Origin of the sequence: Reyranella sp. CPCC 100927, from assembly GCF_007859315.1 — a bacterium.
In the GTDB taxonomy this organism is placed as follows: domain Bacteria; phylum Pseudomonadota; class Alphaproteobacteria; order Reyranellales; family Reyranellaceae; genus Vineibacter.
This window is the reverse complement of record NZ_VOHA01000012.1, coordinates 113,832-167,570: the sequence shown is the minus strand read 5'-3', so window position 1 is coordinate 167,570 and position 53,739 is coordinate 113,832. Positions and strand designations below refer to the sequence as shown.

General features: G+C 66.8%; 58 protein-coding genes (2 of these 58 running past the window's edge). 40 read left to right on the top strand and 18 right to left on the bottom strand.

The window, feature by feature from the left end:
• From FQU96_RS27215 to FQU96_RS27205, 3 genes are all read left to right on the top strand, one after another.
• Window positions 1–665 carry the 3' portion of a tRNA1(Val) (adenine(37)-N6)-methyltransferase gene (locus FQU96_RS27215; protein ID WP_146544511.1) on the top strand. 115 nt of this gene lie to the left of the window's left edge, so 665 of the gene's 780 nt are visible here — the last part of the coding sequence; the start codon falls outside the window, past its left edge; the stop codon is at window positions 663–665.
• Between the two features lie 100 nt (window positions 666–765).
• Window positions 766–1,632: a S49 family peptidase gene (locus tag FQU96_RS27210; RefSeq protein ID WP_146544510.1), complete on the top strand. Its 867-nt coding sequence runs from the start codon at window positions 766–768 to the stop codon at window positions 1,630–1,632.
• Window positions 1,633–1,663: 31 nt separating this feature from the next.
• Entirely contained in the window at window positions 1,664–2,395 is a 732-nt protein-coding gene (locus FQU96_RS27205; protein ID WP_146544509.1) for a hypothetical protein, read from the top strand.
• 156 nt (window positions 2,396–2,551) lie between these two features.
• On the opposite strand, the gene FQU96_RS27200 is transcribed toward FQU96_RS27205, so the two are convergent.
• On the bottom strand, window positions 2,552–3,277 hold the full coding sequence (locus FQU96_RS27200) for a glutathione S-transferase N-terminal domain-containing protein (RefSeq protein WP_146544508.1): 726 nt from the start codon (window positions 3,275–3,277) through the stop codon (window positions 2,552–2,554).
• A gap of 227 nt (window positions 3,278–3,504) precedes the next feature.
• Between FQU96_RS27200 and FQU96_RS27195 the strand changes: the two genes are divergently transcribed.
• From FQU96_RS27195 to FQU96_RS27155, 9 genes are all read left to right on the top strand, one after another.
• A complete protein-coding gene (locus FQU96_RS27195; protein ID WP_146544507.1) occupies window positions 3,505–4,713 on the top strand; it encodes a PLP-dependent aminotransferase family protein in 1,209 nt (402 codons plus the stop codon).
• A 107-nt stretch (window positions 4,714–4,820) separates the two neighbouring features.
• Complete coding sequence (locus FQU96_RS27190; protein WP_146544506.1) at window positions 4,821–5,789, top strand: quinone oxidoreductase; 969 nt, start codon at window positions 4,821–4,823, stop codon at window positions 5,787–5,789.
• 38 nt (window positions 5,790–5,827) lie between these two features.
• Window positions 5,828–6,121, top strand: coding sequence for a DUF1330 domain-containing protein (locus FQU96_RS27185; protein WP_146544505.1), 294 nt, complete (start codon window positions 5,828–5,830; stop codon window positions 6,119–6,121).
• 1 nt (window position 6,122) lies between these two features.
• Window positions 6,123–6,986, top strand: coding sequence for a fumarylacetoacetate hydrolase family protein (locus FQU96_RS27180; protein ID WP_146544504.1), 864 nt, complete (start codon window positions 6,123–6,125; stop codon window positions 6,984–6,986).
• 38 nt (window positions 6,987–7,024) lie between these two features.
• The gene (locus tag FQU96_RS27175; protein WP_146544503.1) at window positions 7,025–7,936 is read left to right on the top strand and encodes a branched-chain amino acid ABC transporter permease LivH; all 912 of its coding nucleotides are present in this window, start codon (window positions 7,025–7,027) and stop codon (window positions 7,934–7,936) included.
• Window positions 7,936–9,270 carry a high-affinity branched-chain amino acid ABC transporter permease LivM gene (livM, locus tag FQU96_RS27170; RefSeq protein ID WP_218574881.1) on the top strand — a complete coding sequence of 445 codons (1,335 nt, stop codon included), beginning with the start codon at window positions 7,936–7,938 and terminating at the stop codon, window positions 9,268–9,270. Before FQU96_RS27175 ends, livM begins: the two co-directional genes overlap by 1 nt.
• On the top strand, window positions 9,267–10,097 hold the full coding sequence (locus FQU96_RS27165) for an ABC transporter ATP-binding protein (protein ID WP_146544502.1): 831 nt from the start codon (window positions 9,267–9,269) through the stop codon (window positions 10,095–10,097). The genes livM and FQU96_RS27165 overlap by 4 nt, the downstream gene beginning before the upstream one ends.
• Window positions 10,094–10,825 carry an ABC transporter ATP-binding protein gene (locus FQU96_RS27160; protein WP_146544501.1) on the top strand — a complete coding sequence of 244 codons (732 nt, stop codon included), beginning with the start codon at window positions 10,094–10,096 and terminating at the stop codon, window positions 10,823–10,825. The genes FQU96_RS27165 and FQU96_RS27160 overlap by 4 nt, the downstream gene beginning before the upstream one ends.
• A gap of 74 nt (window positions 10,826–10,899) precedes the next feature.
• On the top strand, window positions 10,900–11,982 hold the full coding sequence (locus FQU96_RS27155; RefSeq protein WP_178130732.1) for a branched-chain amino acid ABC transporter substrate-binding protein: 1,083 nt from the start codon (window positions 10,900–10,902) through the stop codon (window positions 11,980–11,982).
• Here the strand turns inward: FQU96_RS27155 and FQU96_RS27150 are convergent.
• Complete coding sequence (locus tag FQU96_RS27150) at window positions 11,972–12,916, bottom strand: LysR substrate-binding domain-containing protein (RefSeq protein WP_255468587.1); 945 nt, start codon at window positions 12,914–12,916, stop codon at window positions 11,972–11,974. The two genes, FQU96_RS27155 and FQU96_RS27150, sit on opposite strands and share 11 nt — an antisense overlap.
• A gap of 129 nt (window positions 12,917–13,045) precedes the next feature.
• On the opposite strand from FQU96_RS27150, the gene FQU96_RS27145 reads away from it, so the two are divergent.
• Complete coding sequence (locus tag FQU96_RS27145; protein ID WP_146544498.1) at window positions 13,046–13,480, top strand: Lrp/AsnC family transcriptional regulator; 435 nt, start codon at window positions 13,046–13,048, stop codon at window positions 13,478–13,480.
• A gap of 62 nt (window positions 13,481–13,542) precedes the next feature.
• On the opposite strand, the gene FQU96_RS27140 is transcribed toward FQU96_RS27145, so the two are convergent.
• Window positions 13,543–14,061 (bottom strand): papain-like cysteine protease family protein, encoded by a 519-nt coding sequence (locus tag FQU96_RS27140; protein WP_146544497.1) that lies wholly within the window; start codon window positions 14,059–14,061, stop codon window positions 13,543–13,545.
• 230 nt (window positions 14,062–14,291) lie between these two features.
• On the opposite strand from FQU96_RS27140, the gene FQU96_RS27135 reads away from it, so the two are divergent.
• From FQU96_RS27135 to FQU96_RS27090, 10 genes are all read left to right on the top strand, one after another.
• Window positions 14,292–14,738, top strand: a complete 447-nt coding sequence (locus FQU96_RS27135; protein ID WP_146544496.1) for a hypothetical protein — start codon at window positions 14,292–14,294, stop codon at window positions 14,736–14,738.
• Between the two features lie 95 nt (window positions 14,739–14,833).
• Entirely contained in the window at window positions 14,834–15,436 is a 603-nt protein-coding gene (locus FQU96_RS27130) for a hypothetical protein (protein WP_146544495.1), read from the top strand.
• A 97-nt stretch (window positions 15,437–15,533) separates the two neighbouring features.
• Window positions 15,534–15,953 carry a thiol-disulfide oxidoreductase DCC family protein gene (locus FQU96_RS27125; protein ID WP_146544547.1) on the top strand — a complete coding sequence of 140 codons (420 nt, stop codon included), beginning with the start codon at window positions 15,534–15,536 and terminating at the stop codon, window positions 15,951–15,953.
• Between the two features lie 95 nt (window positions 15,954–16,048).
• Window positions 16,049–16,330 (top strand): hypothetical protein, encoded by a 282-nt coding sequence (locus tag FQU96_RS27120; RefSeq protein WP_146544494.1) that lies wholly within the window; start codon window positions 16,049–16,051, stop codon window positions 16,328–16,330.
• Window positions 16,331–16,684: 354 nt separating this feature from the next.
• Window positions 16,685–17,569, top strand: coding sequence for a glycine--tRNA ligase subunit alpha (locus FQU96_RS27115; RefSeq protein ID WP_146544493.1), 885 nt, complete (start codon window positions 16,685–16,687; stop codon window positions 17,567–17,569).
• A gap of 170 nt (window positions 17,570–17,739) precedes the next feature.
• Window positions 17,740–19,818 carry a glycine--tRNA ligase subunit beta gene (gene glyS / locus FQU96_RS27110; protein WP_146544492.1) on the top strand — a complete coding sequence of 693 codons (2,079 nt, stop codon included), beginning with the start codon at window positions 17,740–17,742 and terminating at the stop codon, window positions 19,816–19,818.
• A 28-nt stretch (window positions 19,819–19,846) separates the two neighbouring features.
• Window positions 19,847–22,522 carry a pyruvate, phosphate dikinase gene (gene ppdK / locus FQU96_RS27105; protein ID WP_146544491.1) on the top strand — a complete coding sequence of 892 codons (2,676 nt, stop codon included), beginning with the start codon at window positions 19,847–19,849 and terminating at the stop codon, window positions 22,520–22,522.
• A gap of 190 nt (window positions 22,523–22,712) precedes the next feature.
• A complete protein-coding gene (locus tag FQU96_RS27100; RefSeq protein ID WP_146544490.1) occupies window positions 22,713–23,861 on the top strand; it encodes an amidohydrolase family protein in 1,149 nt (382 codons plus the stop codon).
• 141 nt (window positions 23,862–24,002) lie between these two features.
• Complete coding sequence (locus FQU96_RS27095; protein ID WP_255468586.1) at window positions 24,003–24,917, top strand: ArgK/MeaB family GTPase; 915 nt, start codon at window positions 24,003–24,005, stop codon at window positions 24,915–24,917.
• Between the two features lie 169 nt (window positions 24,918–25,086).
• Entirely contained in the window at window positions 25,087–25,512 is a 426-nt protein-coding gene (locus FQU96_RS27090) for an HIT family protein (protein ID WP_146544489.1), read from the top strand.
• Between the two features lie 7 nt (window positions 25,513–25,519).
• On the opposite strand, the gene FQU96_RS27085 is transcribed toward FQU96_RS27090, so the two are convergent.
• Both FQU96_RS27085 and FQU96_RS27080 read right to left on the bottom strand, forming a co-directional pair.
• A complete protein-coding gene (locus tag FQU96_RS27085) occupies window positions 25,520–26,236 on the bottom strand; it encodes a hypothetical protein (protein ID WP_146544488.1) in 717 nt (238 codons plus the stop codon).
• 250 nt (window positions 26,237–26,486) lie between these two features.
• Entirely contained in the window at window positions 26,487–27,203 is a 717-nt protein-coding gene (locus FQU96_RS27080) for a DUF1028 domain-containing protein (protein ID WP_146544487.1), read from the bottom strand.
• 69 nt (window positions 27,204–27,272) lie between these two features.
• Between FQU96_RS27080 and FQU96_RS27075 the strand changes: the two genes are divergently transcribed.
• Window positions 27,273–28,037 carry an adenylate/guanylate cyclase domain-containing protein gene (locus FQU96_RS27075; RefSeq protein WP_146544486.1) on the top strand — a complete coding sequence of 255 codons (765 nt, stop codon included), beginning with the start codon at window positions 27,273–27,275 and terminating at the stop codon, window positions 28,035–28,037.
• Between the two features lie 2 nt (window positions 28,038–28,039).
• On the opposite strand, the gene FQU96_RS27070 is transcribed toward FQU96_RS27075, so the two are convergent.
• Window positions 28,040–28,954 carry a folate-binding protein YgfZ gene (locus FQU96_RS27070; protein WP_146544485.1) on the bottom strand — a complete coding sequence of 305 codons (915 nt, stop codon included), beginning with the start codon at window positions 28,952–28,954 and terminating at the stop codon, window positions 28,040–28,042.
• Between the two features lie 118 nt (window positions 28,955–29,072).
• Between FQU96_RS27070 and FQU96_RS27065 the strand changes: the two genes are divergently transcribed.
• From FQU96_RS27065 to FQU96_RS27045, 5 genes are all read left to right on the top strand, one after another.
• Window positions 29,073–30,419 carry a dihydroorotase gene (locus FQU96_RS27065; protein WP_146544484.1) on the top strand — a complete coding sequence of 449 codons (1,347 nt, stop codon included), beginning with the start codon at window positions 29,073–29,075 and terminating at the stop codon, window positions 30,417–30,419.
• A 5-nt stretch (window positions 30,420–30,424) separates the two neighbouring features.
• Window positions 30,425–31,420 (top strand): MDR family oxidoreductase, encoded by a 996-nt coding sequence (locus FQU96_RS27060; RefSeq protein ID WP_146544483.1) that lies wholly within the window; start codon window positions 30,425–30,427, stop codon window positions 31,418–31,420.
• A gap of 183 nt (window positions 31,421–31,603) precedes the next feature.
• On the top strand, window positions 31,604–32,491 hold the full coding sequence (locus FQU96_RS27055) for a LysR substrate-binding domain-containing protein (RefSeq protein ID WP_146544482.1): 888 nt from the start codon (window positions 31,604–31,606) through the stop codon (window positions 32,489–32,491).
• A 174-nt stretch (window positions 32,492–32,665) separates the two neighbouring features.
• Window positions 32,666–33,121, top strand: a complete 456-nt coding sequence (locus tag FQU96_RS27050; protein ID WP_146544481.1) for a PaaI family thioesterase — start codon at window positions 32,666–32,668, stop codon at window positions 33,119–33,121.
• Window positions 33,118–33,585 carry a PaaI family thioesterase gene (locus FQU96_RS27045; protein ID WP_146544480.1) on the top strand — a complete coding sequence of 156 codons (468 nt, stop codon included), beginning with the start codon at window positions 33,118–33,120 and terminating at the stop codon, window positions 33,583–33,585. The genes FQU96_RS27050 and FQU96_RS27045 overlap by 4 nt, the downstream gene beginning before the upstream one ends.
• Here the strand turns inward: FQU96_RS27045 and FQU96_RS27040 are convergent.
• Complete coding sequence (locus tag FQU96_RS27040; protein WP_146544479.1) at window positions 33,530–34,018, bottom strand: Lrp/AsnC family transcriptional regulator; 489 nt, start codon at window positions 34,016–34,018, stop codon at window positions 33,530–33,532. The two genes, FQU96_RS27045 and FQU96_RS27040, sit on opposite strands and share 56 nt — an antisense overlap.
• Window positions 34,019–34,150: 132 nt before the next feature.
• Here FQU96_RS27040 and ald point away from each other — a divergent pair, with 132 nt between their 5' ends.
• The 3 genes from ald to FQU96_RS27025 are packed head-to-tail and all read left to right on the top strand — an operon-like array spanning window position 34,151 to window position 36,964.
• The gene (gene ald / locus FQU96_RS27035) at window positions 34,151–35,260 is read left to right on the top strand and encodes an alanine dehydrogenase (RefSeq protein ID WP_146544478.1); all 1,110 of its coding nucleotides are present in this window, start codon (window positions 34,151–34,153) and stop codon (window positions 35,258–35,260) included.
• 58 nt (window positions 35,261–35,318) lie between these two features.
• Window positions 35,319–36,647 carry an aspartate aminotransferase family protein gene (locus tag FQU96_RS27030; RefSeq protein ID WP_146544477.1) on the top strand — a complete coding sequence of 443 codons (1,329 nt, stop codon included), beginning with the start codon at window positions 35,319–35,321 and terminating at the stop codon, window positions 36,645–36,647.
• Window positions 36,648–36,691: 44 nt separating this feature from the next.
• A complete protein-coding gene (locus FQU96_RS27025; RefSeq protein WP_146544476.1) occupies window positions 36,692–36,964 on the top strand; it encodes a hypothetical protein in 273 nt (90 codons plus the stop codon).
• Between the two features lie 259 nt (window positions 36,965–37,223).
• Here FQU96_RS27025 and FQU96_RS27020 read toward each other — a convergent pair whose 3' ends face one another.
• On the bottom strand, window positions 37,224–38,198 hold the full coding sequence (locus FQU96_RS27020) for a tripartite tricarboxylate transporter substrate binding protein (protein ID WP_146544475.1): 975 nt from the start codon (window positions 38,196–38,198) through the stop codon (window positions 37,224–37,226).
• A gap of 23 nt (window positions 38,199–38,221) precedes the next feature.
• A complete protein-coding gene (locus tag FQU96_RS27015) occupies window positions 38,222–39,112 on the bottom strand; it encodes a crotonase/enoyl-CoA hydratase family protein (protein WP_146544474.1) in 891 nt (296 codons plus the stop codon).
• 456 nt (window positions 39,113–39,568) lie between these two features.
• Between FQU96_RS27015 and FQU96_RS27010 the strand changes: the two genes are divergently transcribed.
• The 3 genes from FQU96_RS27010 (at window position 39,569) to FQU96_RS27000 (ending at window position 42,780) form a co-directional block, all read left to right on the top strand.
• Window positions 39,569–40,363, top strand: a complete 795-nt coding sequence (locus tag FQU96_RS27010) for an IclR family transcriptional regulator (RefSeq protein ID WP_146544473.1) — start codon at window positions 39,569–39,571, stop codon at window positions 40,361–40,363.
• A gap of 145 nt (window positions 40,364–40,508) precedes the next feature.
• Window positions 40,509–41,513: a D-erythronate dehydrogenase gene (gene denD, locus FQU96_RS27005; protein ID WP_146544472.1), complete on the top strand. Its 1,005-nt coding sequence runs from the start codon at window positions 40,509–40,511 to the stop codon at window positions 41,511–41,513.
• A 22-nt stretch (window positions 41,514–41,535) separates the two neighbouring features.
• Window positions 41,536–42,780, top strand: a complete 1,245-nt coding sequence (locus FQU96_RS27000; protein WP_146544471.1) for an MFS transporter — start codon at window positions 41,536–41,538, stop codon at window positions 42,778–42,780.
• A gap of 66 nt (window positions 42,781–42,846) precedes the next feature.
• Here the strand turns inward: FQU96_RS27000 and FQU96_RS26995 are convergent, their stop codons facing one another.
• The 4 genes from FQU96_RS26995 to FQU96_RS26980 all read right to left on the bottom strand — a co-directional run bounded on the left by FQU96_RS26995 (window position 42,847) and on the right by FQU96_RS26980 (window position 47,104).
• Window positions 42,847–43,299: a hypothetical protein gene (locus FQU96_RS26995; protein WP_146544470.1), complete on the bottom strand. Its 453-nt coding sequence runs from the start codon at window positions 43,297–43,299 to the stop codon at window positions 42,847–42,849.
• Window positions 43,300–43,392: 93 nt separating this feature from the next.
• Window positions 43,393–44,937, bottom strand: coding sequence for an acyl-CoA carboxylase subunit beta (locus FQU96_RS26990; protein ID WP_146544469.1), 1,545 nt, complete (start codon window positions 44,935–44,937; stop codon window positions 43,393–43,395).
• A 107-nt stretch (window positions 44,938–45,044) separates the two neighbouring features.
• Window positions 45,045–46,364, bottom strand: a complete 1,320-nt coding sequence (locus FQU96_RS26985) for an ATP-binding protein (RefSeq protein ID WP_255468585.1) — start codon at window positions 46,362–46,364, stop codon at window positions 45,045–45,047.
• Window positions 46,361–47,104, bottom strand: coding sequence for a response regulator (locus tag FQU96_RS26980; RefSeq protein WP_146544467.1), 744 nt, complete (start codon window positions 47,102–47,104; stop codon window positions 46,361–46,363). The genes FQU96_RS26985 and FQU96_RS26980 overlap by 4 nt, the downstream gene beginning before the upstream one ends.
• A gap of 168 nt (window positions 47,105–47,272) precedes the next feature.
• On the opposite strand from FQU96_RS26980, the gene FQU96_RS26975 reads away from it, so the two are divergent.
• The 3 genes from FQU96_RS26975 to FQU96_RS26965 are packed head-to-tail and all read left to right on the top strand — an operon-like array spanning window position 47,273 to window position 48,992.
• Entirely contained in the window at window positions 47,273–47,719 is a 447-nt protein-coding gene (locus tag FQU96_RS26975; RefSeq protein ID WP_178130726.1) for a DUF2147 domain-containing protein, read from the top strand.
• 17 nt (window positions 47,720–47,736) lie between these two features.
• Window positions 47,737–48,438, top strand: coding sequence for a cytochrome c biogenesis CcdA family protein (locus FQU96_RS26970; protein ID WP_146544465.1), 702 nt, complete (start codon window positions 47,737–47,739; stop codon window positions 48,436–48,438).
• Between the two features lie 2 nt (window positions 48,439–48,440).
• Entirely contained in the window at window positions 48,441–48,992 is a 552-nt protein-coding gene (locus FQU96_RS26965) for a thioredoxin family protein (RefSeq protein ID WP_146544464.1), read from the top strand.
• A 34-nt stretch (window positions 48,993–49,026) separates the two neighbouring features.
• Here the strand turns inward: FQU96_RS26965 and FQU96_RS26960 are convergent, their stop codons facing one another.
• Window positions 49,027–49,593 (bottom strand): DinB family protein, encoded by a 567-nt coding sequence (locus FQU96_RS26960; protein WP_146544463.1) that lies wholly within the window; start codon window positions 49,591–49,593, stop codon window positions 49,027–49,029.
• 67 nt (window positions 49,594–49,660) lie between these two features.
• Window positions 49,661–50,782, bottom strand: a complete 1,122-nt coding sequence (locus FQU96_RS26955) for a PepSY domain-containing protein (protein WP_146544462.1) — start codon at window positions 50,780–50,782, stop codon at window positions 49,661–49,663.
• 425 nt (window positions 50,783–51,207) lie between these two features.
• Between FQU96_RS26955 and FQU96_RS26950 the strand changes: the two genes are divergently transcribed.
• The gene (locus FQU96_RS26950; protein ID WP_146544461.1) at window positions 51,208–51,423 is read left to right on the top strand and encodes an addiction module protein; all 216 of its coding nucleotides are present in this window, start codon (window positions 51,208–51,210) and stop codon (window positions 51,421–51,423) included.
• A 13-nt stretch (window positions 51,424–51,436) separates the two neighbouring features.
• Here the strand turns inward: FQU96_RS26950 and FQU96_RS42800 are convergent, their stop codons facing one another.
• The 3 genes from FQU96_RS42800 to FQU96_RS26935 are packed head-to-tail and all read right to left on the bottom strand — an operon-like array spanning window position 51,437 to window position 52,933.
• Window positions 51,437–51,676: a hypothetical protein gene (locus FQU96_RS42800; protein WP_255468584.1), complete on the bottom strand. Its 240-nt coding sequence runs from the start codon at window positions 51,674–51,676 to the stop codon at window positions 51,437–51,439.
• Window positions 51,677–51,735: 59 nt separating this feature from the next.
• Complete coding sequence (locus FQU96_RS26940) at window positions 51,736–52,515, bottom strand: LamB/YcsF family protein (RefSeq protein WP_146544460.1); 780 nt, start codon at window positions 52,513–52,515, stop codon at window positions 51,736–51,738.
• 28 nt (window positions 52,516–52,543) lie between these two features.
• Entirely contained in the window at window positions 52,544–52,933 is a 390-nt protein-coding gene (locus tag FQU96_RS26935) for a cupin domain-containing protein (RefSeq protein WP_146544459.1), read from the bottom strand.
• A gap of 171 nt (window positions 52,934–53,104) precedes the next feature.
• On the opposite strand from FQU96_RS26935, the gene pxpB reads away from it, so the two are divergent.
• Window positions 53,105–53,739, top strand: partial view of a 5-oxoprolinase subunit PxpB gene (gene pxpB / locus FQU96_RS26930; RefSeq protein WP_218574878.1) — the 5' portion only. Its footprint extends 103 nt past the window's final position; 635 of the gene's 738 nt are visible here — the first part of the coding sequence; its start codon is at window positions 53,105–53,107; its stop codon lies off the right edge, out of view.

Below are 53,739 nucleotides of genomic sequence, written 5' to 3'. Positions count from 1 at the left end.
ACGCCGTGTTGCTGGCCGCTGCGGTGCCGCTGGCACCGAACGCCAGGATCCTGGATGTCGGTTGCGGCGTGGGCGCGGCGAGCCTGTGCCTGCTGGCGCGCGCCGCCGCTGCGGGGTTGGCCGGTGTCCGGACGATCGGCCTGGAAGTCCAGCCGCGCTATGCGGCGTTGGCACGATGCAATGCGGCGCGCAATGGTGCGGCCGCGACCTTCGAGGTCATCGACGGCGACGTGGCGATGCCGCCGGCGCTCGATGCCGTCGATCATGTGATGACCAATCCGCCCTATCTGCCGGCGTCGCGCGCCGATCCGTCGCCGGATCCGGGCAAGGCGCTGGCCACGGTCGAATCGACCGCCGACCTCCCGGCCTGGCTCACCTTCTGCCTGAGCGTGCTGCGGCCGGGCGGTACGTTGAGCGTCGTTCACCGCGCCGACCGCCTGGCCGAACTCATCGATCGGCTGCGTCCGCACGCCGCCGATCTTGTCGTCCAGCCGCTGCTGCCGCGCGCCGGCGCTGCCGCCAAGCGCGTGATCGCGCGCGCGCGCACGGGCACCGGTGGCGGCGTCCGTACCCTGCCGGGACTGGTGCTGCACCAGGCTGGCGGTGGCTACACACCCGAGGTCGATACGATCCTGCGCGCCGCCGCGTCGCTGAACATCGACTGATGCCGGCCGTGAGGGCGCCGCTTCGGCACCGTCGGCCGCGGTGGCTTGCGCTCGGTCGGTCCGCACCCGACATACAGTGATGACCTAACGGATGAGGGCCATGGCACTATCCTCGCTGTTCTCCCGTGTCCGGTATCTCGGGGCCGAGCCGCCGCCGCTGGTGCCGGTAGTGCGGCTGTCGGGCGTGATCGCCGCCCGCGAGGCCTTTGGCCGCAGCCTGTCGCTGGCCACGGTTGCGGCCCGCCTGGAACGGGCGTTCCGGCTGCCCGGCGCGACGGCGGTGGCTTTGCTGGTGAACTCGCCGGGCGGGTCGCCGGTGCAGTCGGCGCTGATCGGCCGGCGCATCCGGCTGCTGGCGGAGGAGACCAGCCTGCCGGTGCATGTGTTCGTCGAGGATGTCGCCGCTTCGGGTGGCTATTGGCTGGCCTGTGCCGGTGACGACATCCATGCCGACGCGGCGTCGATCGTCGGCTCGATCGGCGTGATCAGCGCCAGCTTCGGCTTCCAGCGGCTGCTGGAACGGTGGGGCATCGAGCGGCGCGTGCACACCGCCGGCAACACCAAGGCGCAGCTCGATCCGTTCCAGCCCGAGAACCCCGACGACATCGTGCGCCTGCGCCGGCTGCAGGATGACATCCACGCCGACTTCAAGGCCTGGGTGAAGCTGCGCCGCGGCGTGCGCCTGAAGGGCGATGAGACAACCCTGTTCGAGGGCGAGTTCTGGACCGGCCGGCGGGCGCTCGAGCTGGGCCTGATCGACGGCATCGGTCATTTGCGCGACGTGCTGCGGGCGCGCTACGGCCGCAAGGTGCGTACGCCGCTGGTCGGCGAGCGCCGCGGCTTCAACCCGCTGCGGCGCCTGCTGGGCATGAGGCTGAGCAGCGACCCCGAGCTGGGCGGTGCGTTCACCGAGGGCGCGCTGATGGCGGTCGAGGATCGTGCGCTGTGGAGCCGCTTCGGGCTGTAGTGTTACGCGATGGGTCTCGCTATGAAGAGCGATGACCGGCGATATCGTGTGCAGCGCGGCCCGCAACAACGCACTCTGGTGCGATGCGGTCTGTCGCGCCCACGGAGGAGCCGGGGAATTCGCCGGCGGCTTATGGTTCAGCCGCCAGGAGACACCGCGATTTTATCCGGATGCGGTGACGATCGAGGGCGTGCCGGCGCGAGCCGCGCAGTTCGACGTGCTCGACGCTGTGATGGCCGCGCACCCGCGGCACGACTGGGCGGTCAAGGACAGCTTCTCGACGCTGGATCTCTCGTCGCGGGGATTCAATGTCCTGTTCGACGCGCAATGGATCTGCCGGGAACCGTCCGCGGTGCCGCGCGGGCACGGTGATCTCCGATGGGTGCGCGTGACGAGCGCAGCGTCGCTGCGCTCCTGGGAACAGGCTCTTACCGGCGATCCTGAGGCCGATGACCGAACGGGTTCGCTGATCTTCGCACCGCCCTTGTTGACCAGCGCGGGGATCGCGTTGTTCACGGCCGAACGCGGCGGCGCCGTTGTCGGTGGCGGTGCTCTCAACGCAGCGGCCAATGCGGTCGGCGTTTCCAATGTCTTTGGCGCGCCGTCTGATCGCCAGGACATCTGGCACGGCTTGCTGGCGCAAGCGGCGCAGTTGTACCCGGGCACCCGCATCGTTGGCTACGAACGGGGCGAGGGACTCGATGTCGCGCGCAGCGTCGGGTGCGATGCCATCGGACCGCTGCGGGTCTGGATTCGATCCTAGTACCGGGAATCACTCGTCACTGATACAGCCGTCATCCCGAGCAGAGCGAGGGATCTTCTGCAAGTGACGCACGGGGTGCGTCTGCATCGAAAGGTCCCTCGCTGCGCTCGGGATGACAGTCCCGAGTCACACTCGAGCGATAGCGGGTACTGGCGTCTATCGCGCCTTGGCGGCGGCCAGCAGCTTGTCGCCGAACATGTTGGACCATTGTTCGGGCGTCAGGACCGGACGAGGCTGGGTGTAGAGGCTGCGGCTCTCGTCCAGGATCGCGTCGGCCGCGCGCTGTACGGCCGGTCGCGCCTTGATGCGCGCAAGCCATGCCGCGACGGCGGGGAACGCCGCGATATCGATACCGATCAGGCCGGTACCGGAGGCCCAGGGATAGCAGGCGATGTCGGCGATGCTGTAGTCGCCGGCCAGGTAGTCGCCGCTCTGCTTGAGGCGGTATTCCAGCACTTCCAGCAGCCGGCGCGACTCGCGCGTGTAACGCTCGATGCCGTAGGCCTGGCCTTCGGGTGCGTAGCGCACGAAATGATGCGCCTGTCCGAGCATGGGCCCCAGGCCGGCAACCTGCCAGATCAGCCATTGCTGGGCCTGCAGCCGGCGGCGGGCATCCTGGGGCAGCAGCATGCCGCTCTTTTCCGCCAGGTAGAGCAGGATGGCGCCCGATTCGAAAACGGAGACCGCCTCGCCGCCGTCGGCCGGCTGATGGTCGACGATGGCCGGCAGCTTGTTGTTGGGATTGATCCGGCGAAACTGCGGCGTGAGATGGGTGCCGGCATACATCTCGTACTTCACCAGATTGTAGGGCAGCGCCGCCTCTTCCAGCATGATGGCAACCTTCAGGTTGTTGCCTGTGGCGACGTAGTGCAGATCGATCATGCCGGCCTCCGGACTGCAGCGATCATGTGTGCGGCGCGCAGGATGCGGCATCGGTTTGCCGGGCTGAAATTTCGATTCGTGATGCGGCGGATGACAACGCGGAATTTCCCTTCCGCGCCGACGCCGCTCAGATTTTCGCCCGTCGCAAACGGCTCCGATCGTCACGGAGCCCGCAGGATGCCATGCCGATCGCAGGAGCCTGGTGTCGCTCGCTGGTGGGGTAACCGATGAAAACGTGGCAGTCGCGCTTCTCTCCCTATGCAACGCGCATCGCGCCCTCGGCGATATTCGGGTTGGCGGCGATGCCGCGCGCGGCCGATACGATCAATCTGGGTCCGGGCGAGCCCAACGCCACGCTCTTTCCGGCCGCCAAGCTGAGCGAGATCGTGTCGCAGACACTCGACGATCCCGACGCGGCGGCGCGCGCGCTGCAGTACACCGTCAACGCCGGGGACCCGCAGCTTCGGGAACGGATCAGCGACTACATGTGCGCCAAAGGCATGCCGTGTTCGCCTCGCAACATCCTGGTGACCAGCGGCGCGCAGCAGGCGCTGGACCTGCTGACCGAGCTTCTTGTGGTGCCGTCGGCGCGCGTGGCGGTTCAGACCCCGACCTATCCCGGCGCGCTGGGTATCTTCAAGGCCCATGGCGCCGACATCATGTCCATCGAGCAGCTGCAGGAGGATCCGGCGGTCGATGTCGCCATGATCTATGCCGCCGCCGAATTCCATAATCCGACAGGCACGTCCTTGAGCCTGGACGAGCGGCAGGCGCTGATCGATCTCGCCCGGACCACCGACGCCGTCCTGGTAGAGGACGATTGCTACGAGACGATGCGGTATGACGGTGCGCCCGTGCCGACAATGCTGGCGCTCGAGTTGCGCGAACACACCATCGAGTCGGCGCGCACGATCTATGTCAGCACGTTCTCGAAATCCATCTGTCCGGGCCTGCGCGTCGGCTGGATCGTGGCGCCCGCGACGGTGATCGATCAGCTGACGCTGCTGAAGCAGTCGGAAGACTTCCAGGCCGGCACCCTGGTGCAGGTGTGCGTCGCCAGCATGATGGGTTTCATCATGCAGCAGCACGTCCCCATGCTGCGCGACGTATACCGCCAAAGGCGCGACACCATGCTCGCGGCCCTGTCGACCCACTTCGGCGCCGATGTGCAGTGGTCCAAACCGTCGGGCGGCTTTTTTGTCTGGCTGACCGTGCCGCCACATGTCGACACGACGGCGCTGCTGCCGCGCGCCGCGCAGGCGGGCGTGACCTATGTGCCGGGCGCAGCGTTCTCGCACGAGGGCGCCTATTCGAATGCCCTGCGGCTCAGCTACTCGTCGGTCAGCCTCGAGCGGATCACGGAGGGCGTGCGTCGGCTGGCGGCCGTCGTCGACGATGCCCGGTCCGGAACGAAGGGCGCTGCCACGCACGCGTGATGACCCGTCGGCGCGATGTCGAACCGTGATGCGCCGGATGACACAACGGAATTTCTCTTTCCAGCCGTGCGCCATCACGGTGCCGACGAACAGCGGGCGGTGAGCACATGCGGGCAAGGATATGGACCTGTCCGTCGAGCGGCGGCCCCGAGCACCTCAGTCTGGTCGAAGAGACGCTACCGGACCTGGGGCCGACCGATGTCCTGGTGCGGCATGAGGCGATCGGCATCAATTTCATGGATGTCTATTTCCGCTCCGGCGTGTACGCGAATCCCGCGGGTCGCCTGGGCGGCGAGGCGGCTGGAGTGGTCGCGCGAATCGGAAACGCCGTCGCCGACGTCAGGGTGGGCGATCGCGTCGCCTACGCCAGCGGTCCCAACGGGGCCTATGCCGACATGCGGGTCATCGACGCCGCGCATCTCGTGAAACTGCCGGATGGCATCACGTTTCCGGTCGCTGCTGCGGCGCTCCTCAAGGGCATGACGGCCGCCATGCTGGTGACTCGCGTTCTGCGCGTTGCGCCAGGCGAGCACGTCCTTGTTCACGCGGCGGCCGGCGGCGTCGGACTGTTCGTCGGCCAATGGCTGCGCGCCATCGGCGCCATGGCGATCGGCGTGGTCGGCGACGCACACAAGAAGCAGCAGGCCCTTCACAACGGCTACGCGCACGTCATCGACCGGCAGGTCGACGATGTCGTGGCGCGGGTGATGGAACTCACCGACGGCAGGGGTGCCAGCGCTGTCCTTGACGGCGTCGGACAGGACACCTTCGAGACGTCGCTGGCAGCGCTGGCGATCCGGGGCACGCTGGTGAGTTTCGGCGCGGCGTCCGGCCCAGTGTCCACCTTTTCGATCGCGCGGCTGGCGCCCAAGGCGCTGCACGTCACGCGTCCGACGCTCACGGCCTACACGGCAACCCGGGCCGAGCGCGGCGTTCTGGCGGAAGACGTTCTGCAGCGCCTCCAGCGGGGCGACGTGCAGGTCGCGCTCAAGACCTATGGCTTTCACGAGCTGCCGGCCGCCCATCGCGAGCTGGAGCAGCGCCGGACCACCGGTTCCCTGGTCGTCGCGCTCTAGAGCCGACGTTCGTCAACGCTCACACGAAAGGATCATCCATGCCCGCAGCCTATGTCCTCGTGCAGGTCGACGTCGTCAACCCCGACGCCTTCGAGGCCTATCGGTTGAAGGCACCGGACACGATACGTCAGTACGGCGGCGAGTACATCGTGCGCGGCGGTGCCCATGAAAAGCTGGAGGGCGATGATCCGCTGTCGCGCCTCGTCGTGATCCGCTTCCCCGACAAGCAGGCGGCCAACGCCTGGTACACGTCGCCCGAATACAGGGACCTGCTCGCGCTGCGCAAGACGTGTGCGCGCGCGAACCTGGTCGTCGTGGAAGGCGTCGCCTGAGATGCAGTTTCTCTCCGTGCTCGTCGAGGGCGAACAGCATATCGTGACGCCGCGCGGCGCCGACCTTGTCAGCGTGACGGCGTTGCTCGGTGACGTGCCGACCGACATGGCAGCATTCATCGCCACGCCGGACGTGGTTGCGCGTACGACGGCGGCTTTGGCCCACGTCACCGCGGCGGCCGTCCTGCCGGCAGCGAAGGTTGCGTATCTGCCGGTCGTGCCGCGGCCCGGCAAGGTGCTGTGCCTGGGCCTCAACTACAAGGATCATGCCGCCGAGGTCGGCCTCGCGATTCCGGACTATCCGGTGGTGTTCATGCGGGGGCCGACCTCCCTGACGGGGCATCGCCAGCCGTTGCTGGTGCCGCGCCTGAGCCCTCAGCTCGACTATGAGGCCGAGCTTGCTGTCGTGATCGGCAAGCACGCCCATCATGTCAAGGCGGCCGATGCCCACGCCCACGTGTTCGGCGTGACGTGTTTCAACGACGCCTCGCTGCGCGACCTGCAGTTCCGGACATCGCAGTGGACGGCGGGCAAGAACTTCGATCGCACCGGCGGCCTGGGTCCCGCGATCGTGACGCTCGATGAACTGCCGCGCGATCCCGATGCGCTCGCGATTGCCACGCGATTGAACGGCGAGACCGTTCAACAATCGAATACCGCGCAGCACGTTTTTGGCGTCAAGGAAGCGGTCGAGGTGCTGTCGTTGCTGATGACCCTCGAGCCGGGCGACATCATTGCACTGGGTACGCCGTCCGGCGTCGGGATGGCGCGCACGCCGCCGCTGTGGATGAAGGCTGGCGATACCTGCGATGTCGAAATCGAAGGTATCGGCGTCCTCAGCAACCCTGTCGCGGCGGAGGGTTGATCAGCCGCCAACGACCAACCAAGGAACGGGAGGAGCGGGTGTCCGCTTTCGTGCAGCAGGTTGTCAACGGTGTCGCGATCGGCGGCATCTATGGCCTGATCGCGGTCGGCTACACGATGGTCTACGGCATCGTGGGCATGATCAACTTCGCCCACGGCGAAGTCTACATGGTCGGCGCGTTCATCGCGCTGGTCGGCTTCGTCGCGCTGGCGATGGCCGGAGTCACGTCGGTGCCGCTCGCCATCGTGGTGGTGCTCCTGGCCGCCGTGATCGTGACAGCGGTCTACGGCTGGGCGGTCGAACGGATTGCCTATCGGCCGTTGCGCGGTTCCTTCAAGCTTGCCCCGCTGATCAGCGCGATCGGTGTCTCGATCTTCCTCCAGAACGGTGTCGCGCTGCTGCAGGGCGCGCGCGTCAAGTCGATGCCGCCGCTGGTCCATGGTGGACTCGACATCGGATCGGCGGCGTTTCCGATCACCGTCAGCTACCTGCAGCTTGTCGTCGTCGGGGTGACGGTGCTCCTCGTTGTCGGCCTGACGTGGATGCTCGCGTCAACCCCGCTGGGGCGGGCGCAGCGCGCCTGCGAGCAGGACATGACCATGGCAGCGCTGGTCGGCATCGACGTCGATCGCACGATCGCCGTGACCTTCGTGATGGGCGCCGGACTGGCGGCGGTCGCCGGCACCATGGTGCTGCTCTACTACGGCACCATCGATTTCATGATCGGCTTCGTCGCCGGCGTGAAAGCCTTCAGCGCCGCGGTGCTGGGTGGCATCGGTTCACTGCCGGGCGCCATCCTGGGCGGGTTGCTGATCGGCCTCATCGAAGCCTTCTGGTCCGGCTATGTCGGCGTCGAATACAAGGACGTCGCGGTTTTCGCGATCCTCATCCTCGTTCTGATCGTACGTCCGGCGGGGCTGCTGGGCCGACCCGAGATGGAGAAGGTCTGATGGTGGCCGACTCCCTGCGGATCGACACCGTCGGTTCAACCCCGAGCCCGATCATGCGGCGCCGGCTGCGCGATGCGGCAATCGCGGCTGTCGTGACGGCGGTGATGGGCCTGCCGCTGGTGGGCGTGGAGATCGTCGCGACGGCATCGGGCACGACGCTCTACACCCGGTTCGGCGTGTGGGCGGCTGCCGTCATCGTGGTCGCCCTCGGCCGGCTCGCCCTGAGCCTGATCGCCGATGCCCTCGCCCAGAGGGTCAAGCCGGCGAGTGCCGCGCCGACGGCCGCCATCACCATCAGCGGCGCGCCGTTGACGTCCATTGCCGGTATCGTAGGGCTGGTGTTCGCCGCGGCACTACCGCTGCTGCCGTTCTCGGACCGCTACGTCCTGGACCTGGCAACGACGGTGCTGATCTACGTCATGCTGGGCTGGGGCCTGAACATCGTCGTCGGCTTGGCCGGCCTGCTCGACCTCGGATACGTCGCGTTCTATGCCGCCGGCGCCTACACCTTCGCGCTGCTGGCGACGCATGCCGGTCTCGGTTTTTGGCTGTGCCTGCCGCTGGCCGGTCTGGTTGCCGCGACGCTGGGCGTCGCGCTGGGTTTTCCGGTGTTGCGTTTGCGCGGCGACTATCTCGCGATCGTCACGCTGGGATTCGGCGAGATCATTCGCCTGGTGCTGCTCAATTGGCAGAGCGTCACCGGCGGCCCCAACGGCATCGGCGATCTGCCGCGCCCGACGTTGTTCGGGCTGTCGTTTGCGCCGACGGCGCCCGTCGGTGAAGCGACATTCGCGCAGTTCTTCGGCGTCGCCTACGCACCCGAGCAGCGTGGCGCGTTCCTGTATCTCATCATCCTGGCCCTGGCGCTGCTGATTTGCGCCTTCACATGGCGGGTCCGCAAGCTGCCGCTGGGGCAGGCGTGGGAGGCGCTGCGCGAGGACGAGATCGCGTGCGCCGCCCTGGGCATCAACCCGACTCGCGCCAAGCTTTCGGCCTTCGCGGCAGGCGCCTTGTTCGGCGGACTTGCCGGCTGCTTCTTCGCCGCCAAGCAGGGCTTCATCAGTCCCGAGAGTTTCACCTTCCAGGAAAGCGCCATGGTGCTGGCCATCGTGGTGCTGGGCGGCATGGGGAGCCAGATTGGTGTCGTCCTCGCCGCCCTCGTTCTGGTCGGCCTGCCGGAGATCGGCCGTGAATTCGCCGACTACCGCATGGTGCTGTTCGGCGCCGCCATGGTGGCGATCATGTTGTGGCGTCCGCGCGGCCTGGTCTCAATCCGCGCGCCGTCGGTTCGCTTTGACAACGGCGCGGTGATCGCGGGGACGGCGCGGCAATGAGCGGCGCGGCCCTTCTCGAGGTTCGCAACCTCGCCATGCGCTTCGGCGGCCTGATCGCCGTCGATGACCTGTCCTTCGAGGCGTGCCGGGGCGAGATCACGGCCATCATCGGGCCCAATGGCGCCGGCAAGACCACCGTCTTCAACTGCCTGACCGGTTTCTGCCGCCCCAGCGGCGGCTCGATCTGCCTGAACGGCGCCGGCGGCCGCGTTCAATTGAACGGATTGAGCCGCCATCGGATCGCGGGTGAGGCCAAGGTCGCGCGCACGTTTCAGAACATCCGGCTTTTCCCGGCGATGACGGTGCTGGAGAACCTGTTCGTCGCCCAGCATGCGGAGATCACGCGGGCGGCCTCCCTGCTGGCCGGCCTGCTCAACCTCTCACGCTACCGCGCTGCCCGCGCGCGGGCGCTGGATACGGCGCGGGACTGGCTCGATCGGGTCGGTTTGCTCGATCAGGCCGATACCCCTGCCGGCAGTCTGCCCTATGGCGCACAACGCCGGCTGGAGATTGCGCGGGCCATGTGCACCCGCCCGCGTCTGCTGTGCCTGGACGAGCCGGCCGCCGGGCTCAACCCGCGCGAGTCGGCGGAGCTCAACGACCTGCTGAACACCATCCGTGAAAACCACGATCTCGGCGTTCTGCTGATCGAGCATGACATGAGCGTGGTGATGCACGTCTCCCATCACATCGTCGTCCTCGATCACGGCGTGAAGATCGCGGAAGGAACGCCACAGGCCATCAGGAACGACGCCCGCGTCATCAAGGCTTACCTGGGCGAGGACGACCAAGCCGAGGACCCCTGCGGGCGGGGGCGCGCGGCATGAGCGTGCCCCTTCTATCCCTGCGGCAGGTCTGCGCCGCCTACGGCCGGGTCGAGGCGCTGCGAAGCGTCAGCCTGGATGTTCATGCCGGCGAGATCGTGACGTTGATCGGCGCCAACGGCGCCGGCAAGTCGACCTTGCTGATGGCGGTCTGCGGCCGGCCGGCGCCGCGCTCGGGCAGCATGACGTTTGCCGGTGAGGACATCACGGCGTTGCCGACGCACGCGATCGTGCGCCGGGGCATCGCCGTGGCGCCCGAGGGCCGCCGGATCTTTCCCCGCATGACGGTGCTGGAGAACCTCAGGCTGGGCGCGGTCGTCGCCGACCCGGCGGGATTCAACCGCGATGCCGAGCGCATGTTCGCGCTCTTTCCGCGCCTGGCGGAGCGGCGGGCGCAGAGCGCCGGGACGATGTCGGGCGGCGAGCAGCAGATGCTGGCCATCGCGCGGGCGCTGATGAGCCGGCCGAAATTGCTGCTTCTGGACGAGCCGTCGCTGGGGCTCGCGCCGCTCGTCATCAGGCAGATCTTCGCCGCCATCGGCGACATCAACCGGCAGGAGGGACTGGCCGTCCTGCTGGTCGAACAGAACGCGCACCAAGCGCTGCGCCTGGCGCATCGCGGCTACGTGCTTCGCACCGGCCGTATCGTTGTGAGCGGCACCGGCACGGAACTGCTGGCCAACCCCGAGGTGCGCGCAGCGTACCTCGAGGGCGGCGTGCAGGCGGCATGACAGCAAGACCAGGGAGGTAAACCATGCTGATCAGCAGACGATCGTGGTTCGTGGGCAGCGGCGCGCTGCTCGTCATGGGTGGACCAGGTCCGGCGTGGGCGGCCGACGATATCGTGGTCGGCGTCGCTGGGCCGTTTTCCGGGCCCAACGCGGCCCAGGGCGAGGAGATGCGCCACGGCGTCGAGGTCGCTGCCCAGGACATCAACGCCAGGGGCGGTGTGCTGGGCCGCCGCATCCGGCTCGAATTCGCCGACGATGCGTCCGACCCCAAGCAGGGTGTGGCGGTCGCCGGCCGCCTGGTCGGGCGCAAGGTGGCTGCTGTCCTCGGTCATATGAATTCCGGTGTGTCGATCCCGGCGTCGGCTGTCTATGCCGAGGCCAATCTCGTGATGGTCAGCCCGGCCGCCACCAATCCGGCGCTGACGGACCGCGCGGCGGCGAAGGGATGGACCACTGTCTTTCGCACCATCGGTCGCGATGATGCCCAGGGCACGTTCGCCGGCCGCTATATCGCGAGGCGCTTCGCCGGCAAGCGCATCGCAATCGTCCATGACAAGACCGCCTTCGGTAAAGGCATCGCCGACGAGACCAGGAAGGCGCTCAACGGGCAGGGCATCACGGAAGTCGCCTATGACTCCGTCACGGTCGGCGAGAAGGATTTCTCGGCGCTGATCACGGCGCTGAAGGGGGCACGCGTCGATGTCATTTACTATGGCGGCTTGTACACGGAGGCCGGCCTGATCGTGCGGCAGGCCAAGGACCAGGGCCTCAAGGCGACGCTGGTCGCCGGCGACGGCGCGCTCAATCCCGCGTTCTGGGAAGTTGCCGGTGCGTCCGGGGAGGGCACGCTGATGACGTTCGCGGCCGATCCGCAGGCGTCGCCGACGGCCGCGGCAGCGGTCGAGCGCCTGAAGGCGCGCGGTGCCAATCCCGGCGGCTATACGCTCTACAGCTACGCGGCGCTGGAAGTCATCGTCGCCGCCATCGCTCGCGCCGGGTCGTTGAAGACCGATGCCATGACCAAGGCGCTGCGCGACGGCAGGCCGGTCGACACGGTCGCCGGTCCGATCGCGTTCGACCACAAGGGAGACGTGAAGGACGCCCAGTTCGTGATGTTCGCCTGGAGCAACGGCCGGTACAAAGCGATTACGGAATAGGCCGTTCACCTTTGCCCGGCTCCTGCGGGGAGAAGAGAAAGACGCCGTCGTGCCCGTGTCGCGGCATGCTGCCGACCGCCGCCGTCGGGTTCATCGCGCCGACCAGGAAATCGGCGAACAGGCTGGCTGGGTTGGAGCGCTTCAGCCGCAATGCGCGGTGCAGCACGATATCGACGCACGGCATCTCGCCGAATCCATCGGATGGCGACAGGCGCCGCAGCGGCGCGGGCAGGGTGCTGGCCTTGAAGACGCCCAGCGCGATGCCTTCCTTGACGGCCGCCTGGACGGCGCTGATCGAAGGGCTGTGATAGGCGATCCGCCATGCGCGCCCGGCGGCTTCCAGCGATTCGATCATCAGGTCGCGGAAGACGCAGTCGCGTGGATAGAGCGCGACGGGAACGGTGTCATGATCCGCCGGCATGGTGGGGGCTCGCGCCCACACCGGCCGTTCCGTGCGCAGCAACTCGCCGCTGCCGCCGCCGGCCGCTTCCATCGCCAGGACGAGGTCGTACTGCTTGCCGATCTGGTTGCGCATGTGGGCGCTGAGACCGGTGTGCACCTCGACGTAGATGTTGGGATAGGCAGCGAGGAAGCGCTTGACCAGCGGCGGGATGACCGCCGTCGCGTAGTCCTCCATCAACCCGATGCGCACCACACCGTTGGTACGCCGATCGAGGACCGTCTCCACGATCTGGTCGTTCAGCAAGACGATGCGTCGGGCGTAATCCAGGACGCCTTCCCCGATAGTCGTGAGCCGCAGGCCTTTGTTGGAGCGAATGACCAGTTCCGATCGGATGATGCCTTCGAGCCGCTTGATCTGCATGCTGACGGCCGACTGCGTGCAGTTCAGGACTCCGGCAGCCCGCGTAAAGCCGCCTGTATCGGCAACGGCAATGAAGGCCCGCAGAAGATCGGTATCGAGATTGCGCGGCATGGGGGCTCCTCGAGTCTTTGCCGCAGCATAGTGGGCCATCCCTGGCGTTTATATTGATGAACGAAGGTATTTTGCCGTATTCTCCTTTTTGTATTAGGTGAGAGCGCTTCGGTGCCTTGGATAGATGAAATGATGGATGACCTGGACAAGCGCATCATCGCCGTCCTCGCCGAGGACGCGCGGATTTCCGTGAAGGAACTGGCGCAGCACGTGGATCTGTCGGCGCCCAGCACGTCCGAGCGCCTGCGGCGGTTGCAGGAGCGCGGCGTGATCCGATCGTTCACGGTCGATATCGATCCGCAGGCCCTGGGCTACACGCTGCAGGCGATCGTTCGCGTGAAGCCGCTGCCGGGGCAGGTGCATGTGGTTCAGCGGCTGATCGAGGAGACGCCGGCGTTTTCCGAATGCGACAAGGTCACCGGCGAGGACTGCTTCATCGGTCGCCTGCATCTGCGCTCCATCGCGCAGCTGGATCAGATCCTGGAGCGCATCGCCGACAAGGCCGAAACCAACACCGCCATCGTGAAGGCGCAGCCGATCAAGCGACGGCCGCCGCCGCTCTGACGCGCGTTCCGGCCCGGCGCGGCGCCGGACCGGCGTCGCACGTCGACGTCGCACGTCGGTGATCAGGACCGTGTCTGGTCTTTGACCAGCAGCGCGTTGGGGATGTTCAGCAGGTGGCTGTTGATCCACTGCGCCGGGCGCTTCTTGGCTTTCGGCTCCCAGGGATCGTTGTAGAGCACGAAGGGCGTCTGCACGCCGGTCAGCACGATGGCGTGACCGGCCATCGGATGTCCATCCAGGTAGGTGCCCGCGGCCCAGATGGGGCCATGGCGCCGTAACAGGTCGGCGATGGTATCGCACGTGAGACCGGCGGCAGGCTTCGCGATCGTCTTGAGGCCTTCCGCCATGGCGAGACTGTTCACGGCTTGCAGCGTCAGGCCGGCATCGGCTTGCCACACCGTCGGCAGGCCCAGCCGCGGCCCCGGTCGATAGAAGTACGACACCATGCAGGCCGACGCGTACCAGCATGCCATCCAGCCGTGCTGGGCCATGCGTCCGGATGGATCGGGCTGCATCAAGGGCCGGCCGTCGAGCCCGGTCTTCTGTCCGACAAGAGGCACGTTCAGGACAATGTCAGGCATTGCAAATCACCAAGGAACGTTTTCGATGGGGGATGGGGGCCTGTCCCATCATGGACCGAGCCGGTTACGATTCCTTCACTGCTTCACGCGGAGGGTCAAATGGCGGATTCGTCACAGGTTGACCCCGCCGATGGGCGCGGTATTGCGCAATTTCTCTGGCGCTGATCTGTATATGAGCATATGCTCACTCATATCATATGCGTGGGGAGACGCTTATGGCGAGGCCGCCGATGACCACTCTTCTCTATGGGCAGCCGGACAACGAGTACGAGGTCTTTCTGCCGTTCGCCGAAACGCTGGTGAAGACCGGGCATCAGAGCGGCTACAAGCTGCACATCACGGTGTCGACGCAGCACCATGATCCGCTGGCGCGCGTGATCCTGCCGACGCTGCGCATTCTGCATACCCACCACAAGGTGGTGCTGCCGCAGATGTATGCCAACTTCAACATGGGCCAGCAGGCCGGCAAGTTCATCACGGTCTACGCCGGTCCCGATGGGCCGACCCGGCGGATCATCGACGTGATTGATCCCGTCCTGGCCGGCCTCCGCCAGCGCGGCCTGCAGCCGGGCCCCGTCCCGCTCAACCGCCAGACCGGTCATGCGCAGCAGGAAGCCGCGGTCGGCAGCAGCGGCATGATCACCTGGCTCTGGCTGGACAACCTCAAGCGCGGCTGACGGGCCGGCGATCCGTTCCCAAATGGGAATATCGCGCTGACGGCGGTACGCGCACGATCCCCTGTCTGATCTCTGACCAGGACAGGGAGCGGGCGATGGGCAGACCGCCACTGGAAGACAGTTTTTACGGACAGCCACACGATCAATATCAATTCAACTTCCCGTGGTTTGCCGAAACGCGGCTGCAGACCACCGCGATCGATGGCTACAAGCTGCACATCTCGGTGTCGGAGCCGACGCACGCTCCGCTGGCACGCGAGATCCTGCCGCAGCTGCGCGATCTCGAGGCGCATCACAAGGTGGTGCTGCCCGGGCAATACACCAACTTCAATGTCGAGGATCACGGCGCGTCGGCGGGCAAGTTCATCACGATCTATGCCGGACCGTTCGATGTGGCGCAGCACATCGTCGACAGGATCGATCCGGTTCTCGTGCAAATGCGCGAGCGGGGCGCGATCGAGCCGGGCCCGCATCCGTGGTCGCGCCAGAGTCTCGTGCGCCCCCCGTTGGTCCGGACCGAAGGCGGGCCGCGCCAGGGCCTGCTGCACGCTCCCGCGCCGCGCAACAGCCTGCGCACCGAAAGGGGCTTTCTCACGCAGCGCGAACCGGTGTTCCCGGGCCCGTACACCTCCCATGTGTCCCTCGGCCGCAGCGGCATGATCACCGGTCTGTGGCTGCCCAACGTCAGGCGCAGCTGATCCCGCAGAAGAAGGCTGCGACGGTGAGCCTCGTTTTGCCGGCGCGGCCTTTGCCGTAAAGGGCATGGGTGGCTTGACCGGGAGCCTTGCCGTGACGATGGCCGATGTGACCGACGGTGGTCCCATCCTGATCTTCGATGGCGTTTGCAATATCTGTGCGTTCGGCGTCGGCATCGTGCTGCGCAACGACAGGCGCGGCGTCTACCGGTTCGCGTTCGCGCAAGGGAAAGTGGGCGGCGCCCTGAAGAAGCGCTTCGGCCTGCCCGACGGCGATCTGGAAAACGTCACCCTGGTTGAGGGCGGCCGCTGCTACACGAAATCCACGGCGGCGCTGCGTGTGCTGGCGCGCCTGCCGTTTCCGTGGCGGCTGGGCCTGGTGTTCTGGATCGTGCCGCGGCCGCTGCGCGACGTGCTCTATTCGCTGGTCGCGCGCAACCGCTACAGGTGGTTCGGGCAGAAGGACGCCTGCCTGATGCCGCCACCCGATGTCCGGCAGCGCTTTCTGGATCCTCCCTGAAACGCCTTCAGCCGGCATGAATCGGAGGCCGATGCCGGCAGCGGCTGACTGTCGGGTCCGTGCTCCCATATGGAGCGCGCTGGTGATCGCCGCGCTTGACGAGGGCCGCCGCACGACGCGACAACCCCATCATGGGTTTCTTCGGCAAGATCCTGGTCCTGGCGATCGTCATCGCCGCCGCCTGGTTTGGCTATCGCTGGTGGCAGCGTCTGCAGAGCGGCCAGCTCGAGCGGCCACGCAACCCGGCGCCGGCGCCGCGCAACGATCCGCCGCCGCCGCCCAAGCCGGTCGACGACATGCGGGCCTGTCCCGTGTGCGGCGACTTCGTCGCCGTGAATGCCCGCCGCTGCGAGCGGCCGACCTGCCCCCGCGGCTAGACCACGCGTTCACCGGTGTTATTGTTCTCTATTTGAGAGCGCGATGCAGGCTGGTAGCAAACGGGCCGGCGGCACCTGAATTTTGGGCCGATGGGAAGCCGTGGGCCGATTTGTTGTCATTATTGTCAGGCGTTTTGACGGCGCGTTTTGTTCGGACCGCCATGTCGCCATGCTGCGGCGGCTGGGTTGGCTTCCTTTTGCAGTCCACAGAATATTTCGTCCGGCGGATGGGGACGCTGCCAGCCATCACCCGGTTGCCTTGACCCCATCCGGACCGGCCCATATGGTGCGCCGCACCCAAGCCGCCCTAGTTTTGGCGGAAAGTTGTGGGGAATCAACACTGTGCCGAGTCTGATGGACATCCCGAAGCCGACCTGCTTCCAGGAGCTGATCCTGACATTGCAGCACTATTGGGCTGACCAGGGCTGTGTCGTGCTGCAGCCCTACGACATGGAAATGGGCGCCGGCACCTTTCACGTGGCCACCACCCTGCGGGCGCTGGGCCCCAAGCCGTGGCGCGCCTGCTACGTGCAGCCTTCGCGGCGGCCCAAGGACGGGCGCTACGGCGAGAACCCCAACCGACTGCAGCACTACTATCAGTTCCAGGTCATCCTGAAGCCGTCGCCCGGTGACATCCTGGATGCCTATTTCGGCTCGCTGCGCGCCATCGGCATCGATCCCGACCAGCACGACCTGCGGCTGGTCGAGGATGACTGGGAAAGCCCGACCCTGGGCGCCTGGGGCCTGGGCTGGGAGGTCTGGTGCGATGGCATGGAGGTGACCCAGTTCACCTATTTCCAGCAGGTCGGCGGCATCGAGGTCGAGTTGGTCTCGGGCGAGATCACGTACGGGCTCGAGCGGCTGGCGATGTACCTGTTCGACAAGAAGAGCGTCTATGACCTGCCGTTCAACCGGCCCGACTCCGCCGTGCCGGTAACCTACGGCGAGGTGTTCCTGCGCAACGAGCGCGAGCAGTCGACCTACAATTTCGAGCGCGCCGACACCGACATCCTGTTCCGCCACTTCGCCGACGCGGAGAAGGAGTGCACGGCGCTGCTGGGCGCCGGCGACCGCAAGCTGGCGCTGCCGGCCTACGACCAGTGCATCAAGGCCAGCCACACCTTCAATCTGCTCGATGCCCGCGGCGTGATCAGCGTCACCGAGCGGCAGGCCTACATCGGGCGCGTGCGCACGCTGGCCAAGGCCTGCTGCGAGGCATGGCTGGAGGGCCAGTCGTGAGGGCGATCCAGTCGAGCCGCCGTCTTCTCCCCCCTCCCCCCTTGTGGGGGAGGGTCGGGGAGGGGGCCCTCCACACGCAGCACCGCGTCTGTCGACCCCCCACCCGTCGGCGCTGCGCGCCGCCGACCTCCCCCGCAAGGGGGGAGGTTGATTGGAAGGGAGCCTGACCCGTGGCCAAGCTCCTGTTCGAACTCCTGTCGGAGGAAATCCCGGCCCGCATGCAGACGCGCGCGGCGCAGGACATGCAGCGGCTGATCACCGACCGGCTGACGGCCGCCGGCCTGGGCTTCGCCGGCACGCGCGGCTTCGCCGGGCCGCGCCGGGTGGCGGTTGTCGTCGACGGCCTGCCGCGGGTGCGTGCCGACGTCGAGGAAGAGAAGCGCGGTCCGCGTGTGGGCGCACCCGACAACGCCATCCAGGGCTTCCTGAAGGGCGCCGGGCTCGCGTCGCTCGACCAGGCCGAGAAGCGGACGACCGACAAGGGTGAGTTCTGGTTCGCCGTCACGCGCAAGAAGGGCGGCCCGACCGAGGATGTGCTGCCGCAGATCCTGATCGACGCCATCACGGCGATGTCGTGGCCCAAGTCGATGAAGTGGGGCAGCGGCACGTTCGCCTGGGTGCGGCCGCTGCACTCGATCCTGGCGGTGTTCGACGGCAAGCCGCTGCGCGGCCAGCTCGAGCTGGGTGGCGGCATGCCGCCGATCCGCTTCGGCAACCGCACGCGCGGCCATCGGTTCCTGTCGGCGGGCGAGATCACCGTCGAGGAGGTTGGCGGCTATATCCGCCAGCTGCGCGCCGCGCGCGTCATCCTCGATCCGGTCGAGCGCGCCGCGGTGATCCGCGCCAAGGTCGAGACGCTCTGCATCCAGAGCGGCATCGCCGTGCATCACGACGAGGCGCTGATCGACGAGGTCGCCGGGCTGGTCGAATGGCCGGTGCCGTTGATGGGCACCATCGACGATGCGTTCATGGACCTGCCGCCCGAGGTGCTGACCACCTCGATGCGTACGCACCAACGCTACTTTGCCACGCGCAAGGAGGACGGGGTGCTCGCCAACCGCTTCGTGGTCGTGGCCAACATGATCACCAGCGACGGCGGCACCGAGATCATCGCCGGCAACGAGCGCGTGCTGCGCGCCCGCTTGGCCGATGCCCGGTTCTTCTGGGACCAGGATCGCAAGGTGACGCTGGCCGACCGGCTGCCGGCACTGAAGGACATCGTCTTCCACGCCAAACTGGGCACCCAGTACGAACGCGTCGAGCGAATCGTTGCATTGGCGAAAGAAGTCGTGGCGCAGGAGAAGAGCGGCTTCTTCAGGGACGTCGACCTGATGCAGGTCGAACAGGCAGCGCGTCTGTGCAAGGCCGATCTCGTGAGCGGCATGGTGGGCGAGTTCCCCGAACTGCAGGGCACGATGGGCCGCTACTACGCGCGCCACGAAGGCCTGCCGTCTCAGGTTGCCGACGCCATCGGCGCACACTACGCCCCGCAGGGTCCGAACGACACGTGCCCCACGGCACCGATGGCCGTGGCCGTGGCGCTGGCCGACAAGCTCGATCTCCTCGTGTCCTTCTGGTCCATCGACGAGAAACCCACGGGATCGCGCGATCCCTTCGGACTGCGGCGCGCGGCCCTGGGTGCGATCCAGCTGATCGTCGAGAACCAGGTTCGCTTGCCGTTGTCGCAGCTTCTGGCCTCGCTCGGCGCGAAGGGTGGCGACCTGCTGGGCTTCTTCGCCGATCGCCTCAAGGTTCAGGTGCGCGAGCAGGGCGTGCGGCACGATCTGGTCGATGCGGTGTTCGCCCTGGGCGGCGAGGACGACCTCGTGCGCCTGCTGGCGCGCGTGACAGCACTGCAAGCGTTCGTCGGCACCGAGGACGGCAGGAATCTCCTCGTTGCCTACAACCGCGCCGCCAACATCGTGCGCGCGGAGGAGAAGAAAGAAAAAGGTCTCGGCGCCAAGATCGCCGGCGACATCGATGCGCAAATACTGCAGGCGGCGGAGGAAAAGGCCATGGCGGCGGCGTTGACGGACGTCGACGCCAAAGCAAAACCGTCATTGGCGCGTGAGGACTTCACGGGCGCCATGACGGCACTGGCGGAACTTCGAGCACCGATCGACGTTTTCTTCGACCGGGTGACGGTCAACGCCGACGATCCGGCTCTGCGGCTGAACCGCCTCAAGCTCTTGAATCGCATTCGCGTGACAATCGACCGCGTCGCCGATTTCTCGAAGATCGAGGGATAGGGAACGCGACAATCGTGAGAGACGATCGATGACGAAATGGGTCTACGGCTTCGGCAACGGCACGGCGGACGGCAAGGCCGACATGCGCGACCTGCTGGGCGGCAAGGGCGCCAACCTGGCGGAGATGTCGAGCATCGGGCTGCCGGTGCCACCCGGCTTCACGGTGACCACCGAGCTCTGCACCTACTACTACGCCAACAACCGCGCCTACCCCAAGGAGCTCAAGGCGCAGATGGGCGCGGCGCTGGCCCAGATCGAGAAGATCGTCGGCCGTAAATTCGGCGATGCGGAGAACCCGCTGCTGGTCTCGGTGCGCTCCGGTGCGCGCGCCTCGATGCCGGGCATGATGGATACCGTGCTCAATCTCGGCCTCAACGATACGACGGTGCTGGGCCTGGCGCGGTCCTCGGGCGACGAGCGCTTCGCCTATGATTCCTATCGGCGCTTCATCCAGATGTATTGCAACGTGGTGCTCGAGGTCGATCACCACAATTTCGAGGAAGTGCTGGAGCAGAAGAAGCTCGATCTCGACATCCAGCTCGACACCGAACTGAAGGCGGCCGACTGGAAGGACGTCATCAAGCAGTACAAGAAGGTGATCGAGCGCGAGCTGGGCAAGCCCTTCCCGCAGGATCCCCAGGAGCAGCTGTGGGGCGCCGTCGGCGCCGTGTTCGGCTCGTGGATGAACCAGCGCGCCATCACCTATCGCCGGCTGCACGACATTCCCGAGAGCTGGGGCACCGCGGTCAATGTGCAGGCCATGGTGTTCGGCAACATGGGCGACGACTGCGCCACCGGCGTTGCCTTCACGCGCAATCCGTCGACCGGCGAGAACCTGTTCTACGGCGAATATCTCGTGAATGCCCAGGGCGAGGACGTGGTCGCCGGCATCCGCACGCCGCAGCAGCTCACGGTGCAGGGCAAGGAGGCGCAGAAGTCCGACAAGCCGGCGATGGAAGAGGTGATGCCGGAGGTCTACCGGCAGCTGGCCGAAATCCGCGACCGGCTGGAGCGGCACTACCACGACATGCAGGATATCGAGTTCACCGTGCAGTCGGGCAAGCTCTACATGCTGCAGACGCGCAACGGCAAGCGTACGGCCAAGGCGGCGCTGAAGATCGCCGTCGACATGGTGCGCGAGGGGCTGATCGATCGCAAGGAAGCGGTGACGCGCATCGCGCCGGCATCGCTCGATCAGCTGCTGCACCCGACGCTCGATCCCAAGGCCGAACGTAAGGTGCTGGCCAAGGGCCTGCCGGCATCGCCCGGCGCCGCCTTCGGCAAGGTGGTGTTCACCGCCGATGTCGCCGAGAGGATGGCGCGCGAGGGCGAGAAGGTGATCCTGGTGCGGCGCGAGACCAGCCCCGAGGACATCCACGGCATGCACGCCGCCCAGGGCATTCTCACCTCGACGGGCGGCATGACCAGCCATGCCGCGGTGGTGGCGCGCGGCATGGGCAAGCCCTGCGTCGCCGGCGCCGGCGACGTGCGCATCGACGGCAAGGCCGGCACGCTCACGGTGCGCGGCACCACGGTGAAGGCGGGCGAGGCGATCACGCTCGACGGCTCGACCGGCGAGGTGATGCTGGGCGTGGTGCCTACGATCCAGCCCGCACTCTCGGGCGACTTCGCCGAGCTGATGGATTGGGCCGATGGCATGCGCACGCTCAAGGTGCGCACCAATGCCGAGACGCCGGCCGATGCCGCCACGGCGCGCAAGTTCGGCGCCGAGGGCATCGGGCTCTGCCGCACCGAGCACATGTTCTTCGAGGGCGACCGCATCGTGGCGGTGCGCCAGATGATCCTGAGCGACGACGAGAAGGGCCGCCGCGCGGCGCTGGCGATCATCGAGCCGATGCAGCGCCAGGACTTCATCGAGCTGTTCGAGATCATGGCCGGCCTGCCGGTCACCATCCGTCTGCTCGATCCGCCGCTGCACGAGTTCCTGCCCAAGACCGACGCCGACATGGCGCAGGTCGCCAAGGAACTGGGTGTCGCCCAGAAGGAAATCGAGGCGCGCGCCGCCAAGCTGCACGAGTTCAATCCCATGCTGGGCCATCGCGGCGTGCGGCTGGGCATCTCGTACCCCGAGATCTACGAGATGCAGGCGAGGGCCATCTTCGAGGCCGCGGTCGCGGTGCACAAGAAGCACGGCAAGACCGTCGACGCCGAGATCATGATCCCGCTGGTCGCGACCAAGAAAGAGCTCGACCTGATGAAGGAGGTGATCGACCAGGTCGCCAACGAGGTCGGCAAGCTCAACGGCGTGACGCTCGACTACAAGGTCGGCACCATGATCGAGTTGCCGCGCGCTGCGCTGCGCGCCGGCGAGATCGCCGAGAGCGCCGAGTTCTTCAGCTTCGGCACCAACGACCTGACGCAGACCACGTTCGGCCTGTCGCGCGACGACTCGGCCTCGTTCCTCGAGCGCTACCAGCGCCGCGGCATCTTCGAGCATGATCCGTTCGCGACCCTCGACATCGAGGGCGTCGGCGAGCTGATCAAGATCGCGCACGATCGCGGCCGGCGCACGCGCAACGACCTGAAGCTCGGCATCTGCGGCGAGCACGGCGGCGATCCGGCCTCGGTGTTCTTCTGCCACCAGGTCGGGCTCGACTACGTGAGCTGCTCGCCCTTCCGCGTTCCCATCGCCCGCCTTGCCGCCGCCCAGGCCGCGCTCGGCGTGGCGCTGAAGACCGACTGATCCTGGGACTGCGGGCCTCTGGCCCGCTCAGGTCTGGCGAAAGCGAGACTTTCGCCTTGCGGGCGGGACGCCCGCGCTCCCAGCGTATGAGGCATGACGCCATCGAATGCGTGGCCCCCGCGCCGCGCGTTGCCGCGACCTCGCGTCGGCCCTAGCCTTGTTGCCAGGGAACGAGAGGAAGGAACGCACGATGGCCCATCACTTGATCTCCGGCGACAACCACATCGATCTCACCTATTGCCCGCCGGACCTGTGGTCGGCTGCCGCGCCCGCCAAGTGGAAGCTGCTGGCGCCGCGCACCGAGGAACTCGATGACGGCCTGCACTGGTTCGTCGAGGCCCAGGACAAGGGCATGTGGAACGGCGTCGGGCCGGGCTTTCTGAAATACCAGCAGGGATCGTTCAAGCACGTCGACGAAATGCGTGCCCACGGTTTCGAATGGGACTACCGGCGGGGCGCCAGGCCGCGGCCGACCACGCCCGAGCTGCGCATCGCCGACCTCGACCGCGACGGGCTCGACGCCGAGATCGTCTACGGCTGCCTGATGATCAACGAGATGATCAACGATCCCAACCTGCGCGGCTGGTGCGACGGCATCTACAACGACTGGGTCGCCGACTTCGCCAAGCGCGCCGATCCCAACCGTGTCTTTCCGCTGGCGATCATTCCCAATCATGATCCCAAGGCGGCCGCCGCCGAGGTGCGCCGCTGCGCCAAGCTCGGCCTGAAGGGCGGCGACCTTGCCTTCAAGCGCATGACGCCACCGCTGTGGCACCGCGACTGGGACGCGCTGTGGCAGGCATCGGCCGAATGCCGTTTTCCGATCTCGTTCCACTCCACCGGCTTCAAGGCGCTGCGCGCGCCGGACAATCCGCAGATGGAGAAGGAATACTTCACCGAGTACCGGCTGGTGCGCTCGGCGCTGTTCCAGCTCGACACCATGGAGGTGCTGGTCTCGATCCTGGCCTCGGGTGCCTGCGAGCGCTTCCCCGACTTCAAGTTCGTGCTGGGCGAGTCGGGCGTGACGTGGCTGCCCTATGTATTCGACCGGCTGGACACCGAGTACGAGGACCGCGCGAAGAGCCTGGGCTTCAAGATGAAGCCCAGCGACTATTTCCGCCGCCAGGGATTCGTGACCTACCAACAGGACCAGTATCTCGAACCCATCGTGCCGCTGATCGGCGAGGACACCATCATCTGGGGCGCCGACTATCCGCACCCGGACTGCCTGTGGCCCGAGTCGCGGCGGATCCTCGATGAGAACCTGGCCAACTTCTCCCCTGCCGTGCGCCGCAAGATCACCCGGGAAAACGTGCAGCGGCTGTACGGCTTGAACTGATCACGACTGTCGTCCCGAGCGCAGCGAGGGATCTTCTGCGCGTGAGACTCCTTTCCAGGAGATCCCTCGCTGTGCTCGGGATGACGTGCGATCTCCGTACGGCTGTGCTTAATTGGCGCCGTGCGAACGGAACGACATGATTTGCTCGAGCCGCTGCGATCCGGCGGCAAGACGGCGCTGGCGATGGCATTGGCGCGGCTGGAACGCCAGCCCGACGCCGATGACGTGCGCCGGCAGCTCGATGCCGCCTATGCCGCACCGCGGGCCCAGGTGGTCGGGATCACCGGCCCGCCCGGAGTCGGCAAGTCGACGCTGCTGTCGGCGCTGATCCAGGCGTGGCGCGCAGCGGGGCGCAGCGTCGGCGTGATTGCCATCGATCCCTCGTCGCGGCGCACCGGTGGCGCGCTGCTGGGCGATCGCGCGCGCCTGGTCACCGATCCGGCCGACGAGGGCATCTTCGTGCGCTCGATGGCGGCGCGCGACCGGTTGGGCGGCCTGGCCGAACTGACCCTGGGCGCCATGGTGATCATGCGCGCGCTCTACGATCTGGTCGTGATCGAGACGGTCGGCGTCGGCCAGTCGGAGACCGATGTTGCCGGTGTCGCCGACACCGTGTTGTTCTGCGTGCAGCCCGGTTCGGGCGATTCGCTGCAGTTCATGAAGGCCGGCATCGTGGAAATTCCGCACATCGTGGCCGTGACCAAGGCCGATCTCGGGACCATGGCCGAGCGCGCCCGTGCCGACGTCGCCGGCGCGCTCAGCCTGGGCGAGACCGGTGGCGATGGCTGGACGCCGCGCGTGCTGGCAGTGTCTTCACAGCAGCGCGCCGGCATCGACGCGCTGATCGAGGCGATCGCGGCGCATGGCGCGCACCTGGCCGACGGCGGGCGGTTGGCGCCGACGCGGCATGCGCAGGCGCAGCTCTGGGTCGAGGAAGCGATCCGCGAACGCTTCGGCCGCGAGGGTCTGCGGCGCGCCGGCGACCTCGCGCTGGCGCCCGGCAGTTCGCCGTTCGCGCGCATCGCCCAGGCGGCAACGCGATTGGCCGCACGCTAGTACTCACGATCATTGAAAGGTGATTCGCAACCCGCTGTCATCCCGAGCGTAGCGAGGGATCTTTTGATGCATCGCACGCCATCATCCAAAGATCCCTCGCTACGCTCGGGATGACAGCCTGTATCAGTCAATTGTGAGTCCAGGTACTAGCCCGCAAGAGGAGCGCACCATGTCTCATCCCACCGATGCCGATTGCGTTTTCTGCAAGATCGTGGCCGGCACGATTCCGTGCTTCAAGCTGCACGATGACGACACGACGATCGCCTTCATGGACATCAACCCGGCCAACGAAGGCCATGCATTGGCCATCGCCAAGGGACATTGGCCCACGGTGCACGATATCCCGGCCGAGACGATCGGCGCGGTTGCGGCCACCGCCAAGCGCGTCGCGGCGGCCGTGAACAAGACGCTGACGCCCGACGGCATCAATCTGCTGCAGGCAAACGGCGCGGCCGCAGCACAGAGCGTGCTGCACTTTCATATGCACATCCTGCCGCGCTGGAAGGATGACGGGCTGCACCTCAACTGGGATCCCAAGCCCGGCGACATGGCCGCCATCAAGGCGGTCTATGAGCGGGTCCTGAAGAACATGTGAAGGCGCGTCAGTCGCGCGACGCAATCGCGATCGGGCCCAGCAGCGCCGACCACTCGCCGTCATCGCCCTGCCATCGATGGCTGGCAGGTTTGTTGACCTGCTGCGTCATGACATAGACGGAGTGGGTATCGGTCGTTTCCACGAAGCCGCGGGTCGTCTGGTCGCCCCGGACGGCCAGCACGTGGAAGGGATGGGCCGGCTTCTTGTTGGCGATGGCTTCCTGCACCGCGCCGAGATCCGACGGCGTCGCACCGGCGATGACGTAGAGCGTGGGCTCGGGCTCTGAAAAGTTGGCCAGCGTCTTGTTGGCGAGGTAGGCGAACTTCACCTGCTGCGCCTCGTACTCCTGGTCGACGATGGCGTCCGTCACCTTGCCCTCGACACGCGAGAACGCGTGCTGGAAGACGATGCCATATTCCTTGTCGACGGCTGATCCGGCCGCGTTGATCGCCAGATTCTCGCGGCGAAAGACGCCCTTGAAATCCTCGTTCAGGCAGCGGGCGACCGCCTTGGCGGGGGACACCAGCCAGTCGAAGAAAAACGTGCCGTGCGGCGTGGTGGCGCGCGCCGTGGCGTAGAGAGCCTTTTCGAACGGTTCCGTACGCTTCTCCGGCGGCAGACGATCATACAGGCTGCGTGAGATCTGGTAGCGGACACGGCAGTCGATGCCCAGTCCAACAACACGCGCGAATTGCCGATCCATCGGCGTTCCCGGCTGCGCCATCAAAGCCCTCCATGAATGTCGTCGCTGAGCGGACGGGTTGCTCGCCCTATGCACGAGCCGGTTTCAGCGTCCGCGTCGTGAGCGTCATGTGATGAATATCTGACTCTGTAAAATCCTTGATGCTTGAATATGCGAAATGATCAGTGTTCTTCGCATGCTAGCCACCGCTGCCGGTCGTCTCCAGTGCAATATGTTCGCGCGACGTCGATCCACTTTCTCGTGGATTGCATAGCTGCGTCGGATCGCAATTTCATGACATCGTGTCGGTCGCCTTCAGCGCATCGACGCGGCGCGTGATCTCGGCGAAGTCCGTCAGGCCAACCGGATCGTCATGACGCGGGCTGAACAGACGCGCGTAGGCGAAGCGCTCGCGGCTGACCTGCTCGAGCCGGGCCAGCTCGGCCAGCGGCTCGACATGATCATCGACGCGGAAATCGAAGTCGGGATACTCCTCGGTCGAGTAGATCTTCAGCGCCGCCGACTGCTTGCCGCGCTTGTCGCCGCCGACCGCCTCGCCGGCCCTCAGTGCCGCGATCAGGCGGCGCGGGAAGGGCAGTGCTGCGTTCGCCGCGAAGGCCTTCGCCGTCTCCTCGATCACCTGCGGCCCGGCCAGCATGTTGCCGGCCACCGAAAAACCGTCACCGATCCGGTGGCCGCACCACGGCACGCACTGCGCGCCGGTGTGGGCGGCGCTGCGGCCTTGGGCGTCCCTAACATGAAGCTGACGATGGTCGTGCCCGGCATCGGCTTCGGTCAGCAGGCGCACGACATCGGCGGCAGGGACACCGGCCGTCAGCAGGCGCAGGCCGCGCGTGCCGTAAAGCGCATTGGTGTTGGCCTGGGTGGCGATGGCGCCGACGCCGCTCGCGATATGCGGCACCCGGGCGCCGACGGCGAAGGCCCGGGTGGCGACACAGATGCCGAAGGCACCGGAGGCGGGATCATGGGCGACGATGGACCAGGTCATTTTCTTTGCTCCTCCCTCATGGCAAAAAGCGCTTGAGTCGCACGACGGAAACGCTCACCAAGGGTCTCCATGGCCGCGTCGATCGAACGCAAGCTCACCACCATCCTATCCGCCGACGTCGCCGGCTACAGCCGGATGATGAGCGCGGATGAGGCAGGGACGTTCGCGACCCTGAAGACCTATCGCGAGGCGATGACGGGACTGATCGCCAACCATCGCGGGCGCATCGTCAGCACGGCCGGCGATAGCATTCTGGCCGAGTTCGCCAGCGTCGTGCAGGCCGTGGAATGCGCCGTGCAGGTCCAGCGCGAGCTTGCCGAACGCAACACCACGTTGCCCGATGAACGGCAGATGCGGTTTCGCATCGGCATCAACCTGGGTGACGTGATGGTGGAGGGCGGTGACCTCTACGGCGACGGGGTGAACGTGGCGGCGCGCCTGCAGGGCATGGCGGATCCCGGCGGCATCCTGATCTCCGGCACCGTGTTCGACCAGGTCAAAGACAAGCTGTCCCTGGGCTTCGACTACCTGGGACCACAATCGGTGAAGAACATCGCGGCCCAGGTGCCGACCTATCGCGTGCTGCTGCAAGGGGGCGCCGCACCCTCTTTCGAGCGTCATGAGCCGGCGGAACCGGGTAGCGATCGCCCGGCACCCCACCGCGACGACCCCTGGCGCCGCCTCTATATCGATGCGGCGCGCACGGGCGCCATCATCGCTCTGCTGGCAGGAATCAACCTGCTGTCCAACAGTGCCCGGCTGTGGTTTCAGTGGCCGACGCTGGGGCTTCTCTTTCTTTTCGTCCTGCGAGCGATCCACATCTTTCGGCGCTAGGCCTAGGCCGCCGGCTCCGGCCGCTTCAGCCACTCCGGCAGGAGCGGCGTCAGCCGCGTGTCACCGGCCGTCAGCGTGCCACCGCCGGCGGCGACCTTGTCGACCGCCTCCAGCCGCAGCAGCGCCAGCGCCCTTCCGGCGACACCCGAGCGCATTTCGCCGGCCTCCTGGTCATCCAGCATCACCAGCGTGCCGGCCGCCGGCAGCGGTCCCTCGACGGCGACCGGCAACAGCCGTTTCCTGACCAGCCCGCGGTATTTGGTACGCGCCGTCAGCTCCTGGCCCATATAGCAGCCCTTGTTCCAGTCGACGCCGTTGAGCTCGTCGAAGCCGTTTTCCAGCAACAGGGCCTTGTCGACCGGCAGGTCGCGGCTGCCGTCAGGGACGCCCAGCGACAGGCGCAGGGCCTCGTAGGCGTCGAGCGGTGCCGGCGTGAAGCCTTGGGCCGCCAACAGCGCCGCGGCATGGCCGTCCGGTGCCACGACCCTTACGCCCAGCGCCGGCAGGCGGGGATCGACATAGACGATCGCGTCATCGATCGCCTTGGCCGCACCCGCGGTCGGCGGCAGGCCCAGCGCCGCGGCAGCGTCTGGCCCGTAGGCGACAACGATCTCGACGCTGTCTCCCGGGTTCTCCAGTACGACCTTGGAGCGCAGCTTGTAGATGCCCAGCTTCTTCGCCAGGTCGGCGGCGCGGTCGCGCTCGACATCCAGCAGCAGCACATCGCCCGTACCGACGATGAACATGTCCCATTGGAAACGGCCCTGCGGCGTCAGCAGGGCCGCGTAGATCGCCTGCGTGGGCGAAACACGGGTGACATCGTTGGAAATCAGCCCCTGCAGGAAGCCGACCCGGTCCTCGCCCGCGACGCGCAGCGCACCCCGGTGGACGACAGTGGAAAACCTCAACGCGCTCATGGTTGTTCGTGCCTTAATCGCGGCCACTATATCTCGAAGTGGGGAAAGGTGGCACCTCCCACAAGGGGTGGTCACCGGTCCGGTGCGCGCGCTACAAGGCCTGCCTGAGGAGACGCGGATGGCTGAAACCTACGACCTGATCGTGCGCGGTGGGCAGGCCTGGACCACGGCGGGGCTGGTGCCTGTCGATATCGGCGTGCGCGGCGGCAAGTTCGCCGCCCTGGGCGATCTGCCGGCGTCGGCCGCGGGCACCGTGGTGGACGCCACCGGACTCACGGTCCTGCCCGGCGTGATCGACAGCCAGGTGCATTTCCGCGAGCCGGGCCTGGAGCACAAGGAGGATCTGGAGAGCGGCACGCGCGGCGCCGTGCTGGGCGGCGTCACCGCCGTCTTCGAGATGCCCAACACCAAGCCCAGCACGCTCAATGCCGACGATCTGGCGGCGAAGCTGAACCTGGCGCGTGGGCGTGCCTGGTGCGACCACGCGTTCTACATGGGCGGCTCGGCCGAGAACGTCGAGCACCTGCCGGCGCTCGAGCGGTTGCCGGGTTGCTGCGGGGTCAAGGTGTTCATGGGCGCCTCGACGGGCACCCTGCTGGTGCCCGACGACGCCACGCTCGATCGCATCCTGGCGCACGGCTCGCGCCGCATGGCGGTCCATTGCGAGGACGAAGAGCGCATGAACGCGCGCAAGGCGCTGGCACAGGCGCCGGGCGCCACGCCGCACCTGCATCCCGTGGTGCGCGACGTCGAGTCGGCGCTGCTGGCGACCCAGCGCCTGATCCGCCTGGCGCGCAAGCACGCCAGACGCGTGCACGTCCTGCACGTGACGACCGAGGAGGAGATGCTCTTCCTGCGCGACCACAAGGACATCGCCACGGTCGAGGCGACACCGCAGCATCTCACCCTGGCGGCGCCGGACTGCTACGACCGGTTGGGTACCTTCGCGCAGATGAACCCGCCGATCCGCGAGGCGCGGCATCGCGAAGGCCTGTGGCGTGCCGTGCGCGACGGCACGGTCGACGTGATCGGCTCCGACCATGCGCCGCATACACGCGAGGAAAAGTCGAAGCCCTATCCCGGCTCGCCGTCGGGCATGCCCGGCGTGCAGACCCTGTTGCCGTTGCTGCTCGACCACCTGAACGCCGGCCGCCTGTCGCTGGCGCGGCTGGTCGACCTGACCTCGGCTGGCGCAGCCCGCATCTTCGGCCTCGCCGCCAAGGGCCGTATCGCGCTGGGTTACGACGCCGATCTCACCCTGGTCGATCTGGCGGCGCGGCGCGAGATCACCGAATCGTGGATGGCAACCAAATCGGGTTGGACGCCGTTTGCCGGCATGACGGTGACGGGATGGCCGGTGGCCACCATCATCCGCGGCAACGTGGTGATGCGCGATGATGTGCTGCTGGGCACGCCCATCGGCACGCCGATCCGCTTCGTCGATACGCTCAGCAAGGAAGGATAAGCTTAATGGGTACGTTTCGCGCGCTGCTGTCAGAGCAAGGCACCGATCGCAAGGTCACGAGCACGGTCCAGGAGCTCGACGACAGCCGCCTGCCGGCCGGCGACGTCACCGTGAAGGTCGACTATTCGACCCTGAACTACAAGGACGGCCTGGTCCTGACGTCGGGCGGCGGATTGGTGAAGACCTGGCCGCATGTCGGCGGCATCGATCTGGCGGGCACGGTCGAGGCGTCCGATAGTCCCAGCTTCAAGGCCGGCGATAAGGTCGTGCTGAACGGCTATCGCGTCGGTGAACTGCACTGGGGCGGCTACGCCACGCGCGCCCGCGTCAAGGGCGACTGGCTGGTGAAGCTGCCGGAGGCGATCTCGACCAGGCGCGCGGCGGCGATCGGCACGGCGGGCTACACCGCGATGCTCTGCGTGCTGGCGCTCTCCAAGCACGGCGTGACGCCGGCCCGCGGCGAGGTTCTGGTGACGGGTGCCGCCGGCGGCGTCGGCAGTGTCGCCGTCGCGATCCTGGCCAAGCTCGGCTACGCCGTGGTGGCGGCCACCGGGCGGCCGCAGGAAGCCGACTACCTGAAGGGCCTGGGCGCCAGCACGATCATCGAGCGCAAGGAGATCACCGAGGCGGCCGATCGCCCGCTGCTGGGCGAGCGCTTTGCCGGCGTCGTCGACACCGTGTCGGGCGTGATGTTCGCGCGGGCGCTCGCCATGGTGAAGTACGGTGGTGCCGCCGCCGTCTGCGGCCTGGCGGGCGGCGCGGCGTTTCCCGGCAACATCGTTCCCTTCATTCTGCGTGGCATCACGGTGTGCGGCGTCGATTCGGTGATGCTGCCGATGGCGCCGCGGCTGGAGGCCTGGACCCGGCTGGCCACCGACCTGCCGCTGGACAAGCTCGACGCCATGGTCGTCGACAAGACGCTGCAGGATCTGCCGGCGCTGGCTAAGGACATCCTCGGCGGCCAAGTGCGTGGCCGCGTCGTCGTCGACGTCAACGCTTAGCGTCCTTCTCCCCGCGCAGGCGGGACGAAGGTGGACGCCGCGCAGCGGCGGCCGGATGAGGGGCTTCGCGATGTCGATAGCCGCAAGTTGTGTGATGAGAGGGCGCAGGTGTGTCGACACTGCAAAGCCCCTCATCCGGCGCTTCGCGCCACCGTCTCCCCGCCTGCGCGGGGAGACGGTGTGATGGCCGCGCGCCTGCCGCCGCTGGGCACTATCGAGGCCTTCGCGGCGGCGGCACGCACACTCAGCTTCACCACGGCGGCGCGTGAACTCAACCTCACGACATCGGCCGTCAGCCGTCGCGTCGCGGCGCTGGAGGCCAGCCTCGATGTTCGCCTGTTTCATCGCCTCAACCGCGCCCTGCGGTTGACGGCGGCCGGCGACAAATACCTGGCGGCGATCGGGCCGGCGATCGAGGCCTTGCGTGCCGCCGGCGCCGCGATACGTCCTGCGGCACGAGGCAGCCGCCTGACCCTGTGTGTCCTGCCGTCGTTCGCGGCCCTGTGGCTGCTGCCGCGGCTGGCCGATTTCACCACGTCGCATCCGTCGATCGACCTGCGCGTGGCGACCGCACCGGGCGCACCCGACGCCGGGCGCGGCGATATCGATCTTGCCGTGGCCATCGGCACCGGCGACTGGCCCGGCTGGTCGGCCGAGCGGCTGCTGCCGATGCGGTGCCGGCCGGTCTGCGCGCCCAAGCTGTTGCGGGGTCCGCGGGGGCTCAAGGCGCCGGCGGACCTGCGGCACCACGCCCTGCTGGGCGTTGCGCGTCCGCGCGGGTTCTGGCGTCGCTGGTGTGTCGAGGCCGAGGTACCGCCGTTTCGGCCGGCGCGCACATTGCGGTTCGATGGCCTGCATCTGCTCTACGAAGCCGCCGCCGGTGGCCTCGGTGTTGCCATGGCGTTCGACGATCTCGTGCAGCCCTATCTCGACGATGGCCGCCTGGTCGAGCCGTTCGACATCAGCTTCGCCCCCAGCGAAAGCTGGTGGCTGCTCCATCGCAATCGCGATGCACGCTCGCAAGGTGTGCGCAGCGTCCGTCGCTGGCTCAAGACCGAGGCTGCGCGCTGAGGCGCGACTGTCACCCCGCGCTACGCGCGGGATGACAGCGATCCGCAAGCCGACGATTCCAGTAGTGAAACGGGCATTCGGTTGCGTGCGGGGCAATCGACGTTGTCATCGCTGCGTTTGTCCGCGCGTCCGGTCCGCGCGACGGTGCCGCCTGTTGTCGAAGGAGCAGGGAGCATGAGCGACGGCGCTTTTGCCGCACCGGATCCGGACTTCCGCACGCGCGTGACGCAGTTCGCGCAGACCATGCCGATCTTCAGCCATCTCGGTCTGCGCATCGTGCGGCTCGATCCGGGCACATGCCACCTGGAGCTGCCGCGACGTGTGGAGTTCACGCAGCTGCAGGGCTATTTCATGGCTGGCGTCGTGGGCATGGTTGGCGATATTGCCGGCAACATGGCCGGCGGCACGCTGTTGGCCGCCGATTGGACGCTGGCCTCGCTGGACTACACGGTGAAGCTGCTGGCGCCGGCGCGCGGCGAGGCGCTGGTAGCGGAAGGCCGCACGGTGCGGCCCGGGCGCACGGTCACCGTCAATGCCGCCGACATCTTCGCCGTCGACGGCGGCAAGCGCACGCTGTGCGCCAGCGTGCTGATGACGGCGATGAACCTGCCGCTGGGAGCGCGCGCATGACGGCGGTACCCGAAGGCTTCCGGCCATTCTCCTATTCCAGCGCCTTCCTTGACGCGGTGGGCCCGCTGTACGAGGGCAGAGCGGCGGACGGGACCCTCGTGCTGGGCCTGCGTATCGAAGAGCGCCATTGCAATCGCCGTGGGTTCGCACACGGTGGCTTGCTGATGACGCTGGCCGATCTGGTGCTGGGCTATTCGCTGATCAGCGTCACCGGCCGTCGCGGCGGAGTCACCGTCAACCTCACGACCGATTTCGCCGGCGCGGTGCAGGTGGGGCAGTGGGTCGAAGCGCGTGCCGATGTCCAGAAGGCGACAGGCGCCTTGGCCTTCGCCAACTGCTACCTCACGGTCGAAGGCAAGCGCATCGTGCGCGCCAGCGCCATCTTCAAGACGCCACCTCAATCCAGTGTTAGCGCGCCGCACGTCGCAGATGCTCCAGCGCCGTCGGCGGTACCGGGCGGTTGATCACCTCGCGGATGGCGAAGCTGGAGTGGATGCGCGCCACGCGCGGCAGGGTCGAGAGCTGGCCCTTGTGGATGTGCTCGAAGTCCTCGATGTCGCGCGCCAGCACGGTCAGCAGGTAGTCGTCGTCGCCCGACATCAGATGGCACTGCACCACCGAGGGACAGCGCGCCACCGCCTTCTCGAAAGCGTTCAGCGTTTCCTCGCTCTGGCTGTCGAGCGTGATGCGCACGATGACCGTCGTCGAGAAGCCGAGCTGCTTGAGGCCCAGCGTGGCGTGATAGCCGTTGATCAATCCGTTGTCTTCCAGCTGCTTCAATCGCCGCGCGCAGGCGGTGCTGGAAAGACCAACCAGTTCGGCCAGTTCGACATGACTAGCGCGCGCGTTGCGCGTCAGTGCGGACAGCAGGGCAATATCAATGCGATCGAAGCTCATGCGCTCTTTTCTGTCGCTAGATGACCATTTTGTGCAGGATTCGTGCAAAACGCCATCGGCTTGTCACGGACTTTTCGGGGAACGAAACATCGGGTCCGGCTAAACCATGGAGACTGCCCAGGGAGGGTCTTCATGCGCGTCGGTGTGCCCAAAGAGATCAAAGTTCATGAATACCGGGTGGGCCTGACGCCTGCTTCGGTCCGCGAATACGTGGCTGCCGGCCACGAGGTGCTGGTCGAAACCCAGGCTGGCGGCGGCATCGGTGCCAGCGATGACGACTACCGCGCGGCCGGCGCGCGCATCGTTGCAACGCCGCAGGAAATCTTCGCCGCCGCCGACATGGTGGTGAAGGTCAAGGAACCGCAGCCGTCGGAGTGGACGCAGCTGCGCGAAGGACAGATCCTGTTCACCTATCTGCACCTGGCATCGGACCCCGAGCAGACCAAGGGCCTGATGGAGACCGGCTGCACGGCCATCGCCTACGAGACCGTGACGGACGCGCAGGGCGGCCTGCCGCTGTTGGTGCCGATGAGCGAAGTCGCTGGCCGGCTGTCGATCGAGGCCGGCGCATTGGCCCTGCGTCGCCACACCGGTGGTCGCGGCCTGCTGCTGGGCGGCGTGCCGGGTGTGCCGCCAGGCCGGGTCGTCATCATCGGCGGCGGCACGGTGGGTATCCACGCCGCGCGCATGGCGGTCGGCCTGGGCGCCGAAACCACCATCCTGGATCGCTCGCTGCCGCGCCTGCGCGTGCTGGACGACGTCTTCGGCGGGCGTGTGCGCACGCGCTATTCACACATGGAGGCCGTCGAGCAGGAACTGCGCGCGGCCGACGTCGTGATCGGTGCCGTGCTGGTGCCCGGCGCCAAGGCGCCGCGGATCGTGACCCGAAAGCACCTGGCGACCATGAAGCCGGGCGCCGTGGTGGTCGACGTCGCCATCGACCAGGGCGGTTGCTTCGAGACCTCACACGCCACGACGCATGCCGAGCCGACCTATGTCGTGGACAACGTAATCCACTATTGCGTCGCCAACATGCCGGGCGCCGTGCCGCTGACATCCAGCCACGCGCTCAACCATGCCACGCTGCCGTTCGGCCTGCGCCTGGCTGCCAAGGGGCTGGCGGCGCTCGACGACGATCCGCACTTGAAGGCAGGGCTCAATGTGCATCGCGGCCGCGTCGTCTACGCGGCCGTGGCCGAGAGCCTTGGCCTCTCGGGCGGTCCCAAGCCGCTCGCAGCATAATGAGACTATGCTAAGGTCCGCCCGCCGTTTTTCTCCAGCTTGACGAAAGAGTCCGTCGATGGCCGCCAGCACTGCACCCGTTGCCAACAACCTCGAAGCCTTCTTCATGCCGTTCACGGCGAACCGGCAGTTCAAGAAGAACCCGCGCCTGCTGGCCAAGGCCAAGGGTATCCACTACTGGACCCCGGAAGGCCGTAAGGTCATCGACGGCACCGCCGGCCTGTGGTGCGTCAACGCGGGCCACGGCCGCGAGGAGATCAAGCAGGCGATCGCGGCCCAGCTCGAGGAGATGGACTACGCGCCCACCTTCCAGATGGGCCATCCCAAGGCGTTCGAGCTGGCGGCTCGCCATGCCGCCATGCTGCCGGGCGACCTTGATCACGCCTTCTACTGCAACTCCGGCTCTGAAGCGGTCGACAGCGCGCTGAAGATCGCACTGGCCTACCAGCGGGCCCGCGGTGAGGGCACGCGCACGCGACTGATCGGCCGCGAGCGCGGCTATCACGGCGTCGGCTTCGGCGGCATCTCGGTCGGCGGCATGGCCAACAACCGCAAGTTCTTCGCCGCCCAGCTGCCCGGCGTCGATCATCTGCCGCACACGCACCTGCCGGCCAAGAACGCCTTCTCGCGCGGCCTGCCCGAACACGGCGCCGAACTTGCCGACGAGCTGGAGCGCATCGTGGCGCTGCACGATGCCTCGACCATCGCCGCCGTCATCGTCGAGCCCTGTGCCGGTTCGACCGGGTACCTGCCGCCGCCCAAGGGCTACCTCCAGCGCCTGCGGGAGATCTGCACCAAGCACGGCATCCTGCTGATCTTCGACGAGGTGATCACCGGCTTCGGACGCCTGGGCGCCGGCTTCGCGGCCGAGTACTTCGGCGTTATCCCCGACCTGATGACGGTGGCCAAGGGCATCAGCAACGCCACCGTGCCGATGGGCGGCGTCTTCGTGCGCAAGCACGTCTACGAGGGCCTGATGACGGGGCCGGAAAACGCCATCGAGCTGTTCCACGGCTATACCTATTCGGCGCATCCGCTGGCCTGCGCCGCCGCGTCGGCGGTGCTCGACATCTACAAGAACGACGGGCTCTTCCAGCGCGCAGCCGAATTGTCACCATACTGGGAAGACGGCGTGCACTCGCTGAAGTCCGTGTCCGGGGTGACCGACATCCGCAATCTCGGCCTGGCGGCCGGCATCGACATGGAAGGCAAGCCGGGCGCGGTGGGTGCCCGTGGCTATGCGACCTTCGTGAAGGCCTTCGAGCTGGGCTTGATGGTGCGCCAAACGGCGGATACCTTGGCCATGTCGCCGCCGCTGATCGTCGAGAAGAATCAGATCGATGAGATCATCGACATTGTCGGCAAGGCGATCAAACAGGCGGCCTGACGGCCGCGAGGGCAAACAGGCGGCCTAGTGGCCCACGAGGTGTGATGATCGATCGTCGTCTTTTCTTGGCCGCCGGCGTGGCGGCCATGGTCCTGGCCGGCTGCGACCAGAGTCCGAGCAAGGCCGAGATCCTGAAGAAGGCAGAAGGCGTCAAGACCAAGGCCGAGCTGGAAAAAGTGCTCGGCAAGCCGGCCGAGCTCGACAAGGTCGGCCCGATCGAGAAGTGGACCTACAAGGCCTCCGACGGGTCGGTGACGTATATCATCGTCGCCGACCAGGTCACGCTCGACATGACGGGCGGCAGCGGCAAGAAGTAGGCTCACCTCTCCCGCAAGCGGGACCCTTTGCGGAAGCTCGGTATTGGGTGGAGGGTTTTCTCCAGCCGTCGATGTTCCATCGGCGGCTGGACCACCGGGCCAGCAGCAGCGCCTTAAAGACACCCGGCGGCAGGCAGCCGGACGCACCCCGTGCCGTTGATTGCGATGGTGCGATGACGTGCACGGAGGCTCGAAAGCTCGTCTTCCGGCGATCAGTGCTGGCGTCGCAGGAGACGCTCGGCGCGGGCGGCCATCTCCATCAGTCGAGTGTGATTTTCGTGTTCACGATGATATGGCGCAGCAGCCTGGTCTGCTCGGCCATGAAATCGGCGAACTGGCTCCTGCTGCTGGCAAAAGGACGCAGGAAGCGGTCCTCGGCCCATTTCTGAAAGGGTTGCGATCGGATGACGCTTTCCAGATCCTTGCTCATGACGTCGGCTTTGGCCTCCGGGATCTGGCCTGCAGCCAGGAGGCCGAACCACGACGAATAGTCAAAGTTCGGCAGGCCTGCTCCTGCCGTTGTCGGCACTTCCTCCAAACCGGGGAGGGGGGACGTCGCCGTGAGCGCGAGTGCCCGGAGCTTGCCGGACTTGATATGGTCGGTCACGCCGAGCGGGGCCGCGAAGTAGCCATCAATGCGGTTGGCGAGCAGATCGGGAACGAGCTGCGACAGTCCCTTGTAGGGGACATGCGTTATCGAGACGCCGGCGCGTTCCTTGAACAGTTCCAGAACCAGGTGGGACGGCGCGCCGTTGCCTTGAGAACCGAAGCTCAGCTTCCCTGGATGTGCCTTCGCGTACGCAATCAGCCCGCGAAGATCATCGAACGGAGCAGACCCATTCACGAGGATCAGGAGCGGTGTGTCCGCGATCAGGCCGATCGGCGTGAAGTCAGCGATCGGGTCGTACGGCAAGTTCTTGAACAGGCTCGCGTTGGCGGCATGGGTGCCGGCGTAGCCGAAGAACAGCGTGCGGCCGTCGGGTGGTGCGCCCTTCGCATACGCGGCTCCGATGATGCCCGAGCCGCCGCCGCGGTTCTCCACCACAATCGGTGTATTCCAGATCTCGCGCAGGCCGTCGGCGATCTTGCGACCGATCGCGTCGGTCACGCCGCCCGCCGGAAAGGGAACCACGAGCCTCAATGGCTCGCTCGCCGTGCCTGCGCGCATCGGCAGGGCGGCAACCGCCGCCGCACACGCGGCCATCGAAATGAATCTTCGCCGTGACATGTCCATCCTGTCACCCCGATCGTGGAGTGCTATTCGCCGATGATGCTCTTGCCGAAGGGTTCGTCGCGGGCCCGGAATGCGGCACCGAGTCCCTCGTCGGCAAAGCGCCGAAGGAATTCGCGATTGGACTGTGCCAGATGCCCGCGCACGTCCGTCTCGGCCGCGAGGCGCTGGAGCATGCGGCTTCCCATCAGCTCCATCGCGATGTTCACGGTCCGCTTGTTGCAGGCGAGGATATCGGCGTCTATCAGTGCCATCCGCGACGCCAGACGCGCCACCTCTTCGTCCAGCTGTGCGGGCGCGACCGCGGCGAGGACGAGACCGATGCGCGCGGCCTCGCGCCCGAGGATGAAATCTCCGGTCAGCAGCAGTCGCTTCGCCCACTGTGGCCCGACGAGGTAGGTCCACATGTGGCAGGGCGGTGAGCCTTGCGAACGCACGGCTGGGAAACCGATCCGCGCATCGTCCGCCGCGATGATGATGTCGGCCATCAGCGCGAGATCGGTACCACCGTTGACGCAATGCCCGTGGATCTTCGCAATCACCGGCTTGTGGATGTCAAATATCGTGAGGATGTCCGCCTGGTTGCGCTCGATGCGCCAGACGTCGTCGTCGATGTTGCCGATTGGCGCCCGGTACAGTGCCGGGTCGTGGTCGACGCCATCGGCCTGGTGCGCACCCTCACGCATCTCGTAGTTCTGGAGCATGTCGTAGCCGGAACAGAAGTCGGGGCCAGCGCCTTGCAGCACGACGCAGTGCACGGCTTTGCGGTCGTCCGCTTCCATGAGCGCCTGCCGCAGCTCGGCGAGCATCGGTCGGGTCAGCGCGTTGCGCTTCTGCGGCCGGTTGAGCGTGATTGTCGCGATGCCATCGCTGACCTCGAAAACAATCGATTCGGTCGATCGAAGCCACTTGTGCATGTCGCTGTCCTGCAAGTTGGTTGTCTCTGCGCATGATGAGTGCATCGGCGGCCCGGATGTCTGCGTCATTGCAGATGAGGGATCGATAGCTCCAGGACCACATCCTGCATCTCGTCGGCGAAGCACGACGTGAGGCTGACGGGTAACGGCAAGGCGCTCGAGGCCCACGGGCGCCGCGCCGCGCTAGCCTCCAAGCAGTTGGCGGCTCTCAGTGCGCATTGTGATTGCCGGTATCGTTCGCGTCAACGGATATTTTTTATAGAGAATTATTAATTCTCTATAGAGAATTACTGCGAAGCGACGGCCGTGCTCGGGCGGTTCGACGAGGCGCTTGCGCATAGGTCGATGAAAATGGGATCCCGGGCGTTCAGGTGGTCCGGGGCACCGGAGCCGCACAACCGCAGCCAGTGTTAAAGTGCGGCCACCACGTGTCCGCACCATTGGGCCGAGACCGAGATGACGAAGAAGCAGCGACCGACGACCACCGACAGCCAGGACCAGAAGCGCGTTGGCGCAACCTTGAGGACGATGCAGGTCCTGGAGTACTTCGCGGGCAATCCGCATCCCATGAGCGCCGCCGAGCTGACACGCGCGACCGATCAAAACCCGAGCACCGCCTTCAATATCCTGCGTACCCTGGTCAGTGAGGGTTACCTGCAGCATCTGGCCGGAAGCAAGCTGTACATGCGCGGCCCTGCTCTATATCGGCTGGCGCGCAAGTTCGCCGACGCACCTCACATCCCGGAGGCCGCGGCGCCGTTGCTGCAAGAGCTGGCGAGCAAGTACGACGTCTCCGTGTCACTGTGGCGACGGGAATCGGTGCACTACATGATGTTGCTCATGCTGGCGGAGGGGTCGGCGGCGATCCGCCTTCACATGACGACGGGCATCAAGGTCCCGCTCCTGCAGGGCAGCATGGGACGAATCATGGCGCTGGAGGCGGGACTACCGGACATGGAACGCCATCACCTCTTCCGCGCGTTGCCGTTGGCTCGCCCGATATCGTACCGGACGTTCCTTGGCCAGGCGCGGCTGGCAAGGGAACAGGGTTGGAGCCAGGACGACGGCAACTGGCACGAGGCCGTCGCGTCGCTGTCCGCACCCGTTCGTATTGAGAATGCCCCTGTCGAGTATCTGTGCACGGTGGCCATGTTCCGGCGGCAGCATGTCGGCACTGTCCGGCTGGCGCTGGCCGGCGATCTTCTGGGCCTGGCGAGCCGGATCGCTCCGCTGATCAACCCGGCCTACTGATCGACCGACACACGGTCCTCATCCAGCCGCCGATGGGCATCGACGGCCGCAAAAAAATCCCTCACTGTCACTGGACAACCCAATACCCTCATTCTGCAAAGGTCCCGCTTGCGGGAGAGGGGAGAAGGATCGTGGGAGGATATGCATGAAAGTCGTGATCACCGGCGGTGCCGGCTTTCTCGGCAAGAAGCTGGCACGCCGTATCCTGGCGGGTGCCGAACTGATCGGGCCGTCGGGCAAGCCCGAGCCGGTCAAGGAATTGATGCTGTTCGACGTCGTACAGGCCGGCGGACCGGGGCTCGACGATCCGCGCGTGCATGCGCTGGCCGGCGATATCGCCAATTTTGCCACCGTGCAGACGATCATGCAGGGTGCCTCCAGCGTCTTCCACTTCGCCGCCGTGGTCAGTGCCGGCGCCGAGGCCGATTTCGACCTTGGCTACAAGGTCAACCTCGACGGTACGCGCTACGTGCTCGAGGCGTGTCGTGCACTGGGCACCAACCCGCGCATGATCTTCACCTCATCGCTGGCTGCCTATGGCGGCGACCTGCCGCCGGCCGTCACCGACGACACGCCGTTGACGCCGCAGACGTCCTACGGTGCCCAGAAATCGATCGGCGAATTCCTGGTGCGTGACTACACCCGCAAAGGTTACCTGCGCGGCACCGCGGTGCGTCTGCCGACGATCTGCGTCCGTACCGGCGCGCCCAACAAGGCGGCCTCGACCTGGGCCAGTTCGATCGTGCGCGAGCCGCTGACCGGTGTCGATGTCGTGTGTCCGGTGACACCGCAGACCGTGATGGCGGTACTGAGTCCGCGTCGCACCGTCGATGCCTTCGTGCGCGCTCACAACCTGGATGTCGATGCCTTCGGACCCGGTCGCGCCCTGTTGCTGAACGGCATCAATGTTACGGCGCGTGAGCTCGAGGCAGCCATGCAGCGCCACGCCGGCAACCGTCGATTGGGCACGGTGAGCTGGCAGCACGATCCCATGATCCAGCGCATCTGCGATGGCTGGCCCCAGGGGATCGACAGCGCCCGCGCCCGACGTTTCGGTTTCGAGACCGACCGCGATCTCGATGAGATCGTGCGCCACTTCATCGCCGACGACCTCGACGAGCAGATGAAGCTGGTAACGCGCGCCGCCTGATTCCGACACCCGTCTTATAACCATGACAACAAGTGTAACGGCCGGCGTGCGCGCGCGCGTGCTGGCCGCCCTGGTGCTGACGACCATCGCCAGCCAGTTCTTTCGCGCCTCGACCGCTGCCATCGCGCCCGACCTTATCGCCGATCTCGGCCTGTCGGCGCAGCAATTCGGCGCCGCCAATGGCGCATTCTTCCTGGCCATCGGTCTGGTGCAGATTCCCGTCGGCATCCTGTTCGACCGCTATGGTCCGCGGCGCGTCACCACGGCGCTGACCGGTCTCGCCGTGGTCGGCGCGGTGTGGCAGGCGTTGTGCACCAGCGGTGCCGAGTTCCTGGCCGCCCGATTGCTGCTGGGTGTCGGCTGCGCCGGCAGCTTCATGAGCGCCGTGCTGGTCAGCTCACGATGGTTCGGCGGCGATCGGCTGGCCACCGTGCTGAGCTGGGTATTCGCCTTGAGCCAGATCGGCCTGATGATGGCGACGACACCGCTGGCGGCGGCCAGCGCCGCCTTCGGCTGGCGGGCCGCGTACCTCGCGGCTGCCGTCGTGGCGCTTGTCATTGGCGCTGCCTTCTTCGTGCTGGTGCGCGACGCACCGCCCGATAGTCCGCCCGCGGCGGCGCGCGGCGAGACCATCATGGAGGCCTTGCGGGGCGTGGTGCAGGTCTGGCGCACCAAGGGCCTGGGGCCGGTTCTGGCCATCCACAGCGTGGCCTACGCCAGCATGGCAACCGTATTGTCGGTGTGGGCCGGGAAGTATCTCGCCGACGTACATGGGCTCGATGCCGTGCAGCGCGGCAACGTGCTGCTGGCCATGACGGCATTCCAGATCGCCGGCACCTTGGCCTTTGGGCCGCTGGACCGGCTGTTCAACACGCGCAAATGGATCATCGTCGCCGGCGCGGTGTTGAGCCTGTGCACCTTGGGGCCGCTGGCGCTGATGGCAGGCACCGGCCTGTGGACCGCGGCCGCCTTGCTCTGCCTGCACTGCGCCGTCACCGCGTACGGCATCGTCATCGTGGCCCATGGCCGGTCGCTGTTTCCGGCACATCTTGCCGGCCGCGGTGTCACCACCGTGAATATCGCCCAGGTCGCGGGCTCGGCCGCCATGCCGTGGCTGACCGGCATCGTGATCGGCCTGTTCCCGGTCGCCGGTGGCGGCGGCTATGCCGAGATCGCCTACCGCGCGGCGTTCGGCGCGATCGGCGTGGCGGTGGTGGCGGGTCTGGCCGTCTATCTCACGGCCCGTGATGCCAAGCCGCGCGGCTAGTCCCTGTCGATCGAAGACGCCTGTCATCCCGAGCACAGCGAGGGATGACAGTCTGTGTTGCGGGGACTACGTCGCCGCGCGCTGGCCGCTCATCTGCTGCAGCAGTTGCATGACCAGCCACATCCCCAAGCCCCAGAAGCCGTAGACCAGCGGCGCCAGCACGACACCCGGCATGGCGAAGCCGCCGCCCACGGGTGCACCCTTCAGCGGCAGCGCCACGAACCAGTTGGCCAACGTGGGCACAATGGCGGCAAACAGGATCCAGCCGAGGACACCGTTCAACGCGCCCGGCAGGCGGGGCACGACGAGCGCCGCGGCGATGCCCCACAGCGCCGTCCAGAAGATGTAGGAGATCACCACCGGCACGCCGAACGGCTTGGTGGCGACCATCGACCACGTGCTGGCCTTGAGCAGGCCGGCCTGGGTGAGGGCCCAGAACCCGCCTTGATGGAAGACCAGGAAGGCTATGGCGCCGGCGATGGCGCCGAAGACTACGGTCCGGACGGTCGTATTGGCCATGACGCATCCCCACCTTGTTCGGACGCCATCATCATCGCCTGCGCGCGCGACGCCAATAACGAAATCGCCAGCGGTGTTACCAGCCGGATACCGTCACGGGCGCATCCAGAAGTTCGCCTTGCCGGCACGCACGGGGGCGGCGAGGTTGGCGAACTCGCACAGCAGTGTGCGGGTGTCGCGCGGATCGATGATCTCCTCGATCCAGAAGCGCTCGGCGCTGCGGAACGGCGAGCGCAGCTTGTTCAGCCGCGCCTCGATCTCCTTCAGCTTGGCATCGGGATCGGGTGCGGCGTCGATGTCGGCGCGGTACGCCGCCTCGATGCCGCCTTCCAGCGGCAGCGAGCCCCAGCGGCCCGACGGCCAGGCATAGCGGAAGCTCATGCGGCCGGTGTTCTTGTGCGCAGCACCGGCGACGCCGAAATTGTTGCGCACAATCACGGTGCACCACGGGATCGACGTCTGGTGCATCGCCGCCATCGCCCGCACGCCCTGGCGGATCACGCCACTCTTCTCGGCCTCCAGCCCGATCAAGAAACCGGGGCAGTCCTCGAGGTAGACCACCGGCAGACGGAAGGTTTCGGCCAGGTCCATGAAGCGCGTCACCTTCTGGCAGGTATCAGCCGTCCAGGCGCCGCCGTAGTGCATGGGGTCGCTGGCCATGAAGGCGACCGGCCAGCCGTCCAGGCGCGCCAGCCCGGTGATCACGGAGCGGCCATAGAGCTTGCCCATCTCGAAGAAGCTGCCCTTGTCGACCAGCGCGTTCACGATGGTGCGCATGGCGTAGATCTTGCGCGTATCGCGCGGGATCACCGACAGCAGCTTTTCCTCGCGCCGCTTGGGATCGTCCTGCTGCGGCCCGCGCGGCGCCAGGTCGAATGCCGATTGCGGCATGTACGACAGAAATTTCTTCGCCGCGGCGAAGGCGTCATCCTCGCTGTCGACCGCCTCGTCGACGGCGCCGGCGCGCAACTGGATCTCCCAGCCGCCCAGTTCTTCCTTCGACAGCGGCTGGCCCAGCCGAGCCACGACAGGCGGTCCGGCGACGAACATCGCCGACAGGCCTTTCACCATCACCGAGTAGTGCGCCGCCGCCAGCCGTGCGGCACCCAGTCCCGCCACTGAGCCCAGGCCCAGCGCGACCACCGGCACGGTGCCCATGTTGGCTGCCACCACGTCGAAGCCGATGGCGCCCGGCACGTTGGCACGGCCCGTGGTCTCGATGGTCTTCACCGAACCGCCGCCGCCGGAACCCTCGATCAGGCGGATCAGCGGCATGTGGTACTCGTACGCCATGCGCTCGACCAGCAGGTTCTTCTCCTTGATGGTGGCGTCGGCCGAGCCACCGCGCACCGTGAAGTCGTCGCCCGACACCGCCACGGGGCGGCCGTCGATGGTGCCGCGGCCGGTGACCGAGTTCGACGCCACCAGATCCGACAGGTCGTTCTGGCCATCGTAGGTCGCCATGCCGGCAACGCTGCCGAATTCACGGAACGAGCCGGGGTCCAGCAGCCGGTCGATGCGCTCGCGCACGGTGAGACGGCCGCCGTCGTGCTGGCGCTTGACCTTGTCGGGCCCGCCCATGCGCGCCACCAGCTCTTGGCGGCGCTTCAGTTCGTCCAATTCAGGCTGCCAGCTCATCGCGGTCGTTCCTCGGTGGTTCGTGCCTCCACCTACCTATACCGTTTTGCCGGACCAGCGCAGCCAGCGCTCATCTGTGCCCGTTGCATCGCGGCTAGGCATTCCGCTCATCGGCCGGCAGTGCCCGCCACGCCGGTGGGCAAGCGGAGACAGGCCATCAGGCCGCCGCCGCTGCGATTGCCCAGCGTCAGGTCGCCACCCAGCATCTGCGCCAGCTGATGGGCGATGGCGAGGCCCAACCCGGTGCCGCCGGTATCGCGGTTGCGCGACGACTCGAGGCGATGGAACGGCTGCAGCACGGCCTGGAGTTCGGCGGGATCGATTCCCGGCCCGCGATCGCAGACCGTGACGGCGACGGTATCGCCCGCGTGTTCGACCTGGATTTCGACGTCGCGCGCGAATTTCAGCGCATTGTCGACGAGATTGCCGACAATGCGGCGGACCGCCTGCGGCCGCGTCACCACGGGCCGGTCGATCCGGCCGTGTAGGCGGACGGTGGCGCCGCCGTCGCGGTAATCGCACGCGAGGCTGTCGATCAGGGCATCGAGATCGACACGACGGGGCTGCTCGGCCTCGCCGTGGGCGCTGCGCGCGTAGGCGATGCCTTCGCGCACCAAGCTCTGCATGGTATCGAGGTCGGCGTTCAGCTTGTCGCGCAGATCGGGGTTGTCCAGCAGGTCCGCCCGCAGGCGCATGCGGGTGATCGGCGTCTGCAGATCGTGCGACACGGCGGCCAGGATCCGCGTGCGTTCGCCCAGGTGCTCGGCGATGCGGCGCTGCATGGCGTTGAAGGCGGTGGCGGCGCGGGCGACTTCCCGCGGCCCGTCTTCCGGCAGCGGGTCGCCCCGCAGCGTCGGTCCCAGCCGGTTGGAGGCGTGCGCCAGTTGCGCCAGCGGCCGTGTGGCCAGCCGCACCGCAAGCCACGTGGCTGCCGCCAGCAGGGCAAGCTGCAGCATCAGCACGACCAGCACCCAGACCGAAATCGCCATGGCGGGCGCCGACAGCGTGATGGTGAGCGGCGTGCCGTCTGTCAGACGCACGTGCAATTGCAGCATGCTGGTGTCATCCGCGGGCAGTGTCGCGCTGACGGCGTAGCCGGGGCCCAGGGCACCGGCGACAGCGTGCACCACTTGCCGTGCCGTTCCGTCCGTGGCCGGTTCGCCATCGGGCCTGGCCGCGAGCGTGTAGCGGTAGTGGCGCCGCTCCAGCCGGTCGAGCCAGACGGCACGTTCGGCGGCGGGGATGCGGTCGAGGATGGCGACCGAGGCGGCGATGTCCTTGGCCAGATAGGACATCATCATCAGCCACGATGTCTGGCTGCGTTCCTGCATGACCAGCCAGAAGGTGAGTCCGTGCGCCGCGGCAAGGCCGACGAACAGGATCAGCGCGATGCGGCCGAACAGCGAGCGCGGCCAGAAACGGCTCACGGCGATCCGCCGCGCGCCGTGACCGCGGCGCTGAACACATAGCCCTCGTTGCGCACGGTCTTGATGTAGCGCGGCTCGCGCGCGTCATCGCCCAGCCGCTGGCGCAGCCGGCTGACCAGCAGGTCGATGGAGCGGTCGAAAGCGTCCGCCTCGCGTCCCTGGGTCAGGTCCAGCAGCTGGTCGCGGTTCAGCACGCGCTGCGCGTGATCGAGGAAGACGCGCAGCAGGCGGTATTCGGCGCCGCTCAGCGACACCAGGGTGCCGGCGGCGTCGATCAGGTGACGCTGCGTCGTGTCGAGCGACCAGTCGCCGAAGGCGAGCAGGTGGCCGGCGTCGGCTGGCGCGCGCAGGTTGGGCGGCAGCATGCGGGTGCGGCGCAGGACCGCCTTGATGCGGGCCAGCAGTTCGCGCGCGACAAAGGGCTTGGTCACGTAATCGTCGGCGCCCAGTTCCAGGCCGACGATGCGATCGGTATCCTCGTCGCGCGCCGTCAGCATCAGAATGGGGATCGAGCCCGCGGCGCCGGCGCGCAGCTGGCGGCACAGCGCCAAGCCGTCTTCGCCCTGCAGCATCAGGTCGAGCACGATCAGGTCGACCATGCCGTCCGCCAACGCGGCATGCATCTGCCGGCCGTCGGCCACCGCGGTGGCGCGGCAGCCGTTCTTTTCGAGATACTGGGTCAGCAGTCCGCGGATCTCGCGGTCGTCATCGACGATCAGGATGTGGTCGCGCCGCTGCATGCGCTCGACGTCCTAGCTCATTTCACAGGCTCTGTGGCGCTTTTCTTGTATCTCAATGTATCCGGCCGCGGACTGGATACGAAGGGAGGCGCAAGGCCGGTGTTTCGGACATAGGCCAGATACATGCGGCAGCGACAGTCTCCGGCGTCCACAACCCCCGGAGAGCTCATGCGCCGCGCCCCACCCCACGGAACCTTGATCCTGTCCACCATGGCCATCGCCGGCCTGCTGGCGTTGCCCGCGATGGCGCAGGCGCCCCAGTCGGCGCCCGAGCGCGGCCGCTGGCTGACCGAAAGCGGCAATCTCGAGATCGAGATCGCACCCTGCGGTGCGGCATTGTGCGGTACCGTCGTCAAGGTGATCGCCAACCGGTCGATGTCCGATCCCGCCAAGACGATGGCCGACGGCCCATCGCCGATGGGCATGAAGATCCTGACCGATTTCAAGCCCGCCAACGGCCAGTGGCAGGGCCACATCCTCAATCGCGAGACCGGCAAGAACTTCGATTGCCTGATGTCGCTGGTGAATGCCGACCAGCTCAAGATCCATGCCTATGTCGGCACGCCGGAGACGGGCAAGACCCAGATCTGGCGGCGCGTGGCGGGCGCGCAATAGCGTCATCCCCGAGACATATGATCGAGATCCTCCTGGCGCTGCTGGCGGGTGTGCTGACCGTCGGCGCGCCCTGTGTCCTGCCGATGCTGCCGATCATCCTCGGCGGTTCGATCGGGCAGAGCCGGCGGACGCGGCCGCTGTTCATCGCCGCCGGCTTCGCGCTCGCCTTCTCACTGGTCGCTCTGGTGTTCGGTGCCGCCGCTGACGCGCTGGGCCTCGACCAGGAGATCCTGCGCACCATCGCCATCGTGATGCTGACCGGCTTCGGCCTGCTGATGGTGTGGTCGTATCCGTTCACCTGGTTGATGGCTTTTCTCGGCGGTCCGCTGGGGCGTGCCCATGCCGTTGCGGCGCGGACGGGATCGGGCAACCTCGGTGGCCTGGTGCTGGGGGCGACGCTCGGGGTCCTATGGACGCCATGCGCCGGACCGGTGCTGGCCTCGATCTTGACCCTGATCGCGACGTCGACCGACCTGGCGCGTGCCGCCGTGTTGCTCTGCGCCTACGCCATCGGCGCCAGCATACCGCTGCTGGGCATCGCCTATGGCGGACAATACGTGTCGACGCGTGTCAGGGTCGTGGCCCGTCACGCGCACCGTGTGCAGCAGGCGTTCGGTGTCCTGGTGATCCTGGTCGCCGTTGCCATGCACTACCAGTACGACGGCCTGATCACGGTCTGGCTGTCGGATGTCTATCCCACCGCACGTTTAGGACTATGACCATGACGCTGATATCCCGTCGCACCGCTCTGGGCGGTGCTGTGCTGCTGGCCGCCGCCGCGCCTGTCGTTCTGGCGCGCGCCGGCAATCCCGGCCTGTACGACTATGGTCCGGCCCCGGAGTTCACCGGCATCGACACCTGGCTCAATGGCGAGCCGCTCACGCTGGCAGGCCTGCGCGGCAAGGTCGTGCTGGTCGATTTCTGGACCTATTCCTGCATCAACTGCCTGCGCACGCTGCCGTACGTGAAGCAGTGGCACGCGACCTACAGGGATCAGGGCCTGGTGGTCGTGGGCGTGCACACGCCGGAATTCGCCCACGAGCGCCCGACGGCCAACGTGCAGACTGCGATGCGCCGGCTCGGCGTCACCTATCCGGTGGGCCAGGACAATCGCTACGCCACGTGGAAGGCCTTCGACAACGAATACTGGCCGGCCGTGTACCTGATCGATCGCCGCGGCCACATCATGCTCAAGCACTTCGGCGAGGGCGCCTACGCGGAGACGGAAAGCGCCATTCGCACGCTTCTGGCCGAACCTGTCACAGGCAGTTGAAGCGTGCCGGGCGTGCCCCCACGCTCCCGGCCAACTACGCGCCGCAGCGTTCCCATACCGTGTCCTCGGTCCAGCCCAGCGTCGCGAACTCGGCGGCGCGCAGCGGCGCTTCTTCCGCCGAGAAGAACTCGTCGAGTTGTGGCGGTGGTACCGACGTGCCGCTCACCATGGCATGCGCCTGGCCGCGGTGGTGGGTCTGATGCTGAAACAGGTGCAACAGCAGGCGGTCCATGCGCTCGTGCTGCACGCGCGTCCCGCGATGCACGTGAACGATGCGCTGCAGGCCCGTGCCGTCGAGGCCTTGCACCACGGCAATCAGGCGCCTGTCCATGCCGGCTTGCGCTGCCTGCAGGACAGCCACGGTGTCGTGCGGCTCACGCTCGGCCCAGGCCGCCGGCCCGAGCGTGCCGCCTTCCATGGCGTCCACGTAGAAATGATCGATGATCAGGATGTGGTTCAGCGTGGCGCGCAGGCTGGGAAAGAAGCCGGTGCGTTGGGCGGTGAATTCTGCCGGTGTCAGCTGGCGGCAAGCCGTGAGCAGGCGATGGTTCGCCCAGGCATTGTTGTATGCCATGGCGCGATAGGGCAGCACGGTGTCCATCGGTGTCCCCTTCCGGGTGTCGATGCGCCGTCGCTAGCACAACGACGCTGGCCGCGCTGCCGGCTTTTCACGCGCCGCGGGTGCGCAGCTTGCGTCGGTCAAGCCAGAGATAGAGGCCGCTGCCCAGCACGACGATCGTGATGATGTCGAGCAGAGCCCAGATGATCTTGAGTGGCAGGCCGCCGTAATCGCCGAAATGCAGCGGCTGGGAGACGAACAATGCCTTGGCGTACCATGGCATGTCGGGCATGTCGGTCAGCTTCCCCGTCTCGGCATCGATCAACGCCACATACAGCATGCGCTTGGTGAGTGGCGTGGTGCCGTGCTGAAAGACGGCATAGTGCTGCGGCGTGCTGAAGCGCGTGCCCGGATACCAGACCGATTGCAGCGTTCCATCCGGTTTGGCCAGGCGCGCCGCGGCGATCGCAGCGTCGATTGACGTGAAGCGCTTCGGCGGTGGCGCGTTGCGGTACGAGGCAGCGAGGTCGAGGAAGTTCTCGCGTACGGCAGCGGCAGCGAGATCGTGGAACGTGTTGATGATCCCGGTGACGCCGACGACCAGCGCCCAGACCACGGTGACCACGCCCAGCAGGTTGTGCAGGTCGAGCCACTTCAGGCGCGTACTGCCACCCTGCCGCACGGTGCCGAAATCGAGGCGGCGCATGAAGGGCGCATACAGCACCACGCCCGACACCACCGCCAACACCAGCATCAGGCCCATCACGCCCAGGAACAGCGCACCGGGCAGGCCGGCAAACAGCTCCGTATGAAGTTTCTCCACCACCAGCATGAAGCCGCTCGACTCGGCTCGCGGCGGCCCGAGCGACTGTCCGGAGCGCCAGTCGAACGCCTGCGGTGTGCTCGGGCGCGGCATCGGCGTCGCGGGTGCCGCCGATTGCGCGACAATGATATTGCCGTCGTACTGGAACCACAGGGCGACCATGGCCTCGCCCGGACGGGCTGCCAGCGCGTTGGCGGCAATCGTATCGGCGCTCACTATTGCGCCGGGCGTTGTCGGCGCGGCGAGAGCGGGCGGCGGATCGATCGCGTGCTGGATCTCCTCCTTGAAGATCAGCGGCAGGCCCGTGATGCACAGCATCAGCAGGAACGCCGTCGACACCAGGCTGGTCCATTTGTGGACCAGCATCCAGGTGCGGAGGCTGTCGGATGTTGTTGCTGTCGTCGTCATACGGCCGTCACGGTGATCCACGAGCACGCGCAGCGAATGGCCTGGCCTCTCTTGGCTTCCCATGTGGCGTGTCTTTCTTCGTGATTGGGTGACCGTCCCGGGGACGTACGGGGAACGCTGCTAGCAGCAATGCAAACGATTCGCAATCGTGGATCGGCGTTGCTTCGATGCACGCCGCCGGATGGCGCCGGTCACAGTGACGGGGCGAAGCGCGATCTGCCGGAAGTTGGCGCTTTGCCACGGGCCGCTGGTCCGCGATATCGTGAACGGGGTGGCGAACTGGCCGCCTGGACGCCGTCCTGGGCGGCGACTTCGACCTGATGAGCGCGACCGCACGTCAGCTATCGGCGGCTTAGGTATCAGAACTCTACCGCTGGACCTGCATAGGACTTGCCATACGGTGCAGGCGCGCTACCTTTATCACGATGCTCCTGCACGAAATTGCCAAACTCAGCGTCGAAGAGCGCCGGGCGCTCATCGATGATCTGTGGGACAGCATCGAAACGGAACAGGCATTGCCGCCGCTATCGGACGAACTGGCGCACCTGCTCGACGCACGCTATCGCGAATCCGTCGAAAACCCTGACCAGAAATCATACACGCTTGAAGAGATCGCTGGGCGGCATGGCGTAAAGCTGTGAGCTTTCGCGTCGTCTATTTTCCGGGGCATCCAACGACATTGACGCCGCGATCGCGTGGCTTCGTGACCGGGTGCCGGCGGCTGTCGCTGATTTTGTCCATGCCATTGCTCGTGCCGAAGTACATTTGCGGCGCACGCCTATGATCTATCGGATCATCCGCCATGACATTCGCCGGGTGCACCTCAAGCCGTTTCGCTATGGTCTCTATTTTCGAGTTGTCGGTGACCGCGTAATCGTGATCGCGTGCCAGCACACGAGTCGTTCGCCTCACGTCATCTTGCGCACGTTGTCCACGCGCACTTGAGTGGAGCCTTACTGCATGCTTCTCAGCTCCGGCAACGCCACGATCCGGATCTGGCTTGCCTCGAGCCCTTCGCGCACGGTGCGCGCGGTCGCCACGGCCGTCGGCTCGTCGCCGTGCACGCAGACCGAGTCGACCTGGCATGGGATCTTCTTGCCGTTGGTCGAGAAGATCGCCTGTTCCTCGATCATGCGCTTCACGGCGCGCAGCGACTCCTGGGCGTCATGGATCATGGCGTTGGGCTCCTTGCGCGGCGTCAGGATGCCCTTGTCGGTGTAGGTGCGGTCGGCGAACACCTCTTCGGCGGCACGCAGGCCGACCTTTCGGGCCGCCGTCACCTGCGGCGTGACAGCCTGGGCGAGGAAGATCAGGTTGGGATCGACAGCCTTGATGGCGCGTGCCATCGCCATCGCCAGATCCTCGTCCTCGGCCGACATGTTGGCCATCATGCCATGCGGCTTCACGTGCGTGACCTTGGCACCATGGGCGGTCGCGATCGCCATCAGCGCGCCGATCTGGTAGGCCATGATCATCTCGATCTCGGCATTGGTGAAGCGCATCACCCGGCGGCCAAACCCCTGCAGATCAGGGAAACCGGGATGGGCGCCGATGCTGACGCCGTTCTCGAGGCTGAGCTTCACCGTCTTGGCCATGACCATGGGATCGCCGGCGTGGAAGCCGCAGGCGACGTTGGCTGAACGCACGATCTTCAGGATCTCGGCATCGTTGCCCATCTTCCACGGGCCGAAGCTCTCGCCGAGATCGGAGTTGACGTTGACTTCGGTGGCCATGGCAAATGCTCCTGTAGGTCGCGTCGTTTCAGTGCTGTTCGGCGCCAGCCGGCGGGGCGCCTTCGAAATAGGTCGTGGCTTCGGCGATCGCGCGGTTGCGCGGCATGAACGTGAACATGCGCACCGGCGTCGCGCCGACCGCGACAAAGGCATGCGGCACGCCGGCGGGGATGGCGATCGTGTGGTTGGCCTCGACCCGGCGCTGCTCGTCGCCCAGCCGCAGGTCCAGCGTGCCTTCCAGGACGATGAAGATTTCGTCGACATCCTTGTGGGCGTGCAGCGGCGCGCCGGCGCCGGGCTCGATCACGCTGTAGCCCGCCACGCAGGCCAGGCCCTGGTCATGGCCGGCCAGCACGAAATTGCGATAGCCCGGCCGCCAGGGGATCTCCTGCGCCTCGCTGTTGCGGATGACGGCCATGCCTGCCTCCTCCTGGAACCTGTCCGCCAGGAACCGACCGGGCCATGCCCGGATGCCTCGCGTTGCCGACACGCCACCATATAAGCACTGGTGCCACCTGTCGTGGACGCTATCTTACGCGCCCCGGCGCCCCCGCGGTCAACGTCCATGGCGCCTCTGGAGGATGTGGGTGTGAACGTCCGGTATCTCAATTGCGGCGATACGGCTTTCAGTGTCGAGTTCGGCACCACGATCGCGCCCGAGATCAACGCCCGGGTCATGGGCCTGCACGCCCGCATCGCCGCCGAGCGCGCCGCCGGTCGCCTCGCAGGGGTGGTCGAGACCATCCCCAGCATGCGCGCGCTGATGGTGTGCTACGACCCGCTGGCCGCGACGCGGGCCGAATTGCAGCCCGCCATCGAGGCACTGGTGTCGGGTGGGCTGGATGCAGCGGCGGCAAGCCGCACCATGGCCATTCCGTGCTGCTATGACGATCCGGCATTCGCACCGGATCTGGGCGATGTCGCCCAGCGCACGGGATTGACGACCGAGGACGTCATCGCGCGCCATCTCGCCTCCGACTTCCACGTCTATGTGCTGGGCTTCATGCCGGGCCTGGCCTACATCGTGGGCCTGGCCAAGGACCTCGAACTACCGCGCCGCAGCCAGCCGCGGGTACATGTGCCGCGCTCGTCGGTGGGCATCGCCATGAACATGACCACCATCTATCCCTTTGACAGCCCCGGCGGCTGGAACCTGCTGGGCCGCACGCCGCTGCGCATGTTCGATCAACGCCGCGAGCAGCCGGTGTTGCTGGCGCCGGGCGA

What these genes read in the sequence shown, in the direction of transcription:
- FQU96_RS27080 (WP_146544487.1), bottom strand. Translation starts at nt 27,203, where the DNA reads ATGACCTGGTCCATCGTCGCCCATGATCCCGCCTCCGGTGCCTTCGGC.
- FQU96_RS26965 (WP_146544464.1), top strand. Translation starts at nt 48,441, where the DNA reads ATGACGCTGATATCCCGTCGCACCGCTCTGGGCGGTGCTGTGCTGCTG.
- FQU96_RS26980 (WP_146544467.1), bottom strand. Translation starts at nt 47,104, where the DNA reads ATGCAGCGGCGCGACCACATCCTGATCGTCGATGACGACCGCGAGATC.
- FQU96_RS26935 (WP_146544459.1), bottom strand. Translation starts at nt 52,933, where the DNA reads ATGGCCGTCATCCGCAACAGCGAGGCGCAGGAGATCCCCTGGCGGCCG.
- FQU96_RS27115 (WP_146544493.1), top strand. Translation starts at nt 16,685, where the DNA reads ATGGACATCCCGAAGCCGACCTGCTTCCAGGAGCTGATCCTGACATTG.
- FQU96_RS27145 (WP_146544498.1), top strand. Translation starts at nt 13,046, where the DNA reads ATGATGGATGACCTGGACAAGCGCATCATCGCCGTCCTCGCCGAGGAC.
- FQU96_RS26975 (WP_178130726.1), top strand. Translation starts at nt 47,273, where the DNA reads ATGCGCCGCGCCCCACCCCACGGAACCTTGATCCTGTCCACCATGGCC.
- FQU96_RS27200 (WP_146544508.1), bottom strand. Translation starts at nt 3,277, where the DNA reads ATGATCGATCTGCACTACGTCGCCACAGGCAACAACCTGAAGGTTGCC.
- FQU96_RS26955 (WP_146544462.1), bottom strand. Translation starts at nt 50,782, where the DNA reads ATGACGACGACAGCAACAACATCCGACAGCCTCCGCACCTGGATGCTG.
- FQU96_RS27180 (WP_146544504.1), top strand. Translation starts at nt 6,123, where the DNA reads ATGCAGTTTCTCTCCGTGCTCGTCGAGGGCGAACAGCATATCGTGACG.
- FQU96_RS27185 (WP_146544505.1), top strand. Translation starts at nt 5,828, where the DNA reads ATGCCCGCAGCCTATGTCCTCGTGCAGGTCGACGTCGTCAACCCCGAC.
- FQU96_RS27060 (WP_146544483.1), top strand. Translation starts at nt 30,425, where the DNA reads ATGGGTACGTTTCGCGCGCTGCTGTCAGAGCAAGGCACCGATCGCAAG.
- FQU96_RS27195 (WP_146544507.1), top strand. Translation starts at nt 3,505, where the DNA reads ATGAAAACGTGGCAGTCGCGCTTCTCTCCCTATGCAACGCGCATCGCG.
- FQU96_RS27015 (WP_146544474.1), bottom strand. Translation starts at nt 39,112, where the DNA reads ATGCACAAGTGGCTTCGATCGACCGAATCGATTGTTTTCGAGGTCAGC.
- FQU96_RS27045 (WP_146544480.1), top strand. Translation starts at nt 33,118, where the DNA reads ATGACGGCGGTACCCGAAGGCTTCCGGCCATTCTCCTATTCCAGCGCC.
- FQU96_RS27055 (WP_146544482.1), top strand. Translation starts at nt 31,604, where the DNA reads ATGGCCGCGCGCCTGCCGCCGCTGGGCACTATCGAGGCCTTCGCGGCG.
- FQU96_RS27125 (WP_146544547.1), top strand. Translation starts at nt 15,534, where the DNA reads ATGGCCGATGTGACCGACGGTGGTCCCATCCTGATCTTCGATGGCGTT.
- ald (WP_146544478.1), top strand. Translation starts at nt 34,151, where the DNA reads ATGCGCGTCGGTGTGCCCAAAGAGATCAAAGTTCATGAATACCGGGTG.
- FQU96_RS27065 (WP_146544484.1), top strand. Translation starts at nt 29,073, where the DNA reads ATGGCTGAAACCTACGACCTGATCGTGCGCGGTGGGCAGGCCTGGACC.
- FQU96_RS27160 (WP_146544501.1), top strand. Translation starts at nt 10,094, where the DNA reads ATGAGCGTGCCCCTTCTATCCCTGCGGCAGGTCTGCGCCGCCTACGGC.
- ppdK (WP_146544491.1), top strand. Translation starts at nt 19,847, where the DNA reads ATGACGAAATGGGTCTACGGCTTCGGCAACGGCACGGCGGACGGCAAG.
- FQU96_RS27020 (WP_146544475.1), bottom strand. Translation starts at nt 38,198, where the DNA reads ATGGACATGTCACGGCGAAGATTCATTTCGATGGCCGCGTGTGCGGCG.
- FQU96_RS26950 (WP_146544461.1), top strand. Translation starts at nt 51,208, where the DNA reads ATGCTCCTGCACGAAATTGCCAAACTCAGCGTCGAAGAGCGCCGGGCG.
- FQU96_RS27070 (WP_146544485.1), bottom strand. Translation starts at nt 28,954, where the DNA reads ATGAGCGCGTTGAGGTTTTCCACTGTCGTCCACCGGGGTGCGCTGCGC.
- denD (WP_146544472.1), top strand. Translation starts at nt 40,509, where the DNA reads ATGAAAGTCGTGATCACCGGCGGTGCCGGCTTTCTCGGCAAGAAGCTG.
- FQU96_RS27010 (WP_146544473.1), top strand. Translation starts at nt 39,569, where the DNA reads ATGACGAAGAAGCAGCGACCGACGACCACCGACAGCCAGGACCAGAAG.
- FQU96_RS26970 (WP_146544465.1), top strand. Translation starts at nt 47,737, where the DNA reads ATGATCGAGATCCTCCTGGCGCTGCTGGCGGGTGTGCTGACCGTCGGC.
- FQU96_RS27040 (WP_146544479.1), bottom strand. Translation starts at nt 34,018, where the DNA reads ATGAGCTTCGATCGCATTGATATTGCCCTGCTGTCCGCACTGACGCGC.
- FQU96_RS27140 (WP_146544497.1), bottom strand. Translation starts at nt 14,061, where the DNA reads ATGCCTGACATTGTCCTGAACGTGCCTCTTGTCGGACAGAAGACCGGG.
- FQU96_RS26960 (WP_146544463.1), bottom strand. Translation starts at nt 49,593, where the DNA reads ATGGACACCGTGCTGCCCTATCGCGCCATGGCATACAACAATGCCTGG.
- FQU96_RS27150 (WP_255468587.1), bottom strand. Translation starts at nt 12,916, where the DNA reads ATGCCGCGCAATCTCGATACCGATCTTCTGCGGGCCTTCATTGCCGTT.
- livM (WP_218574881.1), top strand. Translation starts at nt 7,936, where the DNA reads ATGGTGGCCGACTCCCTGCGGATCGACACCGTCGGTTCAACCCCGAGC.
- FQU96_RS27085 (WP_146544488.1), bottom strand. Translation starts at nt 26,236, where the DNA reads ATGGCGCAGCCGGGAACGCCGATGGATCGGCAATTCGCGCGTGTTGTT.
- FQU96_RS27030 (WP_146544477.1), top strand. Translation starts at nt 35,319, where the DNA reads ATGGCCGCCAGCACTGCACCCGTTGCCAACAACCTCGAAGCCTTCTTC.
- FQU96_RS27190 (WP_146544506.1), top strand. Translation starts at nt 4,821, where the DNA reads ATGCGGGCAAGGATATGGACCTGTCCGTCGAGCGGCGGCCCCGAGCAC.
- FQU96_RS27090 (WP_146544489.1), top strand. Translation starts at nt 25,087, where the DNA reads ATGTCTCATCCCACCGATGCCGATTGCGTTTTCTGCAAGATCGTGGCC.
- FQU96_RS27025 (WP_146544476.1), top strand. Translation starts at nt 36,692, where the DNA reads ATGATCGATCGTCGTCTTTTCTTGGCCGCCGGCGTGGCGGCCATGGTC.
- FQU96_RS27130 (WP_146544495.1), top strand. Translation starts at nt 14,834, where the DNA reads ATGGGCAGACCGCCACTGGAAGACAGTTTTTACGGACAGCCACACGAT.
- FQU96_RS27165 (WP_146544502.1), top strand. Translation starts at nt 9,267, where the DNA reads ATGAGCGGCGCGGCCCTTCTCGAGGTTCGCAACCTCGCCATGCGCTTC.
- FQU96_RS26995 (WP_146544470.1), bottom strand. Translation starts at nt 43,299, where the DNA reads ATGGCCAATACGACCGTCCGGACCGTAGTCTTCGGCGCCATCGCCGGC.
- FQU96_RS27210 (WP_146544510.1), top strand. Translation starts at nt 766, where the DNA reads ATGGCACTATCCTCGCTGTTCTCCCGTGTCCGGTATCTCGGGGCCGAG.
- FQU96_RS27135 (WP_146544496.1), top strand. Translation starts at nt 14,292, where the DNA reads ATGACCACTCTTCTCTATGGGCAGCCGGACAACGAGTACGAGGTCTTT.
- FQU96_RS26990 (WP_146544469.1), bottom strand. Translation starts at nt 44,937, where the DNA reads ATGAGCTGGCAGCCTGAATTGGACGAACTGAAGCGCCGCCAAGAGCTG.
- FQU96_RS27075 (WP_146544486.1), top strand. Translation starts at nt 27,273, where the DNA reads ATGGCCGCGTCGATCGAACGCAAGCTCACCACCATCCTATCCGCCGAC.
- FQU96_RS27050 (WP_146544481.1), top strand. Translation starts at nt 32,666, where the DNA reads ATGAGCGACGGCGCTTTTGCCGCACCGGATCCGGACTTCCGCACGCGC.
- FQU96_RS27000 (WP_146544471.1), top strand. Translation starts at nt 41,536, where the DNA reads ATGACAACAAGTGTAACGGCCGGCGTGCGCGCGCGCGTGCTGGCCGCC.
- FQU96_RS27100 (WP_146544490.1), top strand. Translation starts at nt 22,713, where the DNA reads ATGGCCCATCACTTGATCTCCGGCGACAACCACATCGATCTCACCTAT.
- FQU96_RS27205 (WP_146544509.1), top strand. Translation starts at nt 1,664, where the DNA reads ATGACCGGCGATATCGTGTGCAGCGCGGCCCGCAACAACGCACTCTGG.
- FQU96_RS27155 (WP_178130732.1), top strand. Translation starts at nt 10,900, where the DNA reads ATGGGTGGACCAGGTCCGGCGTGGGCGGCCGACGATATCGTGGTCGGC.
- FQU96_RS26940 (WP_146544460.1), bottom strand. Translation starts at nt 52,515, where the DNA reads ATGGCCACCGAAGTCAACGTCAACTCCGATCTCGGCGAGAGCTTCGGC.